67 protein-coding genes, 2 pseudogenes and 1 other annotated feature (1 of these 70 only partly in view) are annotated in these 55,854 nt (G+C 42.1%); of the genes and pseudogenes, 49 read left to right on the forward strand and 20 right to left on the reverse strand.

Features of this window, described 5'->3' with window-relative positions; genetic code table 11:
- Positions 1–254: 254 nt before the first annotated feature.
- On the reverse strand, positions 255–791 hold the full coding sequence (locus BLV00_RS19675) for a DUF2179 domain-containing protein (protein ID WP_093046656.1): 537 nt from the start codon (positions 789–791) through the stop codon (positions 255–257).
- 228 nt (positions 792–1,019) lie between these two features.
- On the opposite strand from BLV00_RS19675, the gene BLV00_RS19680 reads away from it, so the two are divergent.
- The 3 genes from BLV00_RS19680 to BLV00_RS19685 are packed head-to-tail and all read left to right on the forward strand — an operon-like array spanning position 1,020 to position 3,160.
- Positions 1,020–2,417: a sodium/glutamate symporter gene (locus BLV00_RS19680; protein ID WP_093046657.1), complete on the forward strand. Its 1,398-nt coding sequence runs from the start codon at positions 1,020–1,022 to the stop codon at positions 2,415–2,417.
- On the forward strand, positions 2,404–2,601 hold the full coding sequence (locus BLV00_RS22180) for a hypothetical protein (protein WP_218131915.1): 198 nt from the start codon (positions 2,404–2,406) through the stop codon (positions 2,599–2,601). The genes BLV00_RS19680 and BLV00_RS22180 overlap by 14 nt, the downstream gene beginning before the upstream one ends.
- Positions 2,555–3,160 (forward strand): lytic transglycosylase domain-containing protein, encoded by a 606-nt coding sequence (locus BLV00_RS19685; protein WP_245729027.1) that lies wholly within the window; start codon positions 2,555–2,557, stop codon positions 3,158–3,160. Before BLV00_RS22180 ends, BLV00_RS19685 begins: the two co-directional genes overlap by 47 nt.
- Before the next feature lie 47 nt (positions 3,161–3,207).
- Here BLV00_RS19685 and BLV00_RS19690 read toward each other — a convergent pair whose 3' ends face one another.
- Positions 3,208–3,759 (reverse strand): NADPH-dependent FMN reductase, encoded by a 552-nt coding sequence (locus tag BLV00_RS19690; RefSeq protein WP_093046659.1) that lies wholly within the window; start codon positions 3,757–3,759, stop codon positions 3,208–3,210.
- A 178-nt stretch (positions 3,760–3,937) separates the two neighbouring features.
- Here BLV00_RS19690 and BLV00_RS19695 point away from each other — a divergent pair, with 178 nt between their 5' ends.
- The 4 genes from BLV00_RS19695 (at position 3,938) to BLV00_RS22130 (ending at position 6,198) form a co-directional block, all read left to right on the forward strand.
- Entirely contained in the window at positions 3,938–4,222 is a 285-nt protein-coding gene (locus BLV00_RS19695; RefSeq protein ID WP_093046660.1) for a YkvA family protein, read from the forward strand.
- Between the two features lie 62 nt (positions 4,223–4,284).
- A complete protein-coding gene (locus BLV00_RS19700) occupies positions 4,285–4,704 on the forward strand; it encodes an organic hydroperoxide resistance protein (protein ID WP_093046661.1) in 420 nt (139 codons plus the stop codon).
- Between the two features lie 686 nt (positions 4,705–5,390).
- Entirely contained in the window at positions 5,391–6,017 is a 627-nt protein-coding gene (locus BLV00_RS19705) for a Type 1 glutamine amidotransferase-like domain-containing protein (RefSeq protein WP_093046662.1), read from the forward strand.
- A gap of 25 nt (positions 6,018–6,042) precedes the next feature.
- Positions 6,043–6,198, forward strand: a complete 156-nt coding sequence (locus BLV00_RS22130; RefSeq protein ID WP_176791752.1) for a hypothetical protein — start codon at positions 6,043–6,045, stop codon at positions 6,196–6,198.
- 49 nt (positions 6,199–6,247) lie between these two features.
- On the opposite strand, the gene BLV00_RS19710 is transcribed toward BLV00_RS22130, so the two are convergent.
- From BLV00_RS19710 to BLV00_RS19715, 3 genes are all read right to left on the reverse strand, one after another.
- Positions 6,248–6,886 carry a hypothetical protein gene (locus BLV00_RS19710; RefSeq protein ID WP_093046663.1) on the reverse strand — a complete coding sequence of 213 codons (639 nt, stop codon included), beginning with the start codon at positions 6,884–6,886 and terminating at the stop codon, positions 6,248–6,250.
- A 197-nt stretch (positions 6,887–7,083) separates the two neighbouring features.
- On the reverse strand, positions 7,084–7,206 hold the full coding sequence (locus tag BLV00_RS22600; protein WP_281243082.1) for a hypothetical protein: 123 nt from the start codon (positions 7,204–7,206) through the stop codon (positions 7,084–7,086).
- Complete coding sequence (locus BLV00_RS19715) at positions 7,203–8,456, reverse strand: helix-turn-helix domain-containing protein (protein ID WP_093046664.1); 1,254 nt, start codon at positions 8,454–8,456, stop codon at positions 7,203–7,205. The genes BLV00_RS22600 and BLV00_RS19715 overlap by 4 nt, the downstream gene beginning before the upstream one ends.
- Positions 8,457–8,579: 123 nt before the next feature.
- On the opposite strand from BLV00_RS19715, the pseudogene BLV00_RS19720 reads away from it, so the two are divergent.
- The 11 genes and pseudogenes from BLV00_RS19720 to BLV00_RS19770 form a co-directional block, all read left to right on the forward strand.
- A pseudogene (locus BLV00_RS19720) lies at positions 8,580–9,043 on the forward strand (gamma-glutamyltransferase); the annotation flags it as partial.
- A gap of 22 nt (positions 9,044–9,065) precedes the next feature.
- A complete protein-coding gene (locus BLV00_RS19725) occupies positions 9,066–9,638 on the forward strand; it encodes a chromate transporter (RefSeq protein ID WP_093046665.1) in 573 nt (190 codons plus the stop codon).
- Complete coding sequence (locus tag BLV00_RS19730) at positions 9,635–10,165, forward strand: chromate transporter (RefSeq protein WP_093046666.1); 531 nt, start codon at positions 9,635–9,637, stop codon at positions 10,163–10,165. Before BLV00_RS19725 ends, BLV00_RS19730 begins: the two co-directional genes overlap by 4 nt.
- Before the next feature lie 61 nt (positions 10,166–10,226).
- Positions 10,227–10,838: a metal-dependent hydrolase gene (locus tag BLV00_RS19735; RefSeq protein ID WP_093046667.1), complete on the forward strand. Its 612-nt coding sequence runs from the start codon at positions 10,227–10,229 to the stop codon at positions 10,836–10,838.
- Between the two features lie 62 nt (positions 10,839–10,900).
- Positions 10,901–11,133, forward strand: a binding site (T-box leader).
- Positions 11,134–11,277: 144 nt separating this feature from the next.
- The gene (locus BLV00_RS19740) at positions 11,278–12,273 is read left to right on the forward strand and encodes a tryptophan--tRNA ligase (protein ID WP_093046668.1); all 996 of its coding nucleotides are present in this window, start codon (positions 11,278–11,280) and stop codon (positions 12,271–12,273) included.
- 81 nt (positions 12,274–12,354) lie between these two features.
- A complete protein-coding gene (locus BLV00_RS19745) occupies positions 12,355–13,035 on the forward strand; it encodes a TraR/DksA C4-type zinc finger protein (protein WP_093046669.1) in 681 nt (226 codons plus the stop codon).
- Positions 13,036–13,941: 906 nt separating this feature from the next.
- A complete protein-coding gene (locus tag BLV00_RS19750; RefSeq protein WP_093046670.1) occupies positions 13,942–14,508 on the forward strand; it encodes a nucleotidyltransferase domain-containing protein in 567 nt (188 codons plus the stop codon).
- 120 nt (positions 14,509–14,628) lie between these two features.
- Positions 14,629–15,927 (forward strand): DUF2254 domain-containing protein, encoded by a 1,299-nt coding sequence (locus tag BLV00_RS19755; RefSeq protein WP_245729028.1) that lies wholly within the window; start codon positions 14,629–14,631, stop codon positions 15,925–15,927.
- A gap of 154 nt (positions 15,928–16,081) precedes the next feature.
- Positions 16,082–16,900 (forward strand): DUF368 domain-containing protein, encoded by an 819-nt coding sequence (locus tag BLV00_RS19760; protein ID WP_245729029.1) that lies wholly within the window; start codon positions 16,082–16,084, stop codon positions 16,898–16,900.
- Positions 16,901–16,928: 28 nt separating this feature from the next.
- Positions 16,929–17,246, forward strand: coding sequence for a thioredoxin family protein (locus BLV00_RS19765; protein ID WP_093046672.1), 318 nt, complete (start codon positions 16,929–16,931; stop codon positions 17,244–17,246).
- An 81-nt stretch (positions 17,247–17,327) separates the two neighbouring features.
- Positions 17,328–18,404 carry an NAD(P)/FAD-dependent oxidoreductase gene (locus BLV00_RS19770; protein ID WP_093046673.1) on the forward strand — a complete coding sequence of 359 codons (1,077 nt, stop codon included), beginning with the start codon at positions 17,328–17,330 and terminating at the stop codon, positions 18,402–18,404.
- A 125-nt stretch (positions 18,405–18,529) separates the two neighbouring features.
- Here BLV00_RS19770 and BLV00_RS19775 read toward each other — a convergent pair whose 3' ends face one another.
- Together BLV00_RS19775 and BLV00_RS19780 are read right to left on the reverse strand one after the other, a co-directional pair.
- Positions 18,530–19,186: an SIMPL domain-containing protein gene (locus tag BLV00_RS19775; protein WP_176791756.1), complete on the reverse strand. Its 657-nt coding sequence runs from the start codon at positions 19,184–19,186 to the stop codon at positions 18,530–18,532.
- Between the two features lie 49 nt (positions 19,187–19,235).
- On the reverse strand, positions 19,236–19,865 hold the full coding sequence (locus BLV00_RS19780; protein WP_093046675.1) for a pyridoxamine 5'-phosphate oxidase family protein: 630 nt from the start codon (positions 19,863–19,865) through the stop codon (positions 19,236–19,238).
- Between the two features lie 135 nt (positions 19,866–20,000).
- On the opposite strand from BLV00_RS19780, the gene BLV00_RS19785 reads away from it, so the two are divergent.
- Together BLV00_RS19785 and BLV00_RS19790 are read left to right on the forward strand one after the other, a co-directional pair.
- Positions 20,001–20,204: a hypothetical protein gene (locus tag BLV00_RS19785; protein ID WP_093046676.1), complete on the forward strand. Its 204-nt coding sequence runs from the start codon at positions 20,001–20,003 to the stop codon at positions 20,202–20,204.
- An 11-nt stretch (positions 20,205–20,215) separates the two neighbouring features.
- A complete protein-coding gene (locus tag BLV00_RS19790) occupies positions 20,216–20,470 on the forward strand; it encodes a DUF2164 domain-containing protein (protein ID WP_093046677.1) in 255 nt (84 codons plus the stop codon).
- A 37-nt stretch (positions 20,471–20,507) separates the two neighbouring features.
- On the opposite strand, the gene BLV00_RS19795 is transcribed toward BLV00_RS19790, so the two are convergent.
- The 4 genes from BLV00_RS19795 to BLV00_RS19810 all read right to left on the reverse strand — a co-directional run bounded on the left by BLV00_RS19795 (position 20,508) and on the right by BLV00_RS19810 (position 24,964).
- A complete protein-coding gene (locus tag BLV00_RS19795) occupies positions 20,508–22,625 on the reverse strand; it encodes a heavy metal translocating P-type ATPase (protein WP_093046678.1) in 2,118 nt (705 codons plus the stop codon).
- Positions 22,618–22,983 (reverse strand): ArsR/SmtB family transcription factor, encoded by a 366-nt coding sequence (locus BLV00_RS19800; protein ID WP_093046679.1) that lies wholly within the window; start codon positions 22,981–22,983, stop codon positions 22,618–22,620. Before BLV00_RS19800 ends, BLV00_RS19795 begins: the two co-directional genes overlap by 8 nt.
- 295 nt (positions 22,984–23,278) lie before the next feature.
- Positions 23,279–23,956, reverse strand: a complete 678-nt coding sequence (locus BLV00_RS19805; RefSeq protein WP_093046680.1) for a VOC family protein — start codon at positions 23,954–23,956, stop codon at positions 23,279–23,281.
- 12 nt (positions 23,957–23,968) lie between these two features.
- Positions 23,969–24,964: an LLM class flavin-dependent oxidoreductase gene (locus BLV00_RS19810; protein WP_093046681.1), complete on the reverse strand. Its 996-nt coding sequence runs from the start codon at positions 24,962–24,964 to the stop codon at positions 23,969–23,971.
- A 518-nt stretch (positions 24,965–25,482) separates the two neighbouring features.
- On the opposite strand from BLV00_RS19810, the gene BLV00_RS19815 reads away from it, so the two are divergent.
- Entirely contained in the window at positions 25,483–25,809 is a 327-nt protein-coding gene (locus BLV00_RS19815) for a thioredoxin family protein (protein ID WP_093046682.1), read from the forward strand.
- Positions 25,810–25,850: 41 nt separating this feature from the next.
- Here the strand turns inward: BLV00_RS19815 and BLV00_RS19820 are convergent, their stop codons facing one another.
- The 3 genes from BLV00_RS19820 to BLV00_RS19830 all read right to left on the reverse strand — a co-directional run bounded on the left by BLV00_RS19820 (position 25,851) and on the right by BLV00_RS19830 (position 29,017).
- Positions 25,851–27,101 (reverse strand): efflux RND transporter periplasmic adaptor subunit, encoded by a 1,251-nt coding sequence (locus tag BLV00_RS19820; protein WP_093046683.1) that lies wholly within the window; start codon positions 27,099–27,101, stop codon positions 25,851–25,853.
- Positions 27,102–27,118: 17 nt separating this feature from the next.
- Complete coding sequence (locus tag BLV00_RS19825; protein WP_093046684.1) at positions 27,119–27,790, reverse strand: hypothetical protein; 672 nt, start codon at positions 27,788–27,790, stop codon at positions 27,119–27,121.
- 210 nt (positions 27,791–28,000) lie between these two features.
- Positions 28,001–29,017 (reverse strand): C40 family peptidase, encoded by a 1,017-nt coding sequence (locus BLV00_RS19830; protein ID WP_093046685.1) that lies wholly within the window; start codon positions 29,015–29,017, stop codon positions 28,001–28,003.
- Between the two features lie 473 nt (positions 29,018–29,490).
- On the opposite strand from BLV00_RS19830, the pseudogene BLV00_RS22430 reads away from it, so the two are divergent.
- A pseudogene (locus tag BLV00_RS22430) lies at positions 29,491–29,604 on the forward strand (DUF4396 domain-containing protein); the annotation flags it as partial.
- Between the two features lie 118 nt (positions 29,605–29,722).
- Positions 29,723–30,616 carry a YegS/Rv2252/BmrU family lipid kinase gene (locus tag BLV00_RS19840; protein ID WP_093046686.1) on the forward strand — a complete coding sequence of 298 codons (894 nt, stop codon included), beginning with the start codon at positions 29,723–29,725 and terminating at the stop codon, positions 30,614–30,616.
- Positions 30,617–30,678: 62 nt separating this feature from the next.
- Here the strand turns inward: BLV00_RS19840 and BLV00_RS19845 are convergent, their stop codons facing one another.
- Positions 30,679–30,894, reverse strand: coding sequence for a hypothetical protein (locus BLV00_RS19845; RefSeq protein WP_093046687.1), 216 nt, complete (start codon positions 30,892–30,894; stop codon positions 30,679–30,681).
- A 144-nt stretch (positions 30,895–31,038) separates the two neighbouring features.
- Here BLV00_RS19845 and BLV00_RS19850 point away from each other — a divergent pair, with 144 nt between their 5' ends.
- A complete protein-coding gene (locus BLV00_RS19850) occupies positions 31,039–31,425 on the forward strand; it encodes a VOC family protein (RefSeq protein ID WP_093046688.1) in 387 nt (128 codons plus the stop codon).
- A gap of 18 nt (positions 31,426–31,443) precedes the next feature.
- Positions 31,444–31,821, forward strand: a complete 378-nt coding sequence (locus BLV00_RS19855) for a rhodanese-like domain-containing protein (protein WP_093046689.1) — start codon at positions 31,444–31,446, stop codon at positions 31,819–31,821.
- Positions 31,822–31,849: 28 nt separating this feature from the next.
- Here the strand turns inward: BLV00_RS19855 and BLV00_RS19860 are convergent, their stop codons facing one another.
- Complete coding sequence (locus BLV00_RS19860) at positions 31,850–32,461, reverse strand: class I SAM-dependent methyltransferase (protein WP_093046690.1); 612 nt, start codon at positions 32,459–32,461, stop codon at positions 31,850–31,852.
- A 153-nt stretch (positions 32,462–32,614) separates the two neighbouring features.
- Here BLV00_RS19860 and BLV00_RS19865 point away from each other — a divergent pair, with 153 nt between their 5' ends.
- From BLV00_RS19865 to BLV00_RS19875, 4 genes are all read left to right on the forward strand, one after another.
- Entirely contained in the window at positions 32,615–33,079 is a 465-nt protein-coding gene (locus BLV00_RS19865; RefSeq protein WP_093046691.1) for a MarR family winged helix-turn-helix transcriptional regulator, read from the forward strand.
- A gap of 66 nt (positions 33,080–33,145) precedes the next feature.
- Entirely contained in the window at positions 33,146–33,274 is a 129-nt protein-coding gene (locus BLV00_RS22605) for an RAxF-45 family protein (protein ID WP_281243083.1), read from the forward strand.
- 95 nt (positions 33,275–33,369) lie between these two features.
- Positions 33,370–35,217 carry a ribosomal protection-like ABC-F family protein gene (gene abc-f, locus BLV00_RS19870; protein WP_093046692.1) on the forward strand — a complete coding sequence of 616 codons (1,848 nt, stop codon included), beginning with the start codon at positions 33,370–33,372 and terminating at the stop codon, positions 35,215–35,217.
- A gap of 94 nt (positions 35,218–35,311) precedes the next feature.
- A complete protein-coding gene (locus BLV00_RS19875) occupies positions 35,312–35,719 on the forward strand; it encodes a hypothetical protein (protein WP_093046693.1) in 408 nt (135 codons plus the stop codon).
- A gap of 158 nt (positions 35,720–35,877) precedes the next feature.
- On the opposite strand, the gene BLV00_RS19880 is transcribed toward BLV00_RS19875, so the two are convergent.
- A complete protein-coding gene (locus tag BLV00_RS19880; protein ID WP_093046694.1) occupies positions 35,878–36,975 on the reverse strand; it encodes an SDR family oxidoreductase in 1,098 nt (365 codons plus the stop codon).
- A gap of 126 nt (positions 36,976–37,101) precedes the next feature.
- On the opposite strand from BLV00_RS19880, the gene BLV00_RS19885 reads away from it, so the two are divergent.
- From BLV00_RS19885 to BLV00_RS19905, 5 genes are all read left to right on the forward strand, one after another.
- Positions 37,102–37,734, forward strand: a complete 633-nt coding sequence (locus BLV00_RS19885) for an SDR family oxidoreductase (RefSeq protein ID WP_093046695.1) — start codon at positions 37,102–37,104, stop codon at positions 37,732–37,734.
- 198 nt (positions 37,735–37,932) lie between these two features.
- Positions 37,933–38,199, forward strand: a complete 267-nt coding sequence (locus BLV00_RS19890; RefSeq protein ID WP_093046696.1) for a glutaredoxin family protein — start codon at positions 37,933–37,935, stop codon at positions 38,197–38,199.
- A gap of 139 nt (positions 38,200–38,338) precedes the next feature.
- Positions 38,339–38,719: a YppG family protein gene (locus BLV00_RS19895; RefSeq protein ID WP_093046697.1), complete on the forward strand. Its 381-nt coding sequence runs from the start codon at positions 38,339–38,341 to the stop codon at positions 38,717–38,719.
- Between the two features lie 70 nt (positions 38,720–38,789).
- Positions 38,790–39,476, forward strand: a complete 687-nt coding sequence (locus tag BLV00_RS19900; RefSeq protein ID WP_093046698.1) for an alpha/beta hydrolase — start codon at positions 38,790–38,792, stop codon at positions 39,474–39,476.
- Positions 39,477–39,491: 15 nt separating this feature from the next.
- Positions 39,492–40,781, forward strand: coding sequence for an MFS transporter (locus BLV00_RS19905; protein WP_342723181.1), 1,290 nt, complete (start codon positions 39,492–39,494; stop codon positions 40,779–40,781).
- A 62-nt stretch (positions 40,782–40,843) separates the two neighbouring features.
- Here BLV00_RS19905 and BLV00_RS19910 read toward each other — a convergent pair whose 3' ends face one another.
- Both BLV00_RS19910 and BLV00_RS19915 read right to left on the reverse strand, forming a co-directional pair.
- Positions 40,844–41,701, reverse strand: a complete 858-nt coding sequence (locus BLV00_RS19910; RefSeq protein ID WP_093046700.1) for a DegV family protein — start codon at positions 41,699–41,701, stop codon at positions 40,844–40,846.
- A gap of 23 nt (positions 41,702–41,724) precedes the next feature.
- Positions 41,725–42,651, reverse strand: coding sequence for a DMT family transporter (locus tag BLV00_RS19915; RefSeq protein WP_093046701.1), 927 nt, complete (start codon positions 42,649–42,651; stop codon positions 41,725–41,727).
- A 223-nt stretch (positions 42,652–42,874) separates the two neighbouring features.
- Here BLV00_RS19915 and cshA point away from each other — a divergent pair, with 223 nt between their 5' ends.
- Positions 42,875–44,332: a degradosome RNA helicase CshA gene (cshA, locus tag BLV00_RS19920; RefSeq protein WP_093046702.1), complete on the forward strand. Its 1,458-nt coding sequence runs from the start codon at positions 42,875–42,877 to the stop codon at positions 44,330–44,332.
- Between the two features lie 341 nt (positions 44,333–44,673).
- Positions 44,674–45,618 carry a nucleoside hydrolase gene (locus BLV00_RS19925; RefSeq protein WP_093046703.1) on the forward strand — a complete coding sequence of 315 codons (945 nt, stop codon included), beginning with the start codon at positions 44,674–44,676 and terminating at the stop codon, positions 45,616–45,618.
- A gap of 37 nt (positions 45,619–45,655) precedes the next feature.
- Here BLV00_RS19925 and BLV00_RS19930 read toward each other — a convergent pair whose 3' ends face one another.
- Positions 45,656–46,417: a rhomboid family intramembrane serine protease gene (locus tag BLV00_RS19930; protein WP_093046704.1), complete on the reverse strand. Its 762-nt coding sequence runs from the start codon at positions 46,415–46,417 to the stop codon at positions 45,656–45,658.
- Positions 46,418–46,540: 123 nt separating this feature from the next.
- On the opposite strand from BLV00_RS19930, the gene acpS reads away from it, so the two are divergent.
- The 13 genes from acpS to sigB form a co-directional block, all read left to right on the forward strand.
- Positions 46,541–46,897 (forward strand): holo-ACP synthase, encoded by a 357-nt coding sequence (gene acpS, locus BLV00_RS19935; protein WP_093046705.1) that lies wholly within the window; start codon positions 46,541–46,543, stop codon positions 46,895–46,897.
- Between the two features lie 63 nt (positions 46,898–46,960).
- Entirely contained in the window at positions 46,961–48,478 is a 1,518-nt protein-coding gene (locus BLV00_RS19940) for an NAD(P)H-hydrate dehydratase (RefSeq protein ID WP_093046706.1), read from the forward strand.
- 52 nt (positions 48,479–48,530) lie between these two features.
- A complete protein-coding gene (locus BLV00_RS19945) occupies positions 48,531–49,547 on the forward strand; it encodes a LolA family protein (RefSeq protein WP_093046707.1) in 1,017 nt (338 codons plus the stop codon).
- 138 nt (positions 49,548–49,685) lie between these two features.
- Positions 49,686–50,846, forward strand: a complete 1,161-nt coding sequence (gene alr, locus BLV00_RS19950; RefSeq protein WP_093046708.1) for an alanine racemase — start codon at positions 49,686–49,688, stop codon at positions 50,844–50,846.
- A 162-nt stretch (positions 50,847–51,008) separates the two neighbouring features.
- On the forward strand, positions 51,009–51,290 hold the full coding sequence (locus tag BLV00_RS19955; protein WP_093046709.1) for an antitoxin: 282 nt from the start codon (positions 51,009–51,011) through the stop codon (positions 51,288–51,290).
- Positions 51,291–51,294: 4 nt separating this feature from the next.
- Entirely contained in the window at positions 51,295–51,645 is a 351-nt protein-coding gene (locus tag BLV00_RS19960; RefSeq protein ID WP_028785208.1) for a type II toxin-antitoxin system PemK/MazF family toxin, read from the forward strand.
- Positions 51,646–51,899: 254 nt separating this feature from the next.
- Positions 51,900–52,769: an RsbT co-antagonist protein RsbRA gene (locus tag BLV00_RS19970; RefSeq protein WP_093046711.1), complete on the forward strand. Its 870-nt coding sequence runs from the start codon at positions 51,900–51,902 to the stop codon at positions 52,767–52,769.
- 5 nt (positions 52,770–52,774) lie between these two features.
- Positions 52,775–53,131, forward strand: coding sequence for an STAS domain-containing protein (locus BLV00_RS19975; RefSeq protein WP_028785210.1), 357 nt, complete (start codon positions 52,775–52,777; stop codon positions 53,129–53,131).
- A gap of 4 nt (positions 53,132–53,135) precedes the next feature.
- Positions 53,136–53,537, forward strand: a complete 402-nt coding sequence (locus tag BLV00_RS19980) for an anti-sigma regulatory factor (RefSeq protein WP_093046712.1) — start codon at positions 53,136–53,138, stop codon at positions 53,535–53,537.
- Positions 53,538–53,551: 14 nt separating this feature from the next.
- Positions 53,552–54,562, forward strand: a complete 1,011-nt coding sequence (locus BLV00_RS19985; RefSeq protein ID WP_093046713.1) for a PP2C family protein-serine/threonine phosphatase — start codon at positions 53,552–53,554, stop codon at positions 54,560–54,562.
- Positions 54,563–54,625: 63 nt separating this feature from the next.
- Positions 54,626–54,955 (forward strand): STAS domain-containing protein, encoded by a 330-nt coding sequence (locus tag BLV00_RS19990; protein WP_028785213.1) that lies wholly within the window; start codon positions 54,626–54,628, stop codon positions 54,953–54,955.
- A 2-nt stretch (positions 54,956–54,957) separates the two neighbouring features.
- Positions 54,958–55,434 carry an anti-sigma B factor RsbW gene (rsbW, locus tag BLV00_RS19995; protein ID WP_093046714.1) on the forward strand — a complete coding sequence of 159 codons (477 nt, stop codon included), beginning with the start codon at positions 54,958–54,960 and terminating at the stop codon, positions 55,432–55,434.
- On the forward strand, positions 55,406–55,854 hold the 5' portion of the coding sequence (sigB, locus tag BLV00_RS20000; protein WP_093046715.1) for an RNA polymerase sigma factor SigB. 343 nt of this gene lie beyond the right edge of the window; 449 of the gene's 792 nt are visible here — the first part of the coding sequence; it begins with the start codon at positions 55,406–55,408; its stop codon lies off the right edge, out of view. The genes rsbW and sigB overlap by 29 nt, the downstream gene beginning before the upstream one ends.

Genomic DNA, 55,854 nt, shown 5'->3' on the forward strand with positions numbered 1-55,854 from the left:
AAAACTAAACCGCCTGACTCCTGTCGAATACAGAAATCAGGCGGTTGCATAACCCCGGTGTTTTTTCAATGTCTACAGTTTTGGGGCTTGACCAGCAGGCGATATACCGCTATGGGGGCTTCGTTTGTATTTATTCCAGATATTCAAGTCCACTAGTGGTTAATAACTATCTGCTTTTGGTCAGGAAAATCAAATTTGCTGCTAAATCACTGATGTTTTTGTGAAACCCTTTGGATTGTCTGGCCACCCTCTATTCAGGCGTTCGACTCCGCCTGTTCCTGACGTTTTTTCATTCGCTTGGTCAAGAAGCCGCCTTTGAAGGTACGTGGTTCGTACGAAACGACAAAAGCTTTAGGATCCATGTGATCAATAATTTCCATAAACTCTTTTTCACGGTTTCTTTTCGCCAATACATCCAGTCGATAACGGTGGTCTTCAATCCCTTCACCGACATAGGTGGTAACACCGAACCCGGATGCGCGCAGTGTTCGGACCAATTCCTCGTTTCGATTCATTAAATTAACCTGGAAAGTGACATAGCCGATTTGCAGTTTGGTCTCCAGAAGACTCCCTAAGAAAAGCCCGATACCGAAACCGAAAGCATACGCGACCATATTCCATATATTTGATAAATCACTAAATACCAGCCCTAAAGAAATAACATAAATAAACCCTTCAAAAATTCCAATGAAGGCAGCGACATTGCGAATTCCTTTAACGACTAAGATGGTGCGGATCGTTACAATTGGCACCAGTACTAACTGGGCAACAAAAATGATTAATGCTTCCATTCCAACAACACTCCAATAACTAAGACTTTTTAAACTCAATTATAATACTTCATTACCTTTAAGACTATTAAGGAAACTTTAATTTAATGAAACAAATAGCATAAAGCCGTTAAATTTGTGATAACTGAATGATGTTTTTTCACAATATACAGAATGTTTTCTATGTTTTAGAGATTAATAGAAGAGGGTATATTTCTGCAAGATTTATAAAGTAAAGGAGATATTCTTATGTCACCAGATCAGATAGGTTTTGCATTGATTTATATATCCATCTTTTTATTATTAGGAAAATTGATACGTATCAAAATCGTGCTTTTTCAGAATTTATTCTTACCTTCATCCATCATTGGGGGATTCTTAGCACTTATTTTAGGCCCTCAAGTTTTAGGGAAGTTTTTTTCTGGTGATGATTTCCTTGCAAATGGGGTAATGACAGAAGGGATTCTTCAGGTATGGGAAGCGTTACCTGGACTTATGATCAATATTGTTTTTGCAGCATTATTCCTTGGTGCTACCACACCTACACTAAAGAAAATATGGAATTATGGTGGGCCGCAGTTAGCTTTTGGCTGGGCGATTGGCTGGGGTCAGTATGTAATTGGTTTATTGGTCGTATTATTGATTTTAGTTCCGTTTTACGATATTCCCCCTATGGCAGGTGCTCTCATTGAAGTTGCTTTTGAAGGTGGCCATGGGACAGCTGCCGGTATGGCAGGAACTTTTGAAGAGCTTGGTTTCCCGGAAGCCTTTGATCTGGCGATCGGCCTTGCGACGGTCGGTATCTTATCGGGGGTTATTTTCGGTATCATTTTAATCAACTGGGGGATCCGCAGTGGTAAAACAAAACTTGTTAAAAGTGCAAAAGAATTTTCACGCTTGAAGAAACAAGGAATTATGGAATTCCAGAACCGTGAGCCAGCAGCAAGTATGACGGTGCGTCCGGAATCGATCGAACCTTTGTCGTTCCACTTTGCAATCGTCTCTTTGGCTGTTTTAATCGGTTATGTATTATTACAAGGGTTAATCTGGCTTGAAAGTGTGACTTGGGGCGCCTGGACAAACAGTGAAGTGATGACTTATGTTCCATTATTCCCTATCGCTATGATAGGTGGAATTCTATTGCAACTTATTTTTGATAAGACAGATCGTCATGAAGTGGTCGATCGCAGAATGATTGCACGTATTCAAGGTTTTGCGCTGGATGTCCTTATTCTTACTGCAATAGCTTCTGTATCGATTGATGTGATCGGAGAATACCTTGTTCCATTCCTTGTACTGGCAGTTGCTGGTATCGCATGGAATATTGCCGGATTTCTGATTTTAGCTCCTCGTATTATTCCAAAGTACTGGTTTGAACGTGGAATCGGGGATTTTGGACAATCCATGGGGGTCACAGCAACCGGGCTATTACTTATGAGAATTACAGATCCTGATAATGATTCACCGGCATTTGAAGCCTTTGGGTATAAACAGCTTGTATATGAGCCTTTACTCGGCGGCGGACTAGTGACAGCACTGTCTGTACCGATAGTCGCTCAATTCGGAGCGGTTCCTATGCTCGTAGTCTCTGCAATTATGTCAACCATCGGTGTTCTTACCGGAATCTTCTATTTTGGGAAAAAATAAAGGTGGTACTGATATAAAAGTGGCTAATGGTATGAAAATAAATATTTCCTGGGGAATATTGTTGAATGGTGAAAATAATTGTAAAATGTTAGTAACTAATAACGGAAGAAGCGGGTGGAGAGATGGATATAAGAAGTATGCAGCAAGTAATACAGATGCAAGCGATGTCAGCAATGAACGGTAGAAGAAGTTCCATGGCGGACAGTTTGATGGATATGGCTTTCCAAAGTCTTTTGCAGGCAGCTATGTCAACAAATTCTGAACAAAAATCACCATCTGCTGAGCCGGTGAATACGGTTACTGCTTTCCCGGATCAGCCAAATCCTGCGACCTTTTCATTAAATACTTCATCTAAATCCCCCAGTACAGAAAGGGAATCTATTGACCAGTTGATTGAAAAGGCTTCAAAGACATTTGGAGTGGAAGAAAACTTGCTTCGTTCCGTCATCCAGCATGAATCAGGCTTTAATGCATCAGCGGTCAGTCATGTGGGGGCGCAAGGACTTATGCAGCTGATGCCGAATACCGCAAAAGCGCTTGGGGTCACGGATGCATTTGATCCGCAGCAAAATATTATGGGCGGAACTAAATATTTGAAACAAATGCTTGATCGCTATGAGGGAAATAATGAACTTGCTTTGGCCGCCTACAATGCGGGGCCGGGAAATGTAGATAAATATGGGGGTATACCACCTTTTAAAGAAACACAGAATTATGTACGCAAAGTTTTATCGAAGGTATGAAAAAAGACCGCAGTGGAAAGATTCATCTCTCACTGCAGTCTTTTTGATCAGTCTTCAGATGGAAGATTCTTGCTCATTTCCATGTACTCTATAAAGACGTTTGCCAACACTTTCAAACGATTGATGACATCTTCGTCAATCAATTCACCCTGAGTTGAAAAATGATTCGTATGGGTGTAGACGTAATTTGGTGTTACCAGGCAACGGAAATAGTTAAGAATAGGTTTCAATTGATTTTCGATTACAAGGTGATGTTGAATTGTACCTCCATTAGCCACGATGGAAACCGGCTTATACCGCATTGCTCGTGGAGATAAGCCATCAAATAAGTTTTTAAGAGTCCCTGGGATCGATCCTTGGAAAATCGGAGTAGCTATAATATAAGCATCTGCTTCTTCGATTTGCTTTATCAGTTTTTGCATATCATCATTATACTGATCATTCGGCCGACCATCGATGAATTGCATATCAAAATCTTCCAGGTTGATGATGTCTGTCTCATATTTATCAGATACTTCTTTAATGAATTTTTCTGTTTCTTCTAGAAGGGTTTTAGTCTTATTACCAACGATGGTGCCGTTGATTAATGCAATTCTCATCCCTTTTCATCTCCTTTATCAGAAAGTGCCTGCCATTAGTTTAATGTTTTCTCAATCCATTGATAATGTTAAATCATTCGCTAGAAATTAGCAATTATCGACTCTGAGCGCATCGCATTTAAGATAAATTGAGTGAGAAATTGGGAACATACCTATTATATGAGAAGGAGATGAATGTGTGAGGTTAAGCTTATGGAGACGTTTAAAGTTCATTTTTCAAGTTCGGAAATCACTTCCTTTTTTAAAGGATTTTTTTACCTCAGAGGAAGTCAAGCGCTCTCATAAAGGGTTATCGGTAGTATTATTCCTGACTTACTTGGTTTTTCCGTTTGATTTGATACCGGACTTTATTATGGGGCTTGGAATTATAGATGATTTATCAGTACTTGCTTTCATACTGCAGCAACTAGTAAAAATGGCACCAGAGTCATTGAAGGATAAATATGGGCTTAGAAGCGTTTGAAAGACTTGAAAAGAAGGAATAACAAATAATGCTCGAATAATAAGTAGAGGAGTGATAATAAGATGAGTGATGTATTATTTACTGCCCATGCTACCGCGAAAGGCGGGCGTGATGGACATGTGAAATCAGATGATGGAATGATCGACTTAAATGTGGTGATGCCTAATGAAGAAAAAGATGAAAAAGGCACGAACCCAGAGCAGCTTTTTGCAGCTGCTTATGCCGCTTGCTATGATGGAGCTTTGAATCTTGTGGCAAGTAAAGAGAAGAAAGAGATAGAGTCAACATTAAAGGCTGATGTCAGTTTAATGAAAGACCCTGAAGATAATGGATTTAAAATAGGGGTTGTCTTGAATATAGAAATCAAAGGTGTAACTCAGGAAGAGGCGGAGTCATTAGCACAATCAGCCCACCAGGTTTGTCCATATTCTAAAGCTACCCGAGGAAATGTGGATGTGCAGTTAAAACCGAAAGCGGTATAATTAAGGAAGGCAAGGTCTTGAGTCATTCTGTGACTTAAGACCTTCTTTATTAAGTTCGCTCTGTAAAATCTCTTTACAGTTAAGCTCTCTTTTGCTGAAGACTCAGTTTCGAGAGAAACTGTTTCCGGTACGGTTGAGGTTCTCTGGAGATCCGGGAAATCACTCGCTTTCCATGGGAGTACGGTGAGCTTCCTCGGGCTGAAGCCCTGCGGGATCTCACCATGTACTTTAATCCCATAGGAGTCTCGCAATTTCCCGGACCTCCTTGCTTTTATAAGAGAAACGGAAACATCGGTAGGTAGAATCATTCAACCATAGTAACAGCTACAAAGAGGGCTTGTTTCCTGAATCATTGGGCCTTGTCATGCAGCGAATGTGGGAGATATCTTCTTACAATGTAGGGTTCCTTCATCAAAAAAAACGGATAGGGTGGCGGGGAAACGGTGAGACTCCCGTGGGAGAAGGAGCTAGGCAAGACCCCGGAAGAGGAAGTCTGAGGAGGCTTGCCAGTTCCCCCACAGGAAAGGGCGAACCGTTTCCCAGCCTCCCTTCTCCCAATTAGGCGACGGACCCAAATTATCTCGAAATCAAGTCTTCGACTTTTCTGCCCAATTATTGAATAAGGCTTTTATGAAAAATAACTACAACGTTTAACTAAGAGCGTTAGTTAATAGAGGTGATAAGAAATGATACGTCTAGTGTTACTGAGTGAGTGGAAAAAATCTCTTCCAAGTGATCTAGAGCAGAGAATTATGACTCTGGTTGGTAAGGATAAACCCAAGTTAGGTTATATTCCATCCCAAACAGATCCGGAACGTACATACTTTTACCCTGCAAAACAGCAGCTTGATCAAGTTGGTTTTGTTGATTATCTATATTTTGATGTTGACGAAGCGTTTGAAAAGAAGCTATTGGGGAATTTAGGTAACTGTGATGCAATATTTTTATCTGGTGGTAATACTTTTCATTTCTTAAGTAGATTAAGAGAACGGAACATGCTTAGCTGGCTCCGTGACTATGCGAAAAATGGAGGGGTGTTGATCGGTGTAAGTGCGGGTGCCATGATTTTGACAGAAAACATTCTGGCAGCTGACTATGTGGATGCCAAGTATGTAGCAGGTTCAACCTTACATCCATCCGAGTATGGAGGGGCAGCACTGGCTGGTTTTCACTTTTATCCGCATTGGCAGGGAGATTCTCGGCAAATGGAAGCAGTAAAGGCATTAAAAGAAACAGGAAAAAAACCTATGCCTGCCCTGATGGGAGTGGAATTGTCCTGGAAGGGAATAAGCGTGAACACTTCGGCCATGTGATTGAATTTAAAGGAGGGAACGAGTGATGGAAAGCATCATCGTCGTATTAGTAATATTGATATTACTTGTAGCGAGCATCAGCTGGATGGTTCGTTCCAAACGAAAAAGCACGGCACATGAGGTGGAGGCTGAGAAAGATATGGAAAAGGATCGTCATCAACAAAGACCGCCAATGCCTTAACCGCAGGGAAGGAGACCAGCTTGAGCTGGTCTCCTTCTGTCCCCCTATTTCAAATCAACAAGACCAGTAATTGTTTGGCGATAAACAGGGCAACGAGTAAGCAAATGATGGTGAGAATCATCAGAAAATGTTGAATATATTTTTTTAGAAAACTAGCAGTATGATCTGCTGTCTGCTGGAATGTTTCGTTCATTTGCGGCTGTTGCTTATTCCGGATCATATAGCCTATGATGATCACTAATACAATCGTTAAGGAGTTGAGTTGTCCTTCCTTAAAAAGTTGGTTCAATGCTTTATCGTACAGTAAGTAGATGGGATCTTTTACGATTGGATAATAAGTGGCCGGGCTGATAGCAGGTACATTTTGGGAGTGAGGGGGAGAGGATGGAGTTTGCACGGAATAAGCAGATTGATTAGATGATGTGTGGTTGGATGTGACAGCCCTATCTGTATTGATCTCACTTTCTTTGTCTATAGACTTGTCAACCTTTAAGGCGTTTGATCCAGATGAGTCACCTTCGGACGTTTGTGGCGGTTCATCGCTTTTGGAAAGGGGGACGGGAGACTGGTCAGATGCTTGGACATCGGCGTTCAGGCTTTTGGAAGTTTGATCAGCGTGAGTAACCATTCCGCTTACAATCAGGCCTGTACCTAAAGAGACAGCAACGAGAAATGTTTTCATCGTCATTTCTAGACCTCCCTTTAATTGTTATACTATAAATATATCACAAAATTCTGACAATATTATTGGGAAAGAAGAGAAGGGAAGGTGTTGAAAAATAGCTGATTTTGGACGAGGTTGGGAAAATTATCAACATAGGAAGGAAGGGAGAGAAAGGGCAAGAGAAAAACCGTCTTGATTAAGACGGTAAGATTAAACATGAATTAAACATTACCCATGGACTTTACCTCGGGATAATCAGAATCATTTCCTGCCATGTCATGGGAGGCATACCCAGCTGTGGAGACTAAAAACAAGACACCTAATACCAAAAACAGCTTCTTCATATTAAGACCTCCTTCCCCTGAAAATCTGATTGAGCAGCTATTTTAAAGTACTGGGCGGAAAGTTTATATTTCTTATTCTCAAAGTAGATTTCCCCCAATAACTTTAAAGCGTCTTGATATTCCGCAATTTCATTCGCTTTTTCAAAGTAAGGGATGATTTCTTCTTTTAATGTTTCTATAAAAATCTCTTGTAATAGCGTCCCTTCTATTTGGTGAAGTAAGATAAAGTGTTTATACAGGTATTTGAGATCTTCAAATTCCGCGGCTACTTTATGACCTTTTTCAGCATAGAATTTCGCTTTTGGTATGTTTTTGACAGAATAGTGGGTGAGCGCAAGTAAATACAGCGTGTTGGCAGGGTTCGTTTGTTCATTTTCTTTTAAACACAGCGCTGCTTCTAAGTAATCTACAGCTTCCTCATGTTGTTTATTATTTATGCAAATATAGCCAAGGTTATGATACACTTTTGCCCTGACCACGTTTGTTAAATAGCCGTTAGCCGAATGGAGTATTTTTTGAAAGTATTCTTTGGCTATATCATAGACATGGAGCAAATTATAGTTAATGGCAATCAACATACAGCATTCGATTACTTTTGTGTAGTTGAGGGTAGTCTGGTACATATCCAATGCTTTTTCTGCGTATAAGATGGATTCTGCGAAGTTTCCGAGTCTGCTATATACATATCCCATATGATAGTAAAGCTCGCTATCATCCAATGGCAGATCTGCAATCGTCTTTTTGGCTTGCTTCAACTCTTTTATGGAGCAATTCCATTCATTTTCCAGCAAGTAATAATATCCAAGTATTTTATGGAAGTAATAGTGATATTCCAGATTTGAAGTTTCTGCGATATTCTGTAGAATGGCTATTTTTTGAGAGGGGTCATCTAATTTACCGAGGGTGAAGGCGTATCGGAATTCAAAAATCATAAACAAATTGTTCAATTCAGTATGAAAATTCTTTGCCAGCGATTCAGTGAGTGATTGGTGAATATCTGACATGGTAGTAAAATCATTGTTCTTGATGGATTCATGCCAACTATGCAGGCGATCGTAAATGACACTATCGAAAGAGTCGTTGAGAGAACTTAGTTCAAGTCCCAGCCGCTTACCCAACAGTTCATAAATCTCATCACTCGGTTTGATCAAGTCATGTTCAATTTTGCTCAAGTAAGAAACCGAACATATCCCAAAAGCAAGTTCTTCCTGAGTCATCTGCTGTTTAATCCTCTGTTGCTTGATTAACACTCCCTTAATGGTAACCCCCTCCTTTCTATATTTTCAATATTATACCAAATATACGAACGCTTGTGTTTTTTTCGACAAAAATAGAAGAGAGGGTAGAAAAAACACTTTATTTTGCTAAAATATTTGGTTAGTGGTACAAGGAAAGGGATAGCTCTGCAAAACAGAGGTCTTAATTTTTCATTCGACCCTAATCATGTCAACGCACTTGAGGGTGGTAAAAGAACTTTCCATACGATTATTCCCTGATTTCTTACAAAGGAAAATCAAGCAGTAGGACCCTTCGGTGTGATGGGTGGCTTCGTGCAGTCCCAGGGTCATATACAAGTAGTAAACCATTTAATCGATTATCAGTTGAATTCACAAGCGGCTTTAGATGCGCCGAGGTGGCAAAGATAAACAAGTAATCGTGGAGCCGGCCTTTCCAAAAGAAGTGGCACAAGCTTTGGAGAAAAAAGGTCACCATATCAAGGTAGCACTTGACTCAGGGACGTTCGGCAGAGGCCAGGTCATCCTCCGTGATCAACAAAACCGGGGTTTTAGCTGGCGGCACAGAATCACGTACAGATGGGGCGATCGCTGTCTGGTAGAGCGGGAGAAGGGTGATACAACGTGACACAATGGCATTTATTTTTAGCTTTTTTCAGGGTTGGTATGCTGGGGTACGGAGGTGGCCCTGCATCCATCCCTTTGGTACATAAAGCAGTGGTAGATAAATATCAATGGATGGATGATAATGAATTCGGTGATTTATTGGCATTAGCAAATACGCTTCCAGGTCCGATTGCTACGAAGATGGCTGGATATATCGGCTACCGTGTCAGTGGCTGGTTCGGTCTTGTCAATGCGGTGCTGTCTACCATCATACCCACCATCTTTTTAATGATCATTTTATTGACATCGTTATCGACTATCCAGGACGCTGGATGGGTACAGGGAATGACCAGTGCTGTCATGCCGGTAGTGGCTGTCATGCTGGCAGTGTTGACCTGGCAATTTTTCCATAAGGCTAAGCAAGGAATGGGATGGATTCAGACTCTGGCTATGTCTATCGTCATCTTTCTATTGCTTACTTATCTTAACCTCCATCCGGGAATCATTATCGGACTTTTATTGCTGGCCGCAGTGGGGAGAAGAGAACATTCCCATACCAGGGAAGAAGAGAAAAAGGAGGAGGAAGGATGATATACTGGCAAATCTTCCTGTCGTTCTTTATACCTGGGATCCTTGGTTATGGCGGTGGACCTGCTTCCATTCCTTTAGTAGAAAACGAAGTGGTCAAGCGCTATGGCTGGATGACAGTCCAGGAATTCAGTGAAGTGCTTGCTTTAGGAAATGCGCTCCCGGGACCAATAGCCACGAAGATGGCTGGCTACATCGGTTATGAGCAGGGAGGGGTTCTTGGAGCATTTATTGGAGTCTTTGGTGCAGTAGCCCCATCTTTGCTAGTTATGGTTTTCTTGCTGGGTTTACTATATAAGTATAAAGATTCTCCTAAAGTACAACGGATGACCTTATATGTCCGGCCTGCTATCGCTATTTTGCTTGGTATCATGGCATGGCAGTTTTTTGCTGAAGCGCAAATGCAAATAGGGTGGCTGCAATTGATTCTGATTGCCGGTTCCAGCTTCCTTCTGATTGAGCGAATGAAAGTCCATCCGGCTTTCGTCATCCTCCTTTCGCTTGTTTACGGCGCTGTGTTTTTAGGATAATATTGAAATGGCCTCCACTTGTGAGGCTTTTTCTCATTACATAATAAAGAGGTTAGACATCATGTTAGCAACTGGACACCAAGTCTTAGGCTTCACCTTCGGGGTGATTGCCATCACGATTTTACAGCAGTTCGGCATAGCTCCTGTCCACACGATGGATGTCATACTGTTTTTTGTATTCGTCCTTTTCGGAGCGCTCCTGCCTGATATCGATACACCGACCTCCCGGCTCGGAAGCAAGTTCTGGCGATTACTGATTTTACTTTTTCTGATCACTTTATTAGCCTATCTATTTTTCCCGCACGTGCTTAATACCTACCGGGAAGACTTGAAGATTTTTGTTATGATGATGATTCCCATTTTAGTAATGCTTCGTGGACATCGTAAAATGACCCATTCGATTCTGTTTTTAATAGTAATGTGGGTGTATTGCCAAGTGATTGTTGAATGGATGCATGTGCCCTGGTTCTATTTATACGGCTTACTCGCCGGTGCTGTATCCCATCTTCTTGGAGATTATGTTACCAAAAAAGGGATCCCGTTATTTTACCCTATATCGAAACGGCATTTCCGGTTTATTTTCACCTTCCGTACAGGATCCGTTACAGAAAAAACAATTGTAACGATGTTGGTGATTTATAACGTGTGGGTATTGATCATCAATGCTACTTAATCTAATCAGCAGCAGCCTATTGACTTTTATAAGTAAATTGAGTAATATTTTAACAATTCAATAATTACGCTGCGATGAAGAAAAGTAGGTATTCCCTTCCTTTTAAGAGAGCTGATGGTTGCTGGGAATCAGTAAGGCAGGGATAGTGAATGGGCTTCGGAGCGTTCGTGCCGAAAGTTTTAGTAGGTGCGACGGAGCTTCCGCCGATAAAAGGAAGTCCATTGTGTTTGCTATGGAAAAAGTGCGCATGATTTATGCGAATGAAGGTGGCACCGCGAGAGTTCTCGTCCTTTGATTGAATCAAAGGATGAGAACTCTTTTTTATATTTATGAAAGTTTAACTTTGTTAAAGGATTAAAGTATAAGAAAAAAAGCTTTCGCTATAAGTACTTGGCGACAAGCCAAGGTTTTCTAATTATTTGGAAAGGGAGGGATCAGTATGTTACGGCGTACCATTACAGGTGTAAAGCCTACAGGAACACCACATGTCGGGAACTATATCGGAGCGATCAAGCCCGCTTTGGAACTGGCAGAAGATGAACAACGGGAAACTTTCTATTTCATCGCTGATTTACATGCTTTGAATTCGATTCACGATGGAGCACAATTGAAGCAATTGACTTATGAGGTAGCTGCAACATGGCTTGCTTTAGGCCTTGACCCGGAAACCTCGATGTTTTACCGGCAATCGGATGTGAAAGAGTTGGTGCACCTGCAATGGATATTGAGCTCCGTTACCAGTAAAGGACTGATGAATCGAGCACATGCGTATAAAGCAAAAATGGATGATAACCTTGCGCAAGGGAAAACAGAAGATGATGGCGTCAACATGGGTCTGTTCAATTACCCGATTATGATGGCTGCTGATATTCTTCTTTTCCAATCGGATGAAGTGCCTGTTGGTAAAGACAATATTCAACATATCGAAATGGCCAGAGATATTGCTGGCTCCTTCAATCATTTTTACGGGAATACATTCAAGCTTCCTGACTTTATTGTTGCCGAAGAAACAGCTGTCATCCCTGGTTTGGACGGTCGTAAGATGAGCAAAAGTTATGGAAATACGATCCCTTTGTTTGAAGAGGAAAAGAAGCTTAACAAGCTGGTGAACCGGATAATTACGGATTCTGCAGCGCCGGATGCCCCAAAAAACACAGAAGGATCAACGCTGTTTTCGCTTTTTCAATCGTTTGCAACAGATAAAGAAACGGAACAGATGCGACAAGCTTTTACACAAGGGATAAGCTACGGGGAGATCAAGAAAGAGTTATTTTCTGTCATGAACCGGAAATTAAGCGAACCGCGAAAGAAATATCAGAATTTAATGGAAAATAAAGCCAAAATTGAACAATTGCTTTCAGAAGGAGCGGAAAAAGTACGACCGATCGCTAAAGCAAAATTAGCTGAAGTCCATAAGAAAGTGGGCCTGCATTAAACTTTCCCTTGCAAATATTGTGGTAAAAATGAAACCAATGGTCAAACTAAGCACAATACCAACAGGGAAGGAAGTATAAAGATGAAGTATGATCATTTAAGAAAACAACTGGAAGAACGTAAACGGGAAATCGAGCAGGAGCTTGAACAGAATGATCACTTCGGGTTCAATCGTGGTTTTGCCAGCGATACTTCTTCCGGCGAATTATCCCAATATGACAACCATCCTGCAGATTCAGGAACAGAGCTTTATGAACGGGAAAAAGATATCGCCTTAAGTACCCATATGCAAGAAGAATTGGCAGACATCAATTATTCCTTAAAGCAGATGGATGGCAGGACCTACGGGATATGTGAGGTCACTGGTAAAGAAATACCGATGGAGCGGCTGGAAGCTTTACCGACAGCACGTACAGTAGTAGAAGCATCCCCGAATCAAAGTGCTTCGGACGACCGCCCGGCAGAGGAAGATGTTCTGCAGACAACAGAGGAAGAGTATTATACAGGCAGTGAAGAAACCGAGTATAATGAGCAGAACGCTTATGAGCAGGTAGCTTCGTTTAATGATACAAGTATGACCTATGAAGATTCTTCGTTAATGGACAATAAAGATGGCTCCGGTTACGTGGAAACCTATGAGAACTTTGCTTCTACAGGGATTGAAGGATACACGGGGGATGAAAAAGTGGATTTTCAGCGTAACGTCCAATATGATCAATATATGCACGAACAGGAAAATATCAAAGAAGAAGAAAACTCATAAGCTGCTGCAAGTCCAATTCCAGACGAATGATCTTTACAAAAAGAAGCCGCTGTTAACCTCAGTGGTGATTTTACAGATAAGCTCCCTTTACTTGAAGAATCAGTTTCGAGACTTTAGGTTGCAATGATGGCGGCTGGGAAAACGGATCGTTTTCCGTGGGCATGTGGTGAGCTTCCTCAGGCTTCGCCTTGCGGGATCTCACCGAACATGTACATCCCACAGGACATTGAACATTCTTCCCACGCACGAAGAAAATGTGGATGCATTTTCGAGGAGTCTCACCTTTTTACCAGCCACCATACAAGGATTATAATCTCGAAGCTCCTTCAAAGATGATGTGTATATGAAGCAGAAAATACAATCAATTCGGCATTAGGGCAGGAACTTTCTTCTCGAAATTAAATAGTACATTCAAGGTGATTTTGATATGCTTATTCGGCAAGGGTTGTGGGGGGAAGGGTGAGACTCCTGCGGGAAAGGATAGACTGGCAAGACCCTGCAGAGCTTTCGCTCGAGGAGGCTTGCCGTCTTCCCCGTGGAAAGAAATTAATGCGTAATCACCTTGGGAGAAACGACACGCATAAGCAGACTGCTTATGTCGCGAGTGTCTAGGTGATGGAGCTAGAAAGCGAATCCTCCCCCAACGACCCTAATCTCCTCCAATATCTTGAAATCAAGTCTTCGACTTTACGACCCAATAGTTGAATAAGACTCTTTTGGAAAATTAACAACAACGCTTAACAAAGCCATAAAGAAAGAAGTGTTCGCAGCTTCTTTCTTTTTTTAGTTTGGAGCCGTCAAAAGCTGGACTACATGATTATTTAAGAAAACTGGTTAGGTTGTACCTGTTACAGGGGAAAAGAAGAATGGTTGGGAGTAGTGTTACAAGAGAAAAGAGGGTTAGTTATGTTTGAAAAATGTCAGGAAGTATCTCAATGGATGGCTGCTTTCGAAGGAAAATGGTTCATTGCTGGTGGTTGGGCAATCGATCTCCATATTGGCGAAGAGACACGTCAGCATCAGGATATCGAGGTCGCTATTTTTCGTGAAGATCAATCCCTCCTGAAAGAAACGATGTCAGGCTGGAGAGTTCATGTAATAGAGAATAAACAATTGAGAGATTGGGATCAGTTAGAACAATTGGAAATGCCGGTACATGAAATCCATGCAAAAACGGATGTACAAGAACTGGAAATCTTATTGAATGAAAGAGGTGGTGACCGTTGGGTCTACCGGAGGGAGCCTGAAATCACCTTTCCCATTTCTCATATGAATCTTCATTCAGAACAAGGGTTTCCCTATTTGAATCCAGAAATTGTTTTACTGTATAAAGCAAAAGAAACCAGGCAAAGGGATGAACAGGATTTCGAGAAAATTTTCCCAAGGTTGAATGAACAGCAGAAGGAATGGTTGAAGCAGGGGTTGATCCAATGTCACCCTAATCATCCATGGCTGGAAAAACTCCTGCTCTGACTAGTGTCATTTTTCCCCAGTTTAATTTAAGTAAGGAAGGGCAATAGAGTGCTTGTAATACATCTTATAGAATCGAGCTGACAAAGGTTGAATACAACTTCTAACTCCAAAAAAGCAAAAGTGAATATCAGAGACAGTTTTTGGTTTCTCCCTACTATTTACGGAATAATATCACTATTTGCGGTAGCAGCAGTAACATTTGCCGATCAAGCGCTGCTGCCGATGATATCAAAAGCGATTCCGAATCTCTTCTTGACCAATCAGGATATTGCCAAATCACTTTATAGTGCTTTGATCACAGCGATTTTGACAATGACCACGATCAGTTTTTCAACCATAATGGTTGTGCTGACTACTTATACTACTCAATTCTCACCCCGTACACTGCAGAATTTTATGCAGAGCAGGGTGACGCAGCATGTGCTGGGTGTATATTCCTTTGGTTTCATTTTTACTTTACTGAATTTGATTCTGCTTACAGAAGATAAAAAACAAGCGCTGGCAAGTCCGTTTTTTACGGTAGTTGTATCCATCGTTTGTTTAGCATTTTTTATTTTGTTCATCCATCATTCGGCAAAGTTTGTCCAAGTGAATAATCTGATTGGAGAAATAAGAAAAAACACCTCAGCCATCATCGATAAAACATTTTCTAAGAAAAGCCACTTGGATGCAAGCGAATGGAAGGAAGCTGATATCTCCCAATTAAAGGGAGGGAAGGGACAGTATATATTTGCATCCAGGTCGGGTTATATCCAACATGTGCAAATAAAAGAATTGGTACATTGGGCAAAAGACAATTATCTTATGTTAGAAGCCCATTTCTTTATTGGTGATTATGTCCAAAAAGGAATGCCGTTATTTACTTATTGGGGACAAAAGGAAGAGATTGATTGTGATACAAGCCAATGTAACGAATTCCTTTTGATCGGAAATGAACGCACAGACCTGCAGGACATTGAGTTTTCTATTCAGAAATTAGTTGAAATTGCAGTTAAGGCGATTTCACCGGGAATCAACGACCCCCATACCGCGGTAAATTGTATCAATAGAATTGGATCGATTCTGGCGGAGCTTGGTGATCAATATAAAGAAATACGCTATTACGCGGATGACGATGAGCACCTTCGATTGATTATGGAGCCCATCCATTACAGCGATTATCTGTATAAAAGTTTTTATCAAATTAGAATCTACGGAAAGCATGATATTTCCGTCATGAATGCTGTACTTGATGCATTATATAGGGTAGCGGTTGTTAATAAAAAACCTGTAAAAAAAGAAGTTTGGAAGTTTGCTGAATATATGAGGTCGGCTATAGATGAGGATGCTTTGGATGAGCTTGATTACTATTATTATAAGCAGTTAGTAGATAAGCTGGCTATTGCATGTGATCAATATATGGAATCAGAACGCCCTTGATAAAAAGGGCTTCTTCTGTGAAGAAGCGTACATAGATTTGTAAGCTTACCCGAACAGTATGTTAAACAGAAAAATGTATTCCTTCATTGCAATTTTTTGGTAGAATAGAAGACATGATTGCATGTATCGTGCATAGAAAAGGGGAACATGGACCATGAGGTTTGAATGGAAAAATATTTATCGCGGAATTCTAATGGGTGCAAGTGACGTAGTACCAGGAGTCAGTGGCGGGACCATAGCAGTTGTACTAGGGATATATGACCGGTTGATTGATGCGATCAATGGAATATTCAGCAGAAGATGGAAGGAGCAGCTAGGATTTTTGATCCCTCTCTTCATTGGGGTAGGAACGGCTATCATTTTACTGAGCCGGTTGATTGAGTGGCTGTTTGAGCATTATCCAGCCCCCACCAAATTCTTCTTTCTGGGCTTGATTATTGGTGTCCTGCCATATTTATATCATAAGGCTGATATGAAACATACCTTCAAAGGGAAGCATTACGGCCTGTTGTTAATTGGTGCTGTTTTTGTCGCATCGTTGTCTTTTTTTCAGGCAGGTGAAACAGAGCCGATGCAAAACCTGACGTTAAGCTCTTATATATTGTTGTTTTTTTCAGGCTGGCTCGCCAGCAGTGCTATGGTACTTCCCGGTATCAGTGGCTCATTTATTTTATTGATCATCGGAGTGTATTCCACCATAATCAGTGGTGTTTCTAACTTCAAATTGGATATTATCGCTGTAGTGGGTGTAGGGCTGGTGATTGGTGTGGTAATCATGAGTAAGATCGTAAAGTTTTTTCTTGAAAATTATACAGCTGGGACGTTCGCTGTCATCATTGGATTAGTCATTGGATCGGTGTTCGTGATTTTTCCAGGAGTACCTGAAAGCGGAGTGATGATGGCCGTCAGTGTGGTTGCTTTTATTGGAGGATTGCTGGCTGCCTATCTGCTTGGTAGAGTAGAATACAACTAGTACTAGATGCTGTAGAGGAGGCAAAGACATGGAAGCGATCAAGGCAGAAGAAGTTTTCGACGAGATTATTGAAAAAAATGAACCAGTCATCATCAAAGTTGAGGGAGCTGGGTGCCCGGATTGTATCGTGATGGATATGTTTATTGGAGAAATAATCGAGGAATATCAACAGTATGAATGGTACAAGGTGAACCGTGATGAGCTGCCTGATATCGCAAGCCGCTATGATGTAATGGGTATCCCTAGCATTCTATTGTTCCAAAACGGTAAAAAGCAAGCACATTTACATAGTGTGGATGCAAAAACACCGGAAGAAGTACAAGCATTTTTACATGCAAATCTATGACTTTGTGGGGCGGTCTCAGTATACCTATTGAGACGGCTCTTTTTATTCATTGGCAGGTAATAGAGAGGAGGAAGGAACACTGTGACCACAAAGGTAATATTAGTTGGCGGTGGGCATGCACACTTGCATGTCCTCCGCACGATGATTGAAGAGCGTGCCGATCAAGTGGAGGTGCTTTTGATCTCGCGTTCTTCCTATCAAGTTTACTCTCCTATGCTTGCTGGTTACGCGGAAGGTACTTATACAAAGGATCAGGTACAGATTGATCTACGGAAGCTTTGTTCCAAAGCGAATGTTCCCTTTATTCAGAGGGAAGCAGCTTATATCAACACCAACAGCCGCAAGCTTGTTTGTAAAGATGGCGCGGTTTACCCATTTGATATGCTCAGTCTGGATATAGGTGCTAAAAGCACACAAAAATTATCAGGTGAAATCGCTTCAATGAAGGAAGATATTATAGAACAAATCGATACGCTGCGAGAAAGCCATTATCCGTTAATTGTGAGCGGGGATCCATTAGGAGTCGAGTTAGCACTTGCAATTCAAGCTTATAAACGACGCTTATCGAACAAAGGGCATGTGCGTTTGCTTAGTGAGAACCGCTTGTGTGAAAGCGAGTCCCAGTGGACGCAGCAAAAGATTCTCCGTATCCTGAAGAAAAATGACGTTCAGGTTTGGGAAAATGAAAGTGTCCAGGCGATTCATGACGACCATCTTCTGACAGAGAAAAATAACAAAGTCAGGTATACGGGTTTACTCTGGCAAGGCAGGCCAGCACCCAGTCCTCTCTATGAACGTTCGGAACTCCCTGTGAATGCGAAGGGGTTTGTAGAAAACCTGCCTACTCTTCAAGTGAAAGACCATCCTTATATATTTGCAGTTGGGGATGGAACAGCTATAGGAAGTAAGTTTAAACATTCAGACAGTGAAGGGCATGCTGTCAGACAAGGTGAGTTATTATGGAAAAATATTTGCAGTTCTTTGGATGATTCACCTTTAGGAGAGATCCAGCCACAAAAACGTTCTTACTCCGTACTTTCTACAGGTGATCAAGAAGGCCTTCTCATATATGGGGCTGTCAGTGTCCATAACAAACAAGCATGGAAAGTAAGAAGCAAGCTTGATCAAAGTTACATGAATTATTTTCATAACGATTAAAGAGAGGCTGTCTATAAACAGCCTCTCATTTAATTTCAACTGCTCTCCATTTACTATAAAGGAGCGAATCCCATAACCTTAACAAAGGGCAAAAAAATTTTCTGAACTCTTTTTAATCAGGTTCCCTATAGATAATAATGATAGGAGACAAGGACGTCTGCTTTAATCATTAGCTGACCGGGTTCAATAGGGGTAGGAGCGGCTTGCAGCGCAGTCGCTGTAAAGAAGGGAGAAGGCTGGCTGGTGTCAGGATTCTCAATGACAGATTGTGGGATAGCGTTCAAGTTAGCATGGAGAGAGCGGGCAATTGTCTGTGCTTTTTGTTCTGCTTGTCGCAACGCTTCTGTCAAAGCCTGGTTGTATATCACATCCGTATGCTGAAGTGAAAATTCCACTCCACGGACAATATTAGCTCCATTAGCTGTAGCAGTGTCGATGATCGACCCAATGACAGTCATATCATAAAGGGTGATTTTCAATAGGTTGGTGACTTTGTAGCCTCGGAATACTTGCTCACCGTCTTTAAAGTCATAGACCGGATTGATGCGGAATTCACTGGTTTGAATTTGGGACTCTGGTATCCCTGCCCTGATCAAGGCATCTATAATCCTCTGGATGGATGCACTGTTTGCAGATTGAGCCTCTTGTAAACTCATATCCTCTGTTTCCACTCCTGTTATGATTACCGCCTGGTCAGGAGCGGCAGCCACCGTCCCTGTGCCAGTGACCTTCATCGTCCATGGTTTTTCAGTTGTATTCCGCTGTACGGGGTAATGATACATACGGCAACACCTCCTATCTAGCATATGCCTGGATAGGTAGATTCATGTTTTAATACAAACGCTTCGTATAACTTTCCTGCAGGTGCCTTTTCACAGTATCTTCATTAATTTCAGGAAGCTTGGCATGTTCGGACAGCATTCTGGCAGGGGAGGGGACTAGCTCACGATCGGGCCATGTTGTCGCATCCCATAAATGAGACCGTTTGAATGCTTTGGCACAATGAATATAGCATGCTTCTACCTTAACAGCGATGGCAAGGGCAGGCATATGTCCATTTGATTTTAATCTTTCTAGTAAAGCAGGATCGGTGGTCAACGAGGCTTTCCCATTAACACGAAGTGTCTCTTCCAACCCAGGAATGATGAAAAGGAGTCCAATCGAAGGGTTTTCAAGGATATTCCGAAGTGAATCCATTCTTCGATTCCCGGGTCGTTCAGGAATAAGTAAGTACTTTTTTGTCAAAATGTAAGCGAAGCCTGGGGCATCACCTCGGGGAGAACTGTCACAGTTCCCTTCATGATCAGAGGTTGACATCACTAAAAATGGGGATAAAGATATGAAATGCTGGCATAAAGGGTCAATATGATTGATCACCTTATTAGCAGCTAATTTACTTGGGCTTCCTTGAAGCGCTTCCAACTGTTCAGTAGTTTTGATTGTTTTTTTGATTGTGTCCATGGTTACCTCCGTGTGAAAGGGTATGAAACTATTGTCCTGAACAATTCGAGGTGCGTCAAGAGAATTATTGAGGTTTAAGGAGGAATAAAGGCTAAGGAGTCAAATAAATAACATACAAGGGAAGGGGATTGGTGGATGGGAATTCAATGGTATGATTGGATAACGCCGACTACACCTGCTGCAGGATTATTTTTTGGTTTTGTATTCACCTTGATAGTAGCCATTATAATGAAGTGGCAAGAGAAAAGCTGGCGGTTATTTTTTACAGCCTTGGGAGTCGGAGCAGTTGTTTCCTTGTTATTGGTAAGTGGGTTGAACTGGCTGGGATATTATAGTTAGGAGTTGAATGTATGAATAAAATGAAAAAAGAAGACCGTGAACAGGTAATAGCAGCCATTCAGGAGTATTTTGAACTTGAAAGAGGAGAACAGCTAGGGAGCATCGCCGCTGAACAGCTGCTGGACTTCTTTATGAAAGAGCTCGGTCCGTTTATGTATAATCAGGGGATTCGTGATGCGAAAGGGTTGGTAGAAGAAAAGGTAATGAATTTGGATGAAGATATCTTAGCGCTGGAGCGCCCTGTCGGTCGGAATTTTTATCGGTAATAATAATACTCCCACCCAAAATAGGTGGGAGTATTATTTAGTTATCTTTAACTCTTAGTAATCGAAGGCCGTTCAGGGTAACGAGCAAGGTCGCACCCATGTCTGCAAAAATGGCAATCCAGAGTGTGAGCCATCCTGGAATCACCAGGAGAAGTGCTGCCAGTTTGACAACGAGCGAGAATGTGATGTTCTGTTTAATGATGGCAAGTGCCTTACGACTAAGTTTTACGGTATAAGGCAGCTTGTTAAGATCATCCCCCATTAAAGCTATATCTGCAGTTTCAAGCGCTGTATCCGTACCAGCGCCACCCATCGCTATCCCGACAGTCGACGAAGCTAGTGCCGGGGCATCGTTCACTCCATCACCAACCATAGCGACACTTCCATATTGGTCCCGGTAGCTTTTGATGAATGCCAGTTTATCCTGCGGGAGCAGCTCGGCTTTCGCTTGACTGATGCCGATCTCATTACCGATCGCATTTGCGGTACGTTGGTTGTCTCCGGTCAACATGATTGTATAGTTGATCCCTAATTCTGAAAGCTGTTTAATGATAGTACTGCTTTCTTTTCGAATGGTATCACGGACGGCAATCAAAGCATGGAGGTGAGTATCCGTCCCGGCCAGCATCACTGTATTTCCTTGTGCCTGCCAGTCATGAATCCGTTCAGTTATCTGTTCATCATAACCAGCTTTATTCTTGAACAAGGAAGGAGAACCGATATAGTAGGTGATTCCATCGATCTTACCTGTAATGCCTTTTCCGGTAAGTGCCGAGAAGTCACTCACCTCTATTTGTTTATAGTCGATTTGCTTTTCATCTGCACGCTGCAAAATAGCGGCTGCTAATGGATGCTGAGATTTATACTCTAATGCTGCGATCCAACCCATAGGATCGGGAGAGTTTGAAGCGACCAAGTGATATTCAGTCATTTCTGGTGTTCCTTTTGTCAGCGTACCTGTCTTGTCAAAAGCGATCGAGCGGATCGCGCCCATTTCCTCTAAATAGACACCGCCTTTGATCAGTACGCCGTTTTTCGCAGCATTACCAATAGCCGTAACGATGGCTACCGGAGTCGAGATGACTAATGCGCAAGGACAGCCGACAACAAGAACGGCCAGCCCTTGGTATACCCATGTTCCCCAGCTTGCTCCGAATAATAGAGGAGGCACCAATGCGACGAGCAAAGCTACCAGGATGATAACGGGAGTATAGTACTTGGCGAACTTATCGACAAAGTGTTGGGACGGTGCCCGCTCAGCTTGCGCTTCCTCGACTAGATGAATAATTTTCGAAAGTGTTGTATCCTGGACAGTTTTAGTTACCTCTACCTCAAGATAGCCTTCTTCATTCAACGTGCCGGCGAATACTTCATCACCTTCCGCCTTGCTGATAGGGAGTGATTCGCCAGTGATGGCTGCCTGGTTGATGGCGGACGACCCTTGTGTGATTTTACCGTCCATGGCTATTTTCTGTCCTGGCTTGATTACCATGATATCTCCTATTTGGATGTCCTTGACATGAAGCGTCACCTCTTGACCATTACGTTTGATCAAGGCTTCATTAGGTGCAATATCCATCAAGGATTGAATGGAAGCACGGGCTTTATCCATGGAATATGTTTCGAGTGCTTCGCTTATGGCGAACAACACAACTACAACCGCTGCTTCGCCCCATTCCCCGATAATGGCAGCCCCGATAACTGCGATTGTCATCAATGTCCGCATATCAAAGTCCAGCCGGCTTAAATTTTTCAAACCAGTAATAAATAGGGTAGTACCTCCAATGATGATGGCTGCGGCAAATGACGTAATGGTAAATCCATGCTCTTCCCCATACGTAAAGAATGACGCGTACCCTAAAAGGATGAATAAAATCGATAAAGCTTCTTTTTGGTAGGTCTTCCAGAAACTTTTTTTCTCTTTTTCAGGTAACGGGGCATCTTCTGGGACGAGCTGCAAACTTTCAAAAGCTCCTGCTTTTTCTAGTTCTTCAATGGTAGTGTCTCCATATACGGTGATTTTGGAAGCACCGAAATTTACATTCGCTTGATCCACACCTTCCAGGTGTTGGACGTTCTTTTCGAACTTTTGCGCACAGCCTGCTCAGGTGAATCCCTGAACACGATAAGTTCGTTTATCTGTTTGTTCACTCATGGTGTGCCACCTCCTTAGAATGAGTGAAGGCCATATCGATTAAATGGCTGACATGGTCATCATTCAAACTATAATAGGCAAGCTTTCCCTCTTTCCGATATTTTGCTAACCCTGAATTTTTTAAATGTCTGAGATGGTGGGAAGCGGTTGCGTTGGAACTATCGATAATATTAGCTACATCACAGACGCATAATTCTGTTTCTATTCTTAGCGCATAAGCGATTTTTAACCTTTTTTCATCTGCCAGCGCTTTGAAAATCTGCCCGACATTGGGAAATGAATGGTCCTCGATTTTATTTTTAACATGGTCCACTTTATCCCGATGGATACAGGTGACATCGCAAGTATCTTTCGCCATCGTTTCACTCCTTATTCTAATCTTCGTTTGAATGTATTGTATTCAAATATCCATTTGAATGTCAAAAGAAATTTAAAAAACTGTCCTTTAGGAGGTTTATTCAACTATCTCGAAATGCCTATCAAGAATGGCGTGCTTTTGAAGCAGCAAGTACGATCAATTCGGTAGTGACAAAAAGGTGAATTCTTGCAAGCAAAAAAATCGAGTATGAAACCTTTGAGATTTCATACTCGATTTAACCTGCCGTCTCTACTGTTTCGACGCGCAGTTTGAATTACGAGGGCAGTCTTCTATACTATATTTTTGCACCTTCCAAATCTACGTGGATACCTTCGTCTTTGGAAAGTACCAACTTTCCGTTCGCCAGATCCCAGGAGAAAGGGAGGCTTTTCTCTGTAGGATTTTCAGGTGTACCTAAACAGTAGATCTTCTGATATAAATCAACGGTTTGTTCTATATCGGGAACTCCTGTCTGAATCTTGTTGAATGACTGGGTGTTGATTAGATATGCATCATCAGGTCGGTAACTGCCTTCCCATTCGATTAAAAAGGGAAGGGTAAGGTCAGCAGCTTCAGGAAATAGCATTCGCCACTTTAAGATGGATCCGTCGGTTTTCTCTCTGCTGCCGGGAAAAGGTCCCTTATAAGAAATTCCTTTTTTATCCCAAGTATCGATATAGTGATTCATGTCTGTGGTACGTAAAGCGAATTGAATCGGTCCCTGTCTTCCGCTAGATAAAGCAAGTGCCAGCTGTTGAATTAAAGGATTATCCGATTGGCTGGCTATCTTTTCATTTTCAATTCCGATCCATTCGAGATAGCAATGATTTTTAAGATGGCTCAGGTGATTAAATGTGCCCCAGCTATCATGCCGACCCCCGGGAATCCCTTTTATTCTATAATTTTCTTCAAAGGTCATTTGGTCTTGTAATGGATGATTGGTCGCAATCACCAAGTGATCAAAAGCAAGCATAGATATACCCCCTCAGTTGGATAGGCCGAATTCATCAGCTAATAATTCATAGGAACGTAATCGTTCTTCAAATGGATGTACAATAGTGTTGATAATTAGTTCATTTACACCATAATCGGATGCTAGAGTTTCCAGCTCTTTTTTCACTTGAGATGGAGACCCCACTGCCATACGGCGGCGGTTTTCCTGAATCCGTTCTTTTTCAAAAAAAGTATAGGGATAACGTGCCGCCTCATCAGCTGTGGGGAAATGCTCCCGTTTCTCGCCTTGTTCTATCTTAAGCAAGGCTAAATCGAGGCTGGAGGCCAGGTATTCTGCTTTATCTTCCGTATCCGCGCAGATGGCAAAAACTGAGACATTTCCTTCTGGATGAGACTGTTGCAGGGAAGGCGCGAAGTGTTCTTCATAACGCTTCATTGCTCTCGTTCCCCCATAACCGTTAATGAAATGCGCAAAAGAATAGGAAGTACCAAGATCCGAGGCAAGACGGGCACTTGTACCACTGGATCCGAGCATCCAGACAGGGGGAGCTGTTTCACCTAGAGGCGTAGCGTACACATTCATTTCATAAGGATCATGGCCATGAAGGTAGGCCATAAGATCCTTAACCTGTTGGGGATAGCTCTCAATAGATGGATGCTTTCCATTATTCAGTGCCAGGTTTACATTGGGTAAGCCTCCGGGTGCTCGTCCGATCCCTAAATCGATGCGGTTGGGGTGAAGCGTTTCAAGCACCCGAAACGACTCTGCGACTTTATAAGCGCTATAATGAGGGAGGAGGATACCTCCTGTGCCCACCCGGATTTGCTTCGTATGGGCGGCAAGGTGCGCAATAAGGATTTCTGGAGCCGATCCTGCAAGGCTTTTCGTACTATGATGTTCGGATACCCAAAACCGGTGATAACCAAGCCTATCGGTGAATTGAGCCAGTTCCGTCGTTTGCTGTAATGCTTGAGTTGGAGATGTATTTGTTAAAATAGGTGATTGATCTAATACGCTCAGTCTCATGGTTTTCTCCTTTCGTACTATTCACGTACATCCTGCCATCACTGTTGTCAGGATGCAACCCATCCGCTTTTTTTATCTTGATGGCTCAGTTGAATTTTACAGTTAAGCTCCCTTTACATGAAGACTCAGTTTCGAGAGAAACTGTTTCCGTTACGGTGGTGAGCGTTTGGAGGTCCGTGAAATCACTCGCTTTCCGTGGGCATGTGGTGAGCTTCCTCTGGCTTCGCCTTGCGGGATCTCACCGATCATGTTCATCCCATAGGACTTTGAATAAGCATCTTGAATAAACACCGTACGAAGGAAATGCGTAGCATTTTCGAGGAGTCTCGCAATTTCCCGGCCATCCCTTACTCTTTTTTGGTAAGAACCCCTTTTACCTTGAAACTGAGTGTCCCATTAAACGGCCCTATTGTGGAATAACAGCAACGTTTAACAGAGCCATTTTGATAAACCCGGCATATAAAAGGCTTGAATGTGGAAGATACAAATTAAAAGGAAAATAGTAAGGAAGTGATAAGGTGGAGCGTTTTTATGAGTTAGAAGCCCTCAAAGTAAAAATTGCAGAGAGTAAAATAGCACTATTGTATATATCCGGAGCCAACTGTTCGGTATGCCATTCCCTGTTGCCTCAGATAGAAGAAGTGGTGAAAAAATACCCTGAATTGGATGCGTATCAATTGGAAGCGGATGATGTGCCGGCCGTAGCTGGAGAGTATACGATTTTCACTGTGCCGGTCGTCATCATCTTTGTTGATGGGAAAGAGGTAGATAGAAAAGCGAGGTTTGTACCCATTGAGGAGCTGGATCACCAATTATCTAAAATGATTGGCTTAATATTCGATTAAAATAGCCGGCATCGCTTCTTTAAAGTCGCTGCCGGCTTGACTTATCTTGCCACAAGCCCCATCAAACCGTAATTAAGCATCGTTTGTGTTTCTACGGCAAACGTTTCTTTGAGGCGTAATTCATTCGATTGAATAGGAGTGAAGAAGGTTGCTCCTCTACGGAATTGGCCGTGTGGTGTATGCGCCAGCATTTCCCCAGCTTCTAACCCTTCCATTATTTCTACGAGCCCATCGACTTCCAAACCAGTTTTAATCGGTCGGCGAACTAACTTTCCAGTGTCATCCATTACCCAGGCAAAAAGGTTTTCTTCCGTAGATAAGAGGGGAGAGAAGGCAGTTACAGCCCCATCAGCCCGGTCGGTGATGATGGAGACAGCCACATGATAACCTGGCAGCATTTCAGCTGAATCCACTTCGAGAGATACTACGAAAGGATACTCACTGGCCTGGTCCACGGAAATGTTCTCTGGAAAATGAGCGACAGAAGAAACCGTACCTTGGATTCGAAGTTCTTCTTCCTCAGGGATAGTGATTTCAGCTTTCAAATCTTCTTTCACACGCTTACGTTCTGATTCTTCCAATTCTCCTTCCACTTGCAAGGTAGTAGCTTTCATGGTGATGATGGGGGAGTCAAGGTCTTCTGATACCTTCGTGATCACGCCACTAAATGGACTCTGGACGGTAATGATCTGGCCTTCGGATTCCAGATTATCCAGCTGGGATTCTACCATGTCCAGCATAGCTTCTTTTTGTGCCAGTTCCATTTCTTTCTCAGCAATCGTTTGTTCTTTCTTGAATTCAGTCTCGGCATAAGAAGGCGAATTTTCTTCGTCTTCCTCATCAGGTGTTAAAAAGCTGCCGCCTCCACTATTGTTGTTAGGCTCTGGCACTTCATAACTTTCCATTTCCGTCAAATAACTTTCAATCGCGCTGATTTCCTCTTCCAACCGGGAAACCTCTGATTCCAAAGAGGATTGTTGAGTATAATAGTCGGTAACTTCATATTCATAGAGGTCGTCACCTTTCCGGACTTCTTCGCCTTCTTCAATAAGAAACCGTTGAAAGGATCCAAGACTATCATCAAAATAAACCGGGTTTGATTCTGTAGCTGCGAATACCCCATCAGTGGAGAGGGTTTCAATCAGGTCATATGTAAATGCTTCCGACCAGTCGTTGATGTAGGATTTTTGCTCAACCTTATCTTCCCTGTCAAAGAAAATCAGTAAAGAATTGGTAAGCACGAAGGCAAAGGCCAGGAAGAAAACCCACCGTTTTTTTCTTTTGTTATGCATGTATTTTCACCCTCATTCTAACTATTCAAAATATAAATCAAGAATAAATCATAACGGGATATTGCAGCTGTTCCTGCCCATAAAAGCAGGTGCCAGCTGATGACCCCAAGCCAAATCCAATATCTTTTCGTGTTGGAGAGGTATTGTAAGCATTTGATTTGGTACCAGATAATCCAAAGCTGAAAAACAGAAATAGCCCCGAAAAAGTAAATGACCCATTCTATATCAGTGATATAGGATGCAGCTACTCCGAAAGAAAATGGTGAAACATACCAATCGATTCCTGCATAGACCATCAATGGAATCCAGAGGATTCTTTCAAAAAGCAGCACAAGCAATACATTCATCTGAATAATAATGAGCTTGCGGTAGCGTACATCATTGAATAACCACCAAATGAAAGAAGAAGCAAAGAGAATGAAGGCAGCAAATAAAATAGCATAGGCAACTCTTCCAATGAGGAACCATAGTTTCCGAAGTTCGTATTCTGTATGGGTGAATTCGGTAGCATTGACAGAAATCGGGTCAGTGCCAAGGCCGATCCAACTTGTCCATATGTAAGTAAGAATCGAGGCTAGGAATAATAAAAACAGTAACTTCCAAAAGTTAAATACTTTTTCTGCGCGGTGGATTTTGAATAGCTGATCGTCACGCCGGAAGAATAATTTAAATAAGTTAATCGCATACATGGTGGATTGTTCCTTCCCTTGTAATCTTCAAAAAAATTATGCTGTCTACTATTCTAGCTGAATTTTGACACTCTTTCTATATATATCCAAAATTTGTGGAAATTTGTTATAACTTGCAGATCAATAAAAAAATCACGTATTTTTGAAAAATACGTGATTTTTAGGTTTAGCATTTCATAATGCTGGGTATATCACTAATATCTTTATTAATTAGTAAGATTTAGCACCAAGATAACGAGTTTTCCAGTAAGAGATGTTCATATCAGAGATAGTTACACCGCTACTTCCAGCATGGATGAATTGTCCATTGCCAAGGTAGATTCCCGCATGGGAAGGACCAGCTTTGTAAGTTTCATAGAATACAAGATCTCCTACTTTAGGGCTGCTTACAGAAGAACCAGCATTATAGATTTGAGCCACTGTTCTTGGTAGGTCTGTACCGTTTTTAGCAAATACATAGTTCAAGTAGCCGCTGCAGTCAAATCCACTAGGAGAAGTTCCACCCCATACATAAGGTGCTCCCATATACTGTTTAGCAGTGGAAATCAATCCAGATGTATTTGAGCTTGAGCTTGTGCTTGTCTGTGAAACATTACTGCTTGTTGATGTTTGAGTGGCTGAGCTTGAGGAGCCATCAATACTCAATTTTTGTCCGACATGGATGACCGTGCTGCTCAAGTTATTCCACTTCATGATATCCCGGTAGCTTACGCCGAACTTAGCGCCGATTTTAGACAGATAGTCGCCGGATTGGACAGTGTAAGTGGTAGCATTGCTGGATGAATTGGAACTTGAAGTAGCATTGCTTGTTTGAGTAGAGGTTGTACCTTCAAGCTTCAACGTTTGTCCAACATAGATGATTGTACTGTTCAGGTTGTTCCATTTCATGATATCCCGGTAGCTTACACCATATTTAGCACCGATTTTAGACAGATAATCGCCTGCTTGAACAGTATAAGTCGTAGAGTTAGAGCTTGTAGTCACTTTGCTGCTGGAACTGGAATCCTCTGAAACTTTCAAAGTTTGACCAGGATAGATAATATCGGAAGAAAGTCCGTTAAGATCTTTGATTTTATATATAGAAACACCGTATTGTTGTGAAAACTTCCATAGTGAATCACCAGATTGTACAGTAACGCTTTCTGCGCTGGCAACTCCTGCGCCGATAGTTAGAGCACCCACAAAGCTAGTAGTAACGATTGCCTTCTTAAAAAAGTTGTTTTTCATTATATTTATGTACCTCCAAAGGTTAGTTAGTTTCTAGCAATTTTTGCTAAACTCATAGTACCATATAATTCCTACAGAGTAACATTACAGTATAATTACAATATGATTACAAAGGTCATAAATGAATTATCGAATGGGTATATTATAATTTGGATCACATTTTATTACATATTAAACAAGGCGCCAGCAGGTATACATATTTGCTGGCGCCTTGTATTTGTTTTTGACAAAATTCTTTATTATGACTTAGGACCCGAGCTTAATTCGCTGCCATCTGGCTTATTTATAGAGAACTGCTCAAGTAGTATTGAGAGATAGTCGCCCTTACTAATTTCGTTTAGTGCTTCTATTTACGTGGTAGCGATAACTGGATGGGTTTATAAGGAGGAAGAGCAATATGGAATGGCTTTGAATCATATCTTATATCGCATTAGCCATCGGATTAATTTCCGCTATTTACCCAGCCACCGAAGCCTACGGAAGTGACGTATTGGTTCATGATGCAGATTGCTATGATTATCGGTTTTGCTATAAGCTATCCCGCTAACTGGTGGCTTGTACAGAAGGGGATAAAAGAAGTAATGTAAAGGCAGCCAAATTAGGCGCCTTTTTTCTTTAGGTTGTATGCTAAGTTTCCTATAATGAAGGGTAAGATACCATTAAATAGAATGAGTTGAAAGAAATTTTAAGAAACGAGGGTTATCCATGCCTGGTTATAACAAAGCGTTATTTTTATACAATGGCAATGCCGGTGCAGCCAATATAGAACAGAAATTATCCGAGACGCTGCCAGTACTTGCTCAAACGATCAAAGAGTTGATTGTCATACAAACATTCAGTATTGAAGAGGCGCAAGAGACTTGTCTGCACTACGGGGAACAAGTTGACCTGCTCCTTATTTTAGGTGGGGATGGAACATTGCATGCGTGTATCAATACTATTTCCAGGCTGGATAAACGGCCTGTCATCGGTGTTCTTCCCGGCGGGACGAGCAATGACTTCAGCAGGATGATGGAAATTCCGCAAAACTTAAACCAGGCAGCAAAAACCCTGGTTAATGGCCGGGAGACTCCGATAGATGTAGGGAAACTGGATGAATGCTATTTCTTGAATTTTTGGGGAATAGGACTGGTGACTGAAACGTCTTTTAATATTGATAAAAACCAGAAAAGCAGGTTGGGTGTGCTGAGTTACTTTATCAGTGCGTTAAAAACGATCAATCAGGCTGATTCTTTTTCATTCCGTATGACGATAGACGGAAAAGTGATAGAAGACGAAGCAATCATGATTTTGGTGATGAACGGAAAGTATTTGGGCACCAGACAAATACCGATTGAGTCAATCAATGCTTCGGATGGTCAGCTGGATGTTTTAGTTATTAAAAATTCCAATCTTACTTTATTCAAGGAGTTGATGTCTGTGGATCAGCCATGGGCTGAAACCGACAGCTTTCAGGAGTTGGCCTATACAAAAGGGGAACATATTGAAATTACTGCTTCTCCCCAACAAGAAGTGGACATGGATGGCGAAATAAATTTCAAGACTCCTTCCTCCATTGAAGTCCTTCCTAACCATCTCACATTTCTGCATGCGCAATAAATGACCGCACGAGATATTCGTGCGGCTTTTTTTGTAACTAAAAAGAGCTTGTGTTTTTACCTTTAGAAGTAAGTGTTGACGGGGCGTTTTGGGTCTTCATCATCGTCTTCTGCAGCTTTATTGACAGCATCTGCGGTTTTATCCACCGTATTCATGGCAGCACTTTCGACAGCTTCTGTTGCTCCCTGCACCGCATCAAAAGCAGCATCTGCACCGTCTTTAATCGTTTTGGCTGCACGTGTCACATTTTTTTGGGTTTGATTTCTATTTTTCTCCATAATTTAATCCACCTCCTGATTAGGTTTAGTTTGCATCCCGCAAAAGGGCTTATACATATCTCCATATGAAAAGCTCAATACAATAGGAAGGATTTTAAAGGGTTTATCTAAAATAAGTAAGATAGGAATAAAGGAGGGATCAGAATGACAAAGAGCGGTTTTGAACCGAAAATCCATGCTGTGTTTGTACATACAAAGAACCTTACAAGGGCTGCAGAATGGTACAGCGACTTGCTGGGAGTGCCTTTTGATAGCAGCAAGGTAGAGTCTCCTGTTTATAACATGCCCCTCAAAGGAGAAGTTTATATGACGTTGGATGACCATACTTTTGATCCGGATTACAAATTTGAACCAGTACGTACCCCCGTATTTAATTTTTGCTCTTCAGACCTTGCAAAAAGCTACCAGTGGGTGAAAGAAAAAGGTATAATGATAGTGCGTGATATAGAGAAACATGGGGATTTCGGCTGGTTCAACATCGAAGACCCCGATAAGAATGTCGTCATGATTTGTGGCAACATTCCATCTTGATAGACAGAGGGGACAGCTATGAAGAAAATTACTATTTTTTTGTTTGTTTTCATGGCATTTGCCCTTGCGGCATGCCAGGGAGATACAAACGGAACGACAGAGATTTCCGCAGAAGAACTGGAAACCCGATTGGAGGAAGGAAGAATTCTGGATGTGCGTACACCCACAGAATTCTCGGCGGGGCATGTGCCTGGGGCTGAACTATTGCCATTGCAGGATATTCAGCAAAATGAATCTTCCTATCAGGATTTAGATCGTTCTGAAACCTATTTTGTCATTTGTCAGAGCGGAAATCGTTCCTCTCAAGCGGTGGCAATATTAGAAGAACAAGGATTTGAGAACCTTGTCAATGTAACTGGAGGTATGAATGCCTGGGCAGGAGATATAGAAAAATAAGAGGAGCTTTCAACTATGAAAGCTCCTCTTATTTATGTGAGACGGCAATTCCAAGGGGGTAATGAACTGTATCCCGTGGAGGCTCGATTAAAACTCCTTTTTGGTAAAAGAATTCTTTGGAACTATAATCAGTAAATAAGTCCTGGAATTCTTCCGGTGTCAACTGATGAATATGAAATGGCGAACTACTTGGTTTGCCGCGTCCCTGGCCGAATGGGGTGGATACTACCAGTGTTCCGCCATCTTTTAATAAATGGTAGTAATTGGCTAACAGTTGTGTTTCGTTTTCAATATGTTCATATGTTTCAAAGCTAACAATCGTATCGAAGGTACCTAATTTTTTCGGGAGTTCCGGGTCGACAGCATCCATAACTTTATAACTCGTTTTCGTATGATAATAAGTCGCTTTAGCGTATTCGATGATGTCGGGATCAATATCGACACCGATGACTTCATCTACTTCTTTTTTTCGCTCTTTTGCTATCATATGAGTGCCATAACCAGCACCGCACGACAAATCCAATACTCTTCCTTTTGTATATGGCATGGCAAATTGATAACGTGCCATATGTTCAAGCAGCATCCTGTTGGAAGGCTTCATGTACGCTGGAATAACACGTTCGCCCGTATCCTCAACCACTTTATCTTCACCGCTTTCTATAAAAATGAATCATCTTCATAAAGTATGCCATAAATTTTGCATATTCACCAACACCGGAGTGATTTGACAGGCTTTTATCAGCGATTTATAATTATTTTAAATTCGAGATGATTAATGAGAGGAAGAAACCCTATGGATGAAAAAGAACAATATCAACAGAAAAAAGAGGATCCTTCCTTAAAGTTGTTTGTAGTTTTGTCAAAAGCAGAACGGTCGATTGAAGATCTGGTAAAAAAAGATATTCAACGCTATGGCCTAAATGCCACAGAATTTGGTGTATTGGAATTACTATATCATCAAGGGGAGCAGCCGCTTCAAAAAATCGGAGAAAAGATCTTGTTGGCCAGTGGAAGTATTACCTATGTGGTAGATAAATTAGAAAAGAAAGCTTATTTAGAAAGAATTCCCTGCCCTAATGATCGCCGTATAACGTATGCATCCATTACGCCTAAAGGGGAAGAAATGCTTAATAAAATCTTTCCTGATCATTGGAAGCAGATCAAGCAGATCACTAATGGGTTGTCGGAAGAAGAGAAGATCCAGGCGATTGAACTGCTGAAAAAACTCGGTAAGCACGCAGATCAGTTGAAGGGCTAGATTTAATCAGAAAATTAAGATATAATTGATAGTAATAAAAATCCTGAAGACAAAGGAGGTATGACGATGCTATACGGTCAGAAATGTATGATTGATTGTGAATTGCTATACATCAATCGTGCGCTTTTTCATGATTTTGCTGTCCAAGGGACAAGTGTGTCCTTTTTTAGGCAGTTGAATAATGAAAATGTATAGTGTCTCATACCTGACAGATTGAATATATAAACTTTATCTGAAAAAGTCAGAGGTCTGGGGACCTTTGGCTTTTTTTGTCTTTAGGAGGAAGAAAATTGATTATTACATTAAAAGATATCAAAAAAATAGTCGGTGGCAGTATATTGTTTGAATCGCTTTCTTTTGAATTGAATGCCCAGGATAAAGTGGGCTTAGTCGGCCGTAACGGCAGTGGGAAATCGACTTTATTCAAACTGATTACACAAGAAGAACCGGTAGAAGACGGGGGTGTATTCATCCGTAAAGGCACCACGATTGGTTATTTACGGCAAATACCCGAGAATTGGCAAGGTTCCGGCCGGGCTTTTTTAGAAGCAAGTTTTGACTCTTTATTGCATATAGCAAACGAAATGAAGGCATTGGAAGTTGAAATGCAGCATGCTGATAAAATGGACCAGTGCTTAGAAAAATACGGTCAGCTTCAAGAAGAATTCTCCCGAAAGGGTGGGTATGAAATGGATGCGACCATTAAAAGAGTAGCTACTGGATTGGGAGTGGAAAAGTTATTAAACTATCCATTCATGCAGTTGAGCGGTGGAGAAAAGACCAAAATAGGTTTGGCGAAGTTATTAATTACAGCTCCTGATGTGCTGCTTTTAGATGAACCGACGAATCATCTTGATCTGCAAGCTATTGAATGGCTGGAAAGCTATTTGAGCCAGTATGAAGGAACTGTTTGTATCATCTCTCATGATCGTGAGTTCCTGGATCAAACGGTTAATTCGATCGCTAATTTGGAATCTGGAGAGATCACCAGATATTCAGGAAACTTCTCTTCTTTTGAACGACAAAAAGAAGAGAAATTACTGGCCGATTTCCATCAATATCAGGAACAGCAGAAAAAAATCAAAAAGATGAAAGAAGCCATCAGGAGATTGAGACAGTGGGCAAATGAGGCCACCCCTCCCAACCCAAAACTATTTAAAAAAGCTAAGAGCATGGAAAAAGCTTTAGAACGAATGGAAAAAAAGAAGAAGCCGCTGATTGATCCAAAAAAGATGAACCTCTCCCTAGATTCTGATGGACGAAGCGGGACTGATGTCTTTCGGGTGGAAAATTTGCGTAAGACTTTCCAGGGGAGAGAAATATTAAAAGAGGTTGATCTTCACCTTAGGCACCAGGACCGACTGGCTGTAGTCGGGGCGAATGGCAGTGGGAAATCAACGTTGATCAAACTTCTTTTAGGTCAGCTGAGTGCTGATAGTGGGCTGGTTCAAACTGGAAGTTCGATGAAAGTAGGATATCTGCCCCAACATCCGCTTCAGAATGTGCCAACAGATACGCGTATGATTGATTATTTTAGGTCGGAGGTTACTGTAACAGAGGGCCGGGCTCGCCAAATCCTTGCCAATTTCATGTTTTATGGTTATACCGTCTTTAATAAAATAGGTCAGTTAAGCGGGGGAGAACGGATGCGTTTGAAGCTTGCTGTATTTATGCATCAGGGAATAAATATATTGTTGTTGGATGAGCCGACCAACCATTTGGATATCGAATCACAGGAAGTGCTTGAAGAGGCACTGGCTGAGTTTTCCGGAACCGTGCTAGGCGTTTCTCACGATAGATATTTTCTTAACCAGTGTTTCACGGAGACTGCCTATTTATTAGATGGACGCTTATACCGTTACCCTGGCAGCTACCAGGAAACACAACATAAGTGGAAAGAACTGCAAACGATTAAAGGTGAAAAACAGGAAAAGTCTTTCAATAGCCATACGAAACAAAGTGATTCAGAAGAAAAAGATTATGAACAGTTGATTACTTTGGAAGAAGCAAATCTGGAAAAGCTTGAAAAAAGAATGTTGGAAAAGCAGGAGCAGCCTGAGTGGGAGGAGCTGAATCGACAAAAAAAGCGTCTGGAAACAAAAATAACTGCGCTTTATGAGCAGTGGATGAAAGTTTGAAAAAAATGAACAATCTGTGACAAATATCATAGTTAGCCTTTCAAAAAGAATTTACTATATAAATAGTAAAAACCTTTGAAAGGGAGAGGGTATCGTGGCCGACATGAACTTATCTGGTCTTGTGATATGGATGATTTTCCCGTATGTCTCTGTTGCTGTATTTCTAATGGGAATGATATGGAAATATGAGGAAGGTGCGAAAAAGAGGCAGGTACCCATGATGTATCATATCCCCATGATTTCCTTGCTGATTATGAATGGAATTCTATTGGTCGGACTTTTTTACAGCGAAGGAGTTCACTGGCTGGGGTGGTATCGGGATTTTCTAACATTCCAGCCTGATGCAAATGCTATCGCGCCAAGCTCAGGCATGCAGCAAATCCAAGTACCAATATTTTTTATCGGGCTAGTAATGCTTCCATTTTCGATCTACATGCCCTCGCTCGCTTTTCCTTTCAAACAAGTGAGGCAGATTCGCAGGATAGTGAAAAATGCAAGTTAACAAGATGAAGTTCATTAGCTAAAGGCCGCCACAGTTTCTGTGTCGGCCTTTTTGTACTTTAAGGAAATTTAACTTTGTTAAAGGGTTGAATTATTAGTAAATACTAAGGCTTTCACCATAAATGCTTGGTGACAAGCTGAGTTTTTCTAATAGCCCTGTCAGTGTATAGATACTTGTTTACCGGGAGCATTTCTATTGTCTTTATAGTACTTGACAAGCTGTTCCTGAATACTCGTGAAGTCAGGGCATTTGATAGGAGTGCCTTCCAGATCTCTTAGAGCTTGTGAAGCATCATAATGACTATCGCAAGTGAAATAGTCTAAAGCTTCCCTTGGCATGCCTAACCACTTGCGGAAAATAGGCAGTTTTAACGTATTTCCGGCCCATCCTAGCGGTACGGTAAAGCTCGGCTCTTTGGAAAGGTAAGATTTGGCTAAGAGCTTATAGATAGCTCTGGCTGTCAATGGCGATGGATCGGTCAGATGATAGGTTTTCCCTGAACCGACATTATGATGGCTAAGATGAATAGTTGCACGGACTACATAATCCCATGGCACCAGGTTCACCTCTACCTGCCCTTTTCCGAAGTAAGGAAGTAGGGGAGCGTAACTCATATGTGCGAGCATATTAAGGATGAAATATGGTCCATCGAATTTAGCGGTGGTACCTTCTTTTGAATCACCTACGACGATACCGGGACGGATGATTGTAGTTGGAACCTCATGCTTCACTGATTGAACTAAACGTTCTGCTTCATATTTAGTGTACTCATAATGATTTTTAAAACCAGCTTCATGCTCCAGTTCTTTTTCGTAAATGACACCTGAGCGTTTACCTGATACATAGGCTGTACTGTAATAAATATAGCGTTCTAAGTTCTTTGCCTGTTTCACCCACTCACTGACATGTCTCGTTCCATTCACATTTACCTGCCATGCTGGAGTTAACGGTACGGATAGATCATAGATAGCGGCTAAGTGAAAAAAATGGGTCACTTCATTTTTTAACTGTGCGGACTTGTCATCATCGATTCCAAGTCCAGGGTCAGTGATGTCCCCTTCGATCAAATGAAACTTATCTTCGGTCAAGTAGGTTTCTTTAATAAGCCTCTGGAGTGATGCTTCTGCTTGTTTTTTTGTTGTTTTAACGAATAACAAATATATTTTGTCTACTGGATAACCTTGATGGATGATTTCATCTATCAGATGGGAAGCAAGAAATCCAGGAAAGCCTGTAAAGAAATAGGTGTTGGCCATTTAAACGTCTCCTTCCTCTTTTCTTTCGTTATAATTCGATAGATTCCCGGATTTTTCCTGTTTGTTTATTTAATTTTTAAGAGGGGAAGTATAGATGTGAGTCATTTTTCGAAGGAGGACGTTATTATGCGTGTATTAGTTATTGGTGCCAATGGAAAGGTTGGCAAGTTACTTATCGATAAATTGAAGGATTCAGAACATGTACCTGTAGCGATGGTGCGAGATACCAATCAAGTGCCCCAATTTGAAGAAGCAGGAGTAGATACGGTACTAGGTGACTTAGAAGGGGACTTTACTTCTGCCTATTACGGTGTGGATGCAGTGATCTTTGCAGCAGGTTCCGGCCCGCATACCGGCCCGGATAAAACGGTGCTGATCGACCAGGAAGGTGCGATAAAATCCATTGATCTGGCCAGACGGTTTGGAGTACAGCGTTACATCCTATTGAGCTCGATGGGAGCTGACCAGCCGGACGCAGGACCAGAAGGAATGAAACATTATTTATTTGCAAAACATCGGGCGGATGAACATTTGAGAAATTCCGGGTTGAACTACACCATCGTACGACCGGGTGGTTTGACGAATAATCCTGGAACAGGAAAAATCAGCTTGGATGAAAAACTGCACAAATTCGGAAATATTTCCCGTGAAGATGTAGCGGAAACGCTGGCATATTTGTTAAGCGTGCCACGAGCTGAGAATGAAACCTTTGAAATATTAGAAGGAGACACGCAGCTGGAAGAAGTATTGGCCTATTAATAAAAAGACCAACACAAAAGGGGCTGTTCCTTTTTAGGAGCAGCCTTTTGTAACGGTAGGATGACGGGTATTATTTTTATATTAAAAATTTCTGGAAAAGGTTTAGCCTCTGTTGAAACGGGGTAGATATGTATTATATACTAGGCACTGCATTAGAGCAGTGATATAGTACTACTCGGAATTATAGGGGGCACACCGATGACGAAGCATGATGTTGTCGTTTACGTCAGCAATAATTGTTCACACTGTGAAAAAGTTGTTTCAAAGTTGAAAGAATGGAACGTTAATTTCAGGGAAAAGAATGTATCAGAAAATAAGGAGCATTTTAAAGAACTGCAAAGTCAGAAAATCTATGGCACGCCTGCAACTTTCATAGATGGAGAACAAGTCCTTGGTTTCCAAAAAGGGAAGTTGCAAAGGAAGCTTGGAATATATAATGATATTTCTTTTAATCCTCAACGATGACAATACGATATGTTTGTATTACAAGTGATTGTTCATCACTTGTCTTTTTTTTGTAGAAAACATGATTTCAACCTCTCCCAATCACCTTTCTGCTAAGTAAACATAGGCTGTTGTTAGAAAGAAGGAAGAAGGTGATTTTATGTTTTCCTATTCGGACAGAAATTATCAACAGCAACCATTCTACCCGTATCCTTACCAGCAACAGCCGATGATGGGAGAAAACCCATATGGTTACCCGCAAAGCTGGAATATGCCTCATGCGCCGGGAAACCCTTTTGAATATTACACCAAGCCGATGTTTCCGCAGCAGCAGAATCATATGCAAAGTGGATACGGCAGTCAGCCTTTTTTCTATAACAACGGCGTAAATCCTAAGAACATGATCGGTTACTTTCAGGATCAAAATGGGCAGATTGATATGGATAAAATGATGAAGACTGTCGGCCAAGTAGCACAAACTGCCAATCAGCTCTCCCCGTTGATGAAAGGTATAGGCGGGTTCATTAAAGGAATGCGCTAAAAGCGTGCAGGGCAAGGCCTTGTACGCTTACTTATTTTACTTTTTTTATTTATCAGAAGGAGGGACAAACATGATCGGTTGTTTATGTATTCACGGTTACACAGGAGGGCCATATGAAGTACAGCCATTAGTGGATTACCTGGAGCAAAGGACCGATTGGAAATTTGAAGTCCCTACGCTCCCAGGTCATGGCAGAGAGCTGGATTTGAAAGGTCACTATTACCAGGAATGGATCGCAACAGCTGAACTTGCTTATCTTGAACTAAAGAAAACTTGTGATAAAGTATATATTATCGGTTTTTCAATGGGAGGCATGATTGCTTCTTATCTGTCAGCCAAACATGAAGTGGATCGTCTCGTTTTATTATCAGCTGCAGGAAAATATATCAGCGTACCGCAAATGTATAAGGATCTTACTGGCTTTCTAACAGAGGCTTTCAGGGGGAGTTTGGAAGAAAATGAACTGTTCCTCCACTATCAGAATAAATTGAAACAGACGCCTTTTCCGTCGTCGGTAGAGTTTGTTAAATGCGTTCAGTTTACCAGGCCTTTTTTAAAGGACATCCACAATCCGGTTTTGATCGTCCAAGGGAAGCAGGATGAGATGGTCCCCGATAAAGCGGCAATTTACTTGGAACAGGAAATTCCCTCCGAAGATAAGCAGCTCGTTTTTTTAAATGAATCGAAGCATTTGATTTGCCATGGTAAAGATAAAGAGGAGTTATTCGAGACAGTGATTTCATTCTTAACACGATAATCAAGGGGGAGCATGATGAAATGGAGTAATGATCAAGCTCCGGTAAATCCACCTTTTTTCTATGGCTGGATTATTGTTTTTGTAGCAGCTATGGGTGTGTTTTTCTCGGGACCTGGACAAACGTATTCGATATCGATATTCATTGATTATTACATAGAAGATTTTGGCTACTCACGTTCAACCGTGTCAGGTATTTATTCAGGAGCCACTTTATTAGCAGGCTTCACACTTTTTATGATGGGGCGACTTGTGGATCGCTTCGGACAGCGTTATATGATGACAGCGATAGGGATCCTGCTTGCATTTGCTGCCTTCTGGAATGCGATGTTAATTGGGCCGATTATGATGTTTCTCGGCTTTTTTATGATTCGTCTGTTCGGACAAGGATCGATGACATTAGTTCCTAATACGTTAGTCCCGCAATGGTTCATTGGAAAAAGGGGACGGGCTCTGAGTGTCATGGCCATCGGGGGATTCGCCAGTTCAGCAGCATTTCCGCCGGTCAATGCCTTTTTGATCGAGTCGATTGGGTGGCGTTCGACCTGGACGTTATGGGGAGTGCTGGTATTGGTGATATTTGTACCGGCAGCTTTCTTCTTCGTCCGGAACCAGCCGAAAATGATTGGTGAAATTCCTGATGGAAACCCGAGAGCGAGAGAAAAGAACAAAGATTTGAATCCGAATGTGGATGTCAACGAGAAAAGCTGGACGATCAGTGAAGCGATGAAAACGAGGGCGTTCTGGTTCATTTTATTTTGTGTCAGTGTGCCTGCGCTTGTAAATACTGCCGTAACCTTCCATATTGTTTCCATTATGGGGCAAAAAGGCCAATCACCTGAAATCGCGGCTACAGTTCTTACGTTGATGGCTGTGGTCGGTTTCCCTATCACCTTTATTGTAGGTTATCTGGTTGACCGGTTTCAGGTGCATTATATTTTAGCCATCACCTTTTTGGGTCACCTGTTGACCCTCGGCATTTTGTATTTTACAGATGCCTGGTGGCTTGCAATCGCTTTTGGGGTGATGTGGGGAATTGTCAACGGATTTGAACGTATTGTACTGAATATAGTCTGGCCAAATTACTTTGGCCGCGAGCATCTGGGCAGTATCAAAGGGTTGGCACAGACCGTAATGGTCACCGGATCGGCATTAGGTCCGTTACCCTTCGGGATATTTTATGATTGGCTTGGCGGGTATCAGGAAGTTATCATTTTGACAATGATTTTCCCAATTACTGCAGGTATATTCGCATTGCTATCTCCCCAGCCGGATTATGAACGATACCATGGAACCGAAAAAAGCTAATCGAAATTAATGATAAAGCCTGGCTGTTGGGTATATTGCCCATCAGCCAGGCTTTTTTAATATTAGTCTTTGAAGAACGCGATGACGAGTCCGCCTTCGCCAGCATAAGTGGAGATCAAAGGCCCGGTCTCCATAAAAAGGCTGTCTTTGAAATTATACTTGGTTTTAATATCGTTCAAGGTCGAGCGACCCGATTCTGCACTGTTACAGTGAGAGAGGGAGATTACACGATCCTCAAAGTTGTTGGCATATTCACCGATTTGCTCAACGAATCTCCGGAATGCTTTTTTGTTTCCGCGGACCTTTTCAATCACTTCAATGTCACCTTTATCATCGCTTGCTTTCAACAATAGTTTAATATTCAATGTTTTAGCAATGGTACCTCTTACTTTGTCGAGTCGGCCACCTTTGATGACGTTTTCGAGCGTCTGCAGGATAAAAAGTGTAGTTGTTTTTTCTATCCGTTCTTCCATATGGGAGGCAAGCTGCTGCAGGCCAGATCCTTCTTCGATTTTCTTTCCTGCTTCTTGTACGAGCAGTGCTACCCCACAAGAAGCGGTTTTTGTATTCAATACGATTATTTGCCGTTCGGGTTCCTCGTCTAATAGCATATCCTTACCCATAACAGCGCTCTCGTAAGTACTGCTCAAACCTTTCGTCATTGCCAGCACGAGGATAGGGCGGTCTTTACCCACTTTTTTGCAAGCTTGATAAAAGTCATAAGGGCTTGGTGCAGAAGAACGCGGCAATTCCTCCGATTGTTTTAGCTTTTCATAAAAGAGCGAGAGATCCAGGGTTTCTCCCGTCTTATATTGTTCATCTCCAAAATGTAGATTCAATGGAACGATTTTCAGCTTGTATTTTTCGATCAAGCTTTTAGGAACATCTGCTCCTCCATCAATGATCATTTGAATAGTCATCTTAACACCCGCTCTCCAGTTAATTATTGATTCGTTTGGTTATTTTTACTTAATCGTGTCAATTTTGGGGCTACTTTTTTAGTGGTGCTGAAAATGAACATCATCAAGCCAAATATGACGATTGTACCGCCAAGCCATTGAGCCCAGGTAATCATTTCACCTAATATGATATAGGCCAGTATGGTTGCGCCTAGTGGTTCGAACAGAATACTCATCGATATCGTTGAAGTGCTCAGCCATTTCAGTGCCCAATTGAACATGGTGTGTCCAAAAAAGGTCGGGATGATGGCGAGGGCCAGGAAGATCCACCAATGACCAGCCGGATATCCGGTGAATGGATGCTGTAAAAGCAGGTTGTAGATAATTAATACTGCCGATGCCATCGCATAGACAACAAAGGTATAAGTCATTAGGGATAAACGTTTGCGTAAGTTTTGACCTAAAAGGAAATAACCTGTAACCATCGCGCCGCCAAGCAGTGCGAGAATATCTCCAAGTAATGCCATTCCGCTGATTTGGAAATCACCCCATCCGATGATCACGCTTCCTGTCAGGGTGATTACCATGCTTAAAAGAGCGCCGGCGGTGAATCTTTCCTGAAAAAAGATAAAAGTTCCGAGAAAAGCGAAGATCGGCTGCATGGTCACCAGAACAACCGAGCTGGCTACTGATGTATAACTTAGTGACTCAAACCACAAAATGAAGTGGAGAGCGAGAAAAATACCAGCAAAGCATGCTAATAGCCAGTCCAGTTTAGAAATCTTGCGAAACTCATCCCTATATTTCCATAGTACATAGGGACTCATGATTAAAACAGCGAATAACAGGCGATAATTAGCAATAATAGAAGCTGGAGCTCCTGCCGCCAACTTTACAAAAATTGCTGCTGTGGAAACGGAAATAACCCCGATAAAAACAGCAATATATGGATTAAATGGAGGCTTATCCATTGGACCCCTCCTTGTTACATCATTTTTTTTACCATTTTATCATTCATCTGTTTGAAAAGCATCTGAAAAATAGGTAGAATAAAAAATGGTCGTATGTTATGATGGATGAATCTATCGGACAAGTGGAGCGGCAGCCTCTTCCGTAAGGGGGAAAGGCTTTTTTTACGTGACTTACAATAGAAATAGTACAAAAGATTTTACATTAAAGGAGTATGAAAAGAACGTGACTACATTTTATTCATTAGGATTAACTAAACCGGTGTTGAAATCTTTAGACCAGATGGGTTTTGAAGAAACTACACCGATACAGTCTGAAACAATACCACTCGCTATGCAAGGCCGGGATGTCATCGGGCAGGCGCAGACAGGTACAGGTAAAACAGCAGCTTTCGGTATTCCGATGATCGAAAAAATCGATCAGGATCGTAACGATATCCAGGGGCTTGTTGTTGCGCCTACCCGTGAACTTGCTATCCAGGTAGCGGAAGAAATCAACCGTCTTGGTAAATTCAAAGGGGTCCGTGCCCTGCCAATCTATGGCGGACAGCACATGGATCGTCAAATTCGTGCGTTGAAAGACCAAAATCAGATTGTGGTAGCGACTCCAGGACGCCTGTTGGATCATATCCGTCGCAGAACCATCAAACTGGCTAACGTGCATACAGCCGTACTGGATGAAGCGGATGAAATGCTGAACATGGGATTTATTGATGATATCAAAGATATCCTGAAAGCTATCCCGGAACAAAGACAGACGTTGTTGTTCTCAGCTACCATGCCAAAAGCGATTCGTGATATCGCTTCTACCTTGATGAAGAAACCTGAAGAGGTTAAGGTGAAGGCGAAAGAGATGACTGTGGAAAACATTGAGCAGTACTTTGTAGAACTGCAGGAGCGCCAAAAGTTCGACGCGCTTACTCGCTTGTTAGACATCCAGGCTCCGGCACTGGCTATTGTCTTCGGTCGGACAAAACGCCGTGTTGATGAGTTGACTGATGGCTTGCAAACACGCGGTTTCCGTGCAGAAGGAATCCATGGTGATTTGACTCAAGGAAAGCGTATGTCCGTATTGAATAAGTTCAAACAAGGAAGAGTTGAAATTCTAGTCGCAACCGATGTTGCAGCTCGTGGACTGGATATTTCTGAAGTATCCCATGTGTATAACTTCGACATTCCACAAGATCCGGAAAGTTACGTCCACCGTATCGGTAGAACAGGACGCGCTGGACGCCAAGGTAAAGCAATTTCTTTCATCACGCATCGTGAAAAAGCTCAATTGCATTTAATCGAGAAGTTGACAAAGAAAAAAGTGGATCGTCTTGATGTTCCTTCAAATGATGAAGCTCAGCGTGGTCAGCAGCAGGTAGCTGTTGATAAGCTGCTTAAAACTATGGAAAGCAGTGATCTCAAGGCTTACCACCAGGCAGCCAACGAATTACTGCAACAGCATGATTCTATGGACATTGTAGCAGCAGCATTGAAAATGATGACGAAAGAACGTCGTGAAACACCAGTCCGTCTGTCTGGTGTCCAGCCGATCAGTGTGAAAAAGGCACAGTATGATAAAGGCAAGAAAAAGCCTTATAACCGAAATGATAAAAAGCGCGACTTCAACCGTAAGAATTCACGTAACCGTAAATTCAACCAAAAACGCGGCGGCCGCAACCAAAATCAGAAATAGAATCTTTAAAGACCTGCCGGCATAGCGCTCGGCAGGTCTTTTTCTTGTTGTGCGGTTGGCACACTAGCACTTTTTTTGGGGATGTACTTTCACAGAAAATGACAGGATATTTGAGGACGTAACGTTTTAGTCGAACTTCATTACCAGCAAGGTGCCATAGCTTCTATACAGAAAAAAGTGAGTAGCTTCCCGGGAATAATGGACTGGTTGCAGGCAGGGGGGAAAGACCCTGACTTGTCTGTCTTTATGCCTAATTTTCCATTAATTATACATAAAATGAATCCAGCCTACATGAAATGGTATAAGGGTTTCCTGAATTAACCAGATAAGGGGTGAGCTGGATGTCAGTGAAAGCTTTATTTTTTGGGGACATAGGAATTGATGATGCTGTGGCTCTTATTTATTCACATTTGAATGAAGAAGTTGAACTGGTAGGAGTTGTAGCTGATTATGGTAATGTACCCAGGGAAGCGGCGATTTCCAGTGTCCATTACCTACTGGATCTATTCGACTTGAAGGGAAAGATAAAAGTTATCGGAGGAGCAGAAACGCCAATGACCGGCGAACAGCCCACTTTTTATCAGGAAATTCATGGAGAGTATGGGTTAGGACCTATTATTCCAGGGGTTTATGAAGGTATTATAGAAAATTTTTTTGAGATCGTCCGTTTGATCGAAAAGTATGAGGATGAATTAGTGATTATTAATGTCGGAAGGTTGACCTCATTGGCAACCATGTTCATCTTGTATCAATCGCTGATGGAAAAAGTGAAGAATTACTATATAATGGGCGGAGCTTTTTGGGTACCGGGAAATGTCACTGCAGTCTCTGAGGCCAACATTCATGCTGATCCGATTGCGGCTGATATTGTTTTCACTTATGCCGATAATGTCACCATTTTTCCATTGAATGTCACCGACTATGCGATTATTACGCCTGCGATGTCTGATTACATAGCCTATAAAGGAAAGACGAAAATTGTTAAAACCTTAGTGGATTATTATTATGATTTTTATAAAAACAGAGATCCGGGAATAATTGGAAGTCCCATCCATGACTTACTTCCGGTCATGGCCGCGAATGATGATACTATGTTCAGTTACCGTGTGCTGCCGGTGAATGTGGTGACAGCTCGGGAAGGGATCCATCGGGGGCAAACCATTGCGGACATACGGTCTTATGTAACATTTCCATCAAGTAAAAAGCGGCACCGGATCGCCTTTCAATTCGATTATTTTTCGTTTTATAAAAGTTTCATGTGTACGATGACAGGAGAAGATTTTTAAACCTCAAACAAAAGGCAGCCATAACAGGCTGCCTTTTTCAAGTCATTCTACCGAGCAGTCCGAATATCACCAGGATAATGATGCCGCCCCATAATAAATAGGTGAGTATTTTCTTCCATGGAAAGCGGCTCTTTTTCCAGCGATTCGGATTGAATGAAACATCTCCCTGATTAGTGGTTCTGCTGTTTCTCCAGATAGAAAAAGGACGGGCATTTTTCAACACGAACGGTGCGAGAAAAAAGCCACCGGCCAGACCGCCGATATGACCAAGAATATTTATGTTCGGGCGTACGAATGTCATGACAAGACCGATGACGAAAATGACCATGACAATCTGAGAATTAGCCTGGTCGATCATGTTTTTCCGATAGGCAACCATGAATAAGTAGACACCGAAGATGCCGAAAATCGCTCCTGAAGCTCCGAGGTGAGGGATATACGAATCCGGATTGAATAAGTATGTAGCTGCATTACCGATGATCCCTGCAAACAAGTAGGTGACGATGAATTTGGTTTTGCCGAGCATTTGTTCAAGTGCCGGACCGAACAACACCAGTGAAAAGGAATTGAAAAACGCATGTCCAAGACCGTTGTGTAAAAAGATGGGAGTCACCAACCTCCAGTATTCTCCTGAAGATATAGCGATATTAAGTCCTATACCTGCATGAAGCCAATCCAGGGCGAAGCCGAATTGAAACAGGTCGATCAGCATCCATAAAATAAGGTGGATGGCCACCAGGGTGGAGACGATCGGATAAAAACGCAGAAATTCTTTAAAACTTTCAGTACGAAGAAACATGTTCCATCCCCTTTTTTTGTTAGTGACATTATTATAGACTATGCAAGCCTGGACGGGGTTATATTTTTTCCCTTTCACTATTTCGGTTATACTGAAATCATCAAGGGAAAAAGGAAGAGTACAATGATTAAAGGAATCGGAATCGACCTTATAGAGTTGAAACGAATTAATGAAATTATAATGCGTAATGACCGGTTTGTACAAAGGATATTGACTGAAAAGGAGCAATTGCAGTTAGCCTCGTATAAAAACGGAGCACGGAAGGTAGAATTCATAGCCGGACGTTTCGCTGCCAAAGAAGCAGTTGGAAAAGCTTTGGGTACGGGGATTGGAAAAGTGAGCTTTCAAGATATTGAAATTTTCCGCACAGAACAAGGGGCTCCTAAAATGAGTGTAAGTGGATATGAGCATTTGAATATCTGGGTTTCTATTTCACATAGCCGCCATCATGCCATAGCTCAGGTTGTTTTAGAAGAGTAGAAGCGTTCTGCATAAATGAATAGGTTGTCTCATATAGTTTAATGCGGGTAGGAGGGAACGATAGTGTATATTGTCACCGCAAAAGAAATGTACGATTGGGATCGAAAATCAATAGAAGAAGCCGGAATGGACGGAAAGCTTTTGATGGAAAATGCCGGCAGGGCAGTAGCTGGACAAGTAGAAAAGCAGGTACGAAGCGACCAGTACATTATCGTGCTGATTGGTGCAGGCAATAATGGAGGAGACGGTTTCGTCATCGCCCGGACATTATTGAACAAAGGGTATGCGGTTAAAGCCTGGCAGCTTGTCCCTGATGAAAAAATCAAAGGGGATGCTCTGGCCCATAAGCAATTGTATCTGGGGGCGGGTTATGAACTTGACCACCTCACAGAAGTGAATCAATTGTTCCGCGAGCTGGATCAGGCAGATGTGGTGATTGATGCCATGCTTGGAATTGGAGTCGAAGGTAAACTGAAGTCCCCATTCGATCAAGTTGTGGCCTACGTCAATCAAACGCAAGCTTATAAAATCGCTGTCGATATTCCGACAGGAGTACCGGCTGACGAAGGCGTAACTGAATTTGATGGCTTACAAGCGGACTATACTTGCATTATTGCTGCCCCAAAGATGAGTGTATTTTTGCAGCACACCGCTCCATTTTATGGAGAATGGGAGGTCGTAGAAATCGGTCTGCCGCCTCTGAAACTGAATAAGCCTTCTCAATCGCTATGGGAAAGATATAAAGCAATAGCATCTCTTCCAAAGCGGAATCCTTTTTCCCATAAAGGAACACATGGCAAAGGACTGTTAATCGGAGGTTCCTACCTGATGCCAGGTTCGATAGCTCTTTCTGCGCGGGCCGCGCTTCGGTCTGGAGCTGGACTGGCAACGGTGGCATCTCCTGGTAGCGCCTGGCCATCGGTTTCTTCCCATATACCAGAAGCTACTGCTGTTGATGCTAAAGAAGTCAATGGTATGTTGGCGGGAAGGCTGGATGTGGATTTCTCCAACTTTGATGCAATTGCCCTTGGGATGGGGATGGGCAGGTCAAACGCTTCGCAGGAGATCGTAAGACAAGTGATGGAAGAAGCCGATGTTCCCGTACTGATTGACGCGGACGGTCTCCACCATTTGAAAGAATTTTTAGAGGTCTTAAAGAATCGAAATCGACCTACGATCCTTACGCCACATCCTGGTGAGATGGCTGGTCTGTTAGGAATTACGGTACCTGAATTGCTGGCAAGGCCCTTTGAAAGGGGGCGGCGATTTGCTTGCAGCCATGGGGTTTATTTAGTTTTAAAAGGGCCGGCAACCATTATTACGGCACCTGATGGCACACAGGTGGTGGAAAGTTCTGGAAACGCAGGATTGGCTAAGGGAGGCAGCGGCGATGTCTTGTCCGGTATTCTGCTTGCGCTGGTTATGCAATCAGAGTCCATTTCCGAAGCGTTGTGCAATGGGTGTTTCCTGCATGGAAAAACAGCTGAACTGCTTACAGGGGAAAGGTATTCCCAATCAGACTTGTTAGCAACTGACCTTATTGAGGGTCTATCCCAATCTTTTCGTACATTTTCAATTTAATCGGGTGAGCGCGTTCCCTTTGTCCTCGAAATGAGACAAAGGAGTTGAATTCATGAAGAAACGTAGTGCATTGATCATATTCGCTTCACTGTTCTTCATCCTGCTCACTGCATGTGGAGAAAAATCAAAAGAAGATGTGGTCCAAAATCTGGAAGAGCAAGTCGAGAAGATGAGCGGCTACAAAACAAACGCCACCATGACGATGAATACGGGGAAAGAGGAACAAAAATATCATATAGAAGTATGGCATAAGAAAAAAGATTTCTACCGTGTAAAGCTGCAGCACGATCAGGATGAAGAAGGCAGTCAAGTCATATTGAAGAATAAAGATGGTGTTTATGTATTGACTCCAGCACTGAATAAAAGCTTTAAATTCCAAAGTGATTGGCCGCAAAACAGCAGTCAGCCTTATTTATATGAATCTTTAGTCCAGGACATCATGAAAGATCCGGAATCTACGTTTACGGTTATGGATGACTATTACGTGTTCAAGACGAAAACAAACTATCAAAATAGCAAATCCCTTCCTTATCAGGAAATCTATTTTGAGAAGAAATCCTATCAGCCTGTGCTTGTAAAAGTCTATGATCAGGATATGCAAGCGTTGGTAGAAGTCCAATTCTCTAATTTCACGAAAGACCCATCATTCAAGGAAGAAGACTTCGAAGTGCAAAAGAACATGGCTGCTGTCCAAAGTGAAGTGCCAGTAATGAATATGGAAGAAGATCAAACGTTCACTGTACGGTATCCATCGGAGCAGCTAGGGGCAAAGATGACAGAAAAGCAAGAAGTGGATCTTGAGAATGGAAAACGCATCATCATGACTTTTGAAGGAGAGAGGAATTTCACTCTGATTGAGGAACAAGCAGAAGTACAAACGGTGAGCACTTCGGATGTTGTTCCCGTTCAAGGAGAACCTGTCAATTTAGGTTTTACCGTCGGGGCACAAAGTGAAAATATGCTGGAATGGAATTATAAAGGGATGAACTTCCGCTTAGCCAGTGAATCATTGACGAAAGAAGAAATGATTGCAGTGGCAAGCTCTGTCTATGAGCAGGCAGAAAAATAATTTGTGTTGGGCAGGCTCAGTGGGTCTGCTTTTATTTTTTTGAGGGAGAGTCAAGAAATGGGAATAGTACGATAGGTTTGACAGGGCGGTGTCATCATTCAATAATAGATGAAAGGAATTTGAGAGGAGAACACAGCCTTGGCAATCGAAACTTTTTATCGTGATTCCTGGGTGGAAATCCGCCTGGACGCGATTTCGCATAATATCCAAAAATTAAGAAAGCATATTCCGAAAGAAAAAAAGATATTTGCCGTCGTTAAAGCTAACGCATATGGGCACGGTGATGTCCAAGTTGCCAATGCGGCTCTAGAAGCTGGAGCCGACGCCCTGGCAGTATCACTGCTTGATGAAGCGTTGCGGCTCAGGGAGCATGGCATCACCGCTCCGATATTGGTTATGGGATGGATTCGAAGCAAGGATGCCCCCCTCGCCGCTGCGCATGATATTGCAGTGACCTTTTTTCAAAAGGAATGGGTACAGGAAGTGAAAAGGGTGGAATTGCCTTGCCCCCTGAAATTGCACATGAAATGGGATACAGGGATGGGAAGGGTAGGAATACGTACCCTGGATGAATTGGAAAGCTTATTAGCGGAGCTTGATGATGATCGTTTAGTACTAGAAGGGGTATTTACCCACTTTGCTACTGCAGATGAGGAAGATTTTGTTTATTTTGAGCGTCAGCGGCGTTTATATAAAGATATGAGGGCATATTTAGAAGGGGTTTGGCCAAAGCCGATTGTCTTCCATTCGAGTAATAGTGCAACAAGCTTACGATTTCCGGGGCAGCAAGAAGATATGCTCCGCTTTGGAATCAGTTTATATGGCTTATATCCATCGCCAGTGGTAAAAGCCGAACGGCCGATTGAGCTTCAACCTGCCTTTTCCCTCCATAGCAGCCTTGTCCATGTCAAGCAGGTGAAAAAGGGAGACTGCATCAGTTATGGAGCCACCTATTGTGCGGAAGAAGATGAATGGATCGGTACGGTTCCGCTGGGTTATGCAGATGGGTGGATCAGACAGTTGCAAGGGATAGATGTACTCATTGACGGCAAACGTATGCCCATTGTAGGTAGAATTTGCATGGATCAGTTTATGGTCAAACTTGATCAGCCGTATGAGACAGGTGAGAAGGTTACGTTGATTGGCAGGCAGGGAAATGAAGAAATTTCCATGGATGAAGTAGCAGCTTATTTGGACACCATCAATTATGAGATACCATGCATCATCAGTTCACGTGTTCCAAGAATTTATTATGACAGCGGGGAGCTCATTGAGGTAAAAAACGCAGTGACGAGTTAAATCGATGCATTGTGGCAATATATTCCTATACCCTCGATCACAATTAGGAAAACACATTTTTAGGAAAAAATACCGGAAGCCCTTTGCAATGCTACCGATAGAGTGGTAATATGATAATGGAATTATAGACTGGTTTTTTACAAAAGTGGATGGTGGAGGTGGATGGTCTTGTCCGACAATCTGCAGGAAATCACAATCAAACTTCCTCAAAGCATGTTGAATGAAGTGGATGGGGTAGTGCAACTCGAGAACGGGGATTGGAGCGATTTCATGTATCAAGCAACGAAAATGTATTTGCGGGAGAAGAAAAAGCGCCATATCAGAGAATCCATGCGAAACGGCTACGTGGAGATGGCAAAAATCAATCTTAATATAGCTTCGGAAGCTTTTCAGGCTGAAGAGGAGGCGGAGAACACCCTAGAACGCCTAGTGAGCGGGGTGTGAAGATTTGATAGTCAAACGCGGCGACGTATATTTCGCTGATTTATCCCCTGTGGTGGGGTCAGAACAAGGCGGCGTCCGCCCTGTGCTCATTCTCCAGAACGATATCGGCAATCGTTTCAGTCCTACAGTCATCGTGGCTGCCATCACAGCGCAAATACAAAAAGCCAAACTCCCGACACATGTCGAAATTAATGCTGAAAAATATGGTTTTGAAAGAGATTCAGTAATATTACTGGAACAGATACGGACAATTGATAAACAAAGGCTCACAGATAAAATAACGCAATTAGATGAAAAGATGATGAAACGCGTGGATGAGGCGTTGCAGATCAGTCTTGGTTTGATAGCGTTTTGATGAAACCGCTCCGTAAACGGGCGGTTTTTTCGTATATAATTGACTCCTTTTTTTCATTTATTATAAATCAACTCTATTTTATGCGAGTTTATAGTAGTATAGGGATACATAATAAGTTGTTTGGAATTCTGTCGAACCAAGTTGCATATATGCCAAAAAAGGGTAAAAAGGTGTTTTTATTTGATTAAGGGTACGATTCATGGGAAAATGTTTAATAAACTAAAATATAATGGTGAATTTTGCGGGGGTTTAACATGGATGCCAAATTAAAGAGCCTTGTGCTTGAAAATAGTAATGATATTGTCAAGATGTGGCTGGAAGAGGTTCAAAGCAATAAAAATAAGGAATACACTTCTACTATCTCTGATGAATTATTCGAAAGTACAAACCGAGAGTTTGTGAACGTCATTTTTTCCAGCATTGAAAACCAGGGGTTAAGCTCGGAGTTGGATGATTTTTCAGAACGGCTGATCAACTTGGGCTGGCCATTGAGTTATTTGACAGACGGAATGCAAGTGTTTCGCAGAGTGACTATTGATTTTATACTTAGCCAATCAGACAAAGTCGACTCGGAATACTTATCCAGAGTGATGCAAAAGGTGGATGCCTGGGTAGGGCCAATCATCAATAGACTGGTCAACGAATATTCCGGAAGCTGGGAACATATTGTTTCCCTGCAGCGTGTGGCTCTGCAAGAGTTATCTGCCCCGTTGATTCCTGTTATGGAAAACATTACGGTCATGCCATTGATCGGTACGATTGATACAGAACGCGCGAAGCTGATTATGGAGAACTTATTGGATGGAGTCATCAAACACCATGCAGATGTCGTGCTGATTGATATTACAGGGGTGCCAGTGGTAGACACTATGGTTGCCCACCATATCATCCAGGCAGCCGAAGCGGTAAGGCTGATTGGATCTACTTGTATTTTAGTGGGTATCCGTCCTGAGATTGCCCAGACAATTGTAAACCTAGGGATTGATTTGACGAAGTTCCCTACAAAAAGTTCTTTGCGCAAGGGGTTCCAATCGGCGCTTGAACTTACCAACCGTAAGATAGTCACCACAGAGGAAAAGGACGAAAGCATTGAAAAACTAATCGATTCACTAGATGGGGAGTGAAGGCTGTGAGAATTCCTATTTTAAAGCTTCATAATTACTTGCTGATCTCGATTCAGATTGATTTGGATGACCAGACAGCCATTCAATTTCAAGAAGATCTACTAAATAAAATCCACTCCAGTGGGGCTACGGGTGTTGTCATCGATCTGACTTCTGTAGATATCATCGACTCATTCATCGCGAAGGTGCTAGGGGATGTAGTTACCATGTCAGATCTGATGGGCGCCAAAGTTGTATTGACTGGTATTCAGCCAGCTGTTGCGATGACGTTGATCGACCTTGGTATTCACATGCAGGATGTACCGACGGCATTAGACTTAGAACAAGGGTTGATCAAACTTCGTCAGGAATTGGAGGAATAAGCGCATGGACTTCCAATCCTGTGTCAATATTAAAAAGGAATGGGATATAGTCGGGGCTCGTCAATTGGGACGGGACATCGCTAAAAAGATCGGCTTCGGTACGGTCGACCAAGCGCGTATCGCGACTGCCATTTCAGAATTAGCAAGAAATATATATTTATATGCAGGAAGTGGGAAGGTTTGTTTTGAGGCCATTGATGATATGAACCATAAAGGGTTGAGTATCATCGCTGTAGATGAGGGGCCTGGCATCGAAGAGTTGAGCCAGGTAATGGAAGACGGTTTTTCCACCTCTGGGGGACTCGGAGCAGGACTTCCTGGTGTCAAAAGATTGATGGATGAATTTGATATTGTCTCAGAGCAAGGAAGAGGCACAGAAATTAAAGTTGTAAAATGGCTCCGTTAAAGGAGGTTTAAACGATGAGCACCTTGAAGCTTGACCTTGAAAATTATAAGGAATTATTGAAAGAATATATCAGAACTAAGGATGAACAAGCCTTATATCAAGCTGAACAATTCAGTAAACACTCGATGCAGCACAATATTTCGCCAGAAGAAATCATTAATATTCATGTACAGTCGTTACAGGAAATATACCCTGAAATGCCTGCTGATATCCAGGCTTCAATGAATTTCCTTCTTGAAACTATGATTTCTTATGGGCTGGCATATCAAGAACATCAAGCTTTAAGAGAAAAGCAGCTTGAGTTGAAATCCGAATTATCGGTAGCTGCTAATATGCAAAAGACATTGCTTTCTACAAACAAACCCGATTTCGATGGGATAGATATTGGAGCTATCAGCGTACCTGCGAAACAGATGAATGGAGATTATCATCATTTTGTCCAGGACCAGGAAGGTTCCTTGGGAATCGGTATAGCGGATGTAATTGGTAAAGGGGTTCCAGCAGCGCTATGTATGTCTATGATCAAATATTCCATGGACAGTTTTCCGCATAAGCGTATGGAACCTAGTGTTATTTTAGAAAGCTTGAACCGAGTGGTGGAACGTAATGTCGATTCCAGCATGTTCATCACTATGTTTTATGGATTGTATGATCCAAAAGACCATAAGTTCTATTATTCATCTGCTGGGCATGAGCCAGGGTATTATTACCACCATGAACAAGGAGAGTTCTCCGAAATGGATGCTCCGGGACTTGTGCTCGGGGTTACCAAAGATGCAGAATATCCACAAAATGAAAAGCAGGTTGATCCTGGTGATATGATCATCATGTTGACCGATGGCGTAACGGAATGTCGTCAGGGCGACCGATTCATAGAGCCGGAAGAAGTTCTTGAAATCATTAAGGAATATATGCATTTACCTGCTCAGGAAATGGTGGAACAAGTGTACAAGCATTTTGAAAAGTTACAGGATTTTCAGTTAAGGGACGATTTTACCCTCGTGGTACTTAGAAGAGATGTTTAACACACATTTATAGTGGGTAAATGTCATCTGATGCACCATTTTCTAAATAGGAGGATGAGTTAATTGAACTTAACGATAGATGTAACGAATAAAGAACATAAATCAGTGGTCAGCCTTTCAGGAGAAATCGATGCGTTTACCGCTCCGAAACTGAAGGAAGAACTGTTACCCCTGACAAAAGAAGAAGGTAAAACAGTGGAAGTTGACCTGAATAATGTCAACTATATGGATAGTACCGGTCTTGGTGTTTTCATCAGTGCTTTGAAGTCAACCAAAGAACATGATTCCGAATTGAAACTGGTTCATATGCAAGAGCGTGTGCACCGTCTTTTCAAAATCACCGGGCTTACCGAGATCATGAACATCGACTCTACAGTACAAGGTGGAATTTAACTATGGAACCATTTGATTTTGTTGAAGTGAAGGTGCCTGCTAAGCCTGAGTATGTAGGTGTGGTGAGGTTGAGCACTTCTGGTATAGCCAATCGTATGGGTTTTTCCTATGAAGATATTGAAGATTTGAAAGTCGCCATTTCAGAAGCGATTACGAATGCTGTTAAACATGCATACAAGGAAACAGATGAAGGAGAAATCACTATTGGATTCGGCGTTTATAGTGATCGTCTGGAAATTATGGTGGCAGACCATGGTGGAAGCTTTGATCTTTCCAATGTTAAAAAAGATATCGGTCCTTACCAACAAAATGATGCTATCGAAGACCTGCGCGAAGGAGGCTTCGGGTTGTTTTTGATTGACGCCTTGATGGATAAGGTGGAGATCAGCAGCAGATATGGAGTCATAGTACTTATGACAAAGTATCTATCTGAGAATGAGGTGGGTCAAGATGGCGACCAGATCTCAACAACACAATAAAGGGGAAGATGAAGTATACCAATGGATTGCTTATCTCCAGGAAAACCCTAGAGATGAAGAAGTCCAGGAAAAAGTGGTATTAGCATATAAGGACCTGGTTGAATCCATAGCTAGAAAATATTCAAAAAACAGCTCGATTCATGAAGACCTTGCTCAAGTTGGGATGTTAGGTCTTTTGGCAGCTATTCGCAGGTATGATCCGTCTTTCGGGAAATCATTTGAATCCTTCGCCATTCCAACGATTATTGGTGAAATCAAGCGTTTTATCCGAGATAAAACCTGGAGTGTGCATGTACCGAGACGAATTAAAGAATTAGGACCGAAAATTAAAAAAGCAGCAGAAGAATTAACCACTCAATTACAGCGTTCACCTTCTGTGTTAGAGATCGCTGAATATTTAGAAGTATCTGAAGAAGACGT

It is taken from the genome of Thalassobacillus cyri (assembly GCF_900107755.1).
Taxonomy (GTDB): domain Bacteria; phylum Bacillota; class Bacilli; order Bacillales; family Halobacillaceae; genus Thalassobacillus; species Thalassobacillus cyri.

Excerpts from the sequence above, each read along its gene's own strand:
- BLV00_RS19865 (WP_093046691.1), top strand. The coding sequence starts at position 32,615 with ATGGATGAAAAAGAACAATATCAACAGAAAAAAGAGGATCCTTCCTTA.
- BLV00_RS19805 (WP_093046680.1), bottom strand. The coding sequence starts at position 23,956 with ATGCTTGCTTTTGATCACTTGGTGATTGCGACCAATCATCCATTACAA.
- BLV00_RS19700 (WP_093046661.1), top strand. The coding sequence starts at position 4,285 with ATGAGTGATGTATTATTTACTGCCCATGCTACCGCGAAAGGCGGGCGT.
- BLV00_RS22605 (WP_281243083.1), top strand. The coding sequence starts at position 33,146 with ATGCTATACGGTCAGAAATGTATGATTGATTGTGAATTGCTATACATC.
- BLV00_RS19730 (WP_093046666.1), top strand. The coding sequence starts at position 9,635 with ATGATATACTGGCAAATCTTCCTGTCGTTCTTTATACCTGGGATCCTT.
- BLV00_RS19800 (WP_093046679.1), bottom strand. The coding sequence starts at position 22,983 with ATGGCGAAAGATACTTGCGATGTCACCTGTATCCATCGGGATAAAGTG.
- BLV00_RS19855 (WP_093046689.1), top strand. The coding sequence starts at position 31,444 with ATGAAGAAAATTACTATTTTTTTGTTTGTTTTCATGGCATTTGCCCTT.
- BLV00_RS19735 (WP_093046667.1), top strand. The coding sequence starts at position 10,227 with ATGTTAGCAACTGGACACCAAGTCTTAGGCTTCACCTTCGGGGTGATT.
- BLV00_RS19765 (WP_093046672.1), top strand. The coding sequence starts at position 16,929 with ATGGAAGCGATCAAGGCAGAAGAAGTTTTCGACGAGATTATTGAAAAA.
- BLV00_RS19775 (WP_176791756.1), bottom strand. The coding sequence starts at position 19,186 with ATGTATCATTACCCCGTACAGCGGAATACAACTGAAAAACCATGGACG.
- BLV00_RS19840 (WP_093046686.1), top strand. The coding sequence starts at position 29,723 with ATGCCTGGTTATAACAAAGCGTTATTTTTATACAATGGCAATGCCGGT.
- BLV00_RS19740 (WP_093046668.1), top strand. The coding sequence starts at position 11,278 with ATGTTACGGCGTACCATTACAGGTGTAAAGCCTACAGGAACACCACAT.
- BLV00_RS22130 (WP_176791752.1), top strand. The coding sequence starts at position 6,043 with ATGGAAAGCATCATCGTCGTATTAGTAATATTGATATTACTTGTAGCG.
- BLV00_RS19845 (WP_093046687.1), bottom strand. The coding sequence starts at position 30,894 with ATGGAGAAAAATAGAAATCAAACCCAAAAAAATGTGACACGTGCAGCC.
- acpS (WP_093046705.1), top strand. The coding sequence starts at position 46,541 with ATGATTAAAGGAATCGGAATCGACCTTATAGAGTTGAAACGAATTAAT.
- BLV00_RS19915 (WP_093046701.1), bottom strand. The coding sequence starts at position 42,651 with ATGGATAAGCCTCCATTTAATCCATATATTGCTGTTTTTATCGGGGTT.
- BLV00_RS19985 (WP_093046713.1), top strand. The coding sequence starts at position 53,552 with ATGAGCACCTTGAAGCTTGACCTTGAAAATTATAAGGAATTATTGAAA.
- BLV00_RS19675 (WP_093046656.1), bottom strand. The coding sequence starts at position 791 with ATGGAAGCATTAATCATTTTTGTTGCCCAGTTAGTACTGGTGCCAATT.
- BLV00_RS19945 (WP_093046707.1), top strand. The coding sequence starts at position 48,531 with ATGAAGAAACGTAGTGCATTGATCATATTCGCTTCACTGTTCTTCATC.
- BLV00_RS19745 (WP_093046669.1), top strand. The coding sequence starts at position 12,355 with ATGAAGTATGATCATTTAAGAAAACAACTGGAAGAACGTAAACGGGAA.
- BLV00_RS19900 (WP_093046698.1), top strand. The coding sequence starts at position 38,790 with ATGATCGGTTGTTTATGTATTCACGGTTACACAGGAGGGCCATATGAA.
- BLV00_RS19825 (WP_093046684.1), bottom strand. The coding sequence starts at position 27,790 with ATGTATGCGATTAACTTATTTAAATTATTCTTCCGGCGTGACGATCAG.
- BLV00_RS19690 (WP_093046659.1), bottom strand. The coding sequence starts at position 3,759 with ATGAGAATTGCATTAATCAACGGCACCATCGTTGGTAATAAGACTAAA.
- BLV00_RS19930 (WP_093046704.1), bottom strand. The coding sequence starts at position 46,417 with ATGTTTCTTCGTACTGAAAGTTTTAAAGAATTTCTGCGTTTTTATCCG.
- BLV00_RS22600 (WP_281243082.1), bottom strand. The coding sequence starts at position 7,206 with ATGAAGAAGCTGTTTTTGGTATTAGGTGTCTTGTTTTTAGTCTCCACA.
- BLV00_RS19910 (WP_093046700.1), bottom strand. The coding sequence starts at position 41,701 with ATGACTATTCAAATGATCATTGATGGAGGAGCAGATGTTCCTAAAAGC.
- BLV00_RS19980 (WP_093046712.1), top strand. The coding sequence starts at position 53,136 with ATGGACTTCCAATCCTGTGTCAATATTAAAAAGGAATGGGATATAGTC.
- BLV00_RS19710 (WP_093046663.1), bottom strand. The coding sequence starts at position 6,886 with ATGACGATGAAAACATTTCTCGTTGCTGTCTCTTTAGGTACAGGCCTG.
- rsbW (WP_093046714.1), top strand. The coding sequence starts at position 54,958 with ATGGAACCATTTGATTTTGTTGAAGTGAAGGTGCCTGCTAAGCCTGAG.
- BLV00_RS19680 (WP_093046657.1), top strand. The coding sequence starts at position 1,020 with ATGTCACCAGATCAGATAGGTTTTGCATTGATTTATATATCCATCTTT.
- BLV00_RS19790 (WP_093046677.1), top strand. The coding sequence starts at position 20,216 with ATGAATAAAATGAAAAAAGAAGACCGTGAACAGGTAATAGCAGCCATT.
- BLV00_RS19785 (WP_093046676.1), top strand. The coding sequence starts at position 20,001 with ATGGGAATTCAATGGTATGATTGGATAACGCCGACTACACCTGCTGCA.
- BLV00_RS19955 (WP_093046709.1), top strand. The coding sequence starts at position 51,009 with ATGGTCTTGTCCGACAATCTGCAGGAAATCACAATCAAACTTCCTCAA.
- BLV00_RS19885 (WP_093046695.1), top strand. The coding sequence starts at position 37,102 with ATGCGTGTATTAGTTATTGGTGCCAATGGAAAGGTTGGCAAGTTACTT.
- BLV00_RS19925 (WP_093046703.1), top strand. The coding sequence starts at position 44,674 with ATGTCAGTGAAAGCTTTATTTTTTGGGGACATAGGAATTGATGATGCT.
- BLV00_RS19890 (WP_093046696.1), top strand. The coding sequence starts at position 37,933 with ATGACGAAGCATGATGTTGTCGTTTACGTCAGCAATAATTGTTCACAC.
- BLV00_RS19750 (WP_093046670.1), top strand. The coding sequence starts at position 13,942 with ATGTTTGAAAAATGTCAGGAAGTATCTCAATGGATGGCTGCTTTCGAA.
- BLV00_RS19705 (WP_093046662.1), top strand. The coding sequence starts at position 5,391 with ATGATACGTCTAGTGTTACTGAGTGAGTGGAAAAAATCTCTTCCAAGT.
- BLV00_RS19685 (WP_245729027.1), top strand. The coding sequence starts at position 2,555 with ATGCAGCAAGTAATACAGATGCAAGCGATGTCAGCAATGAACGGTAGA.
- BLV00_RS19760 (WP_245729029.1), top strand. The coding sequence starts at position 16,082 with ATGAGGTTTGAATGGAAAAATATTTATCGCGGAATTCTAATGGGTGCA.
- BLV00_RS19780 (WP_093046675.1), bottom strand. The coding sequence starts at position 19,865 with ATGGACACAATCAAAAAAACAATCAAAACTACTGAACAGTTGGAAGCG.
- BLV00_RS19850 (WP_093046688.1), top strand. The coding sequence starts at position 31,039 with ATGACAAAGAGCGGTTTTGAACCGAAAATCCATGCTGTGTTTGTACAT.
- BLV00_RS19820 (WP_093046683.1), bottom strand. The coding sequence starts at position 27,101 with ATGCATAACAAAAGAAAAAAACGGTGGGTTTTCTTCCTGGCCTTTGCC.
- BLV00_RS19810 (WP_093046681.1), bottom strand. The coding sequence starts at position 24,964 with ATGAGACTGAGCGTATTAGATCAATCACCTATTTTAACAAATACATCT.
- BLV00_RS19895 (WP_093046697.1), top strand. The coding sequence starts at position 38,339 with ATGTTTTCCTATTCGGACAGAAATTATCAACAGCAACCATTCTACCCG.
- BLV00_RS19905 (WP_342723181.1), top strand. The coding sequence starts at position 39,492 with ATGAAATGGAGTAATGATCAAGCTCCGGTAAATCCACCTTTTTTCTAT.
- BLV00_RS19970 (WP_093046711.1), top strand. The coding sequence starts at position 51,900 with ATGGATGCCAAATTAAAGAGCCTTGTGCTTGAAAATAGTAATGATATT.
- BLV00_RS19830 (WP_093046685.1), bottom strand. The coding sequence starts at position 29,017 with ATGAAAAACAACTTTTTTAAGAAGGCAATCGTTACTACTAGCTTTGTG.
- BLV00_RS19880 (WP_093046694.1), bottom strand. The coding sequence starts at position 36,975 with ATGGCCAACACCTATTTCTTTACAGGCTTTCCTGGATTTCTTGCTTCC.